The organism is Peteryoungia wuzhouensis (assembly GCF_003205195.1).
Taxonomy (GTDB): domain Bacteria; phylum Pseudomonadota; class Alphaproteobacteria; order Rhizobiales; family Rhizobiaceae; genus Allorhizobium; species Allorhizobium wuzhouense.
Genome location: NZ_QJRY01000006.1, coordinates 229,788 through 286,836, shown reverse-complemented (window position 1 = coordinate 286,836; position 57,049 = coordinate 229,788). Strand labels below are relative to the sequence as shown.

The window sequence follows — 57,049 nt, the reverse complement described above, 5'->3', positions numbered from 1 at the left end:
GCGAGGAAGCCGCAACAGCGCTTCCGCTGGCTTTCACGGCGCCGCCAACGCCTCTCAAAACGCCGAAAAGGGCGAGCAGCAATTCCTTCTGCCCCTGACCGTCCAGCCCGCCGAGCCCGACGATCTCTCCCTTGCCCAGGTGCAGATTGACACCTTTCAGCCGGTTCTCCCAGGAGAGGTTTTCGATCTCGAAGAAGGGCAAGGCCTGGCGCGGCGGCGGCTTGGGCGGAAAATGCGCCTCCACATTTCTCCCGATCATCATGCGCACGATCTCCTGAGAGGAGCGCTCACCTTTGGCGAAGGTGTCGACGTGACTCCCGTTTCGAAAGACAGACAGCGTATCGCAGAGCCGATCCACCTCATGCATGCGATGAGAGATGAACAGCGATGCGACATTCTCGTTCTTCAAGTCACCCAGCAGCCCGTAGACGGTCTCCACATCGCGGCTCGTCAGCGCCGAGGTCGCTTCGTCCAGGATCAGCACCTTTGGCTGCATGCCCAATGCCTTGGCAATTTCCACCATCTGCCGGCGCGAAAGAGACAGGTTGCGCACAAGCGTATTGGGGTTCACGTCTTCGCATTTGATGCGGGCGAGAAGCGCCTCGGCACGGCGTTTCTGTTCGCGCCCATTGATCAGACCGAAGCTACGCGGTGGATCGGAAATGGAAATATTGTCCGCGACAGTGAGGTCTGGCATCAGCGACAGTTCCTGGAAAACACAGACAATCCCGCATTTCGCAGCCTCTGCAGGCGACCAAAATCGCATCGGATGGCCGTTGAGGTGCATCTCGCCCCTGTCGGGCTGGAGCACCCCGGACATGATCTTGATCAGCGTCGATTTGCCTGCGCCATTCTCGCCCAGGATGGCGTGAGTGCTGCCGGTGCGGCAGGAAAAATCGACGCCGTTCAGCGCAATGGTGCCCGAGAACGACTTCGAAATTCCGCGCAAGTCCATGATCGGAATACCCGCATGGCTATTGTCGGTCACGATTTTCACTCCTCCCAATCCGCACCATGAAAAGCTCATTCAGCCGGCCCGCGGCACATAGACGGGAAACCGGAGATAAGCATGCCGGCCAGAGCCGGCATGCCTTGCCTCATGTCTGGATTAATTCGTGTCGGACTCGTCCTGCGCCATAATGGCCGGACCCGAGATATTCACGCCGCAGGGTGGGAACTCGTTGACCGTGAAAAAATTGTCCGGAAGGTTGGACCAGTAGTTCTCGCCATCTTTGAGTTCCTTGTAGGTCGCAACCGGCAGCGGAACCGAGATCAACTGCGGCATCACGTTACCCTCGAGCGCCGAGATTGCCGCCTTCATCGCGATCGCCACGAGACCGGGTGACTGGCCAATGGAAATGCCCTTGAGACCGTCAGCGGAATGCTCGGCAATGGCCTTGCGGAAGCCGTTCTCCGATTCACCGGCGATCGGCACCCAGGGATGACCGGCATCCTTCAGCGCCTGGATAACCCCGTTGGAACCGCCCTGCCCCACAACGGCATTGAACTGCCCGTGCACAGCAATCGCGTCTGCGACAACCTTCTGGGTGGTGCCGTCGTCCCAGTTGCCGACGACGGAGACCATCTCCCACTTGCCGCCATCCTTGGTGAACACCTCGTTGATGCCGATCGAACGGTCGCGATCCACGGAGTTTCCGGGCAGGCCTCTCACCTCAAGGATCTTGCCTTCCTTGACGCCCTTGGCGTGCAGTTCACCAAGCGCGAACTGACCCCACATGCGGCCCATTTCGAGCTGGTTCTCGTTCACCTGCATGACCTTGTCGGTGTCGAGGACATTGTCGAACGGAACCAGGACGACATTGTTCTTGTCGGCAAGCCGGATCACGCGATCGAAACCGTCTGGGGCAACCGCAATCGTGACGATGGCGTCATAGCCCTGATTGATGAAATCCTCGATGGCCCCAAGCTGGGCGGGCGCGTCCGTTCCCGTCGAGACGACCTTGAACTCGGCAATTTTATCCTTCACGGCCGGGTCCTGAGCATAGGCCTTGGCGGTCTTGATCATCTGAATGCGCCAGGTATTGCCGACGAACCCGTTGACGATGGCGACCTTGTAGGGGCCATCCTTCTTCGGCCATTGCATATATTTGGTGTCAGCGCTCCACGGCGCGAAGCAACCAGGTTCTGCGCCGGGACCCGACACGACTTCGGGGCCAGCGAATGATGTGCCCGCGCTCAACAGCAGCGAAGCTGTGGATGCGATCAATAAAGCCTTCAGTTTCATGCTCCTCCTCCTTGGTACCTTCTCTGGCACCCTTGTTGGTAGACGCCACCCCATGTGTGCGTCTCACGTCGCGGCCGGAAAGCCTCCTCCTTCCGGCAGCATCCCCGACCGCCAAGCCCCGAACTGCGGCAAGCCTGCATGCAGGCGCCCCTCCATTCTGACCTCAGAAGCGATGCGATCATCGGCCGGCTACCCGCGAAGTCGGGCCCGCAAGTGCTCGACACGCACGCGCCGCGACTTGCGCCTCGCCATCTCCGGACAGTTTCTGTGCCTCCCCCCCTGCAACCGCAGTTGCAGGGGCATTAACAGCCCGGACGGGTCCTGAGTCAATAATAATATTAATTATTATTAAGAATAATATTACTAATCTTTCGACTCAGCATTACCCCACCGGAGCCATCCGACAACAGCGATCCACGCGCCGTAGAAACGCCGAGGGGACCTTCATCACGCTTGATCTCCTAGGGGCCGGAACCGCGCCCGTTGCTGCGGGACCAATGTCCGCAGAATCGCGTTCGCTTGCGCGCTTTGCACCTGACGGATGGGATCAGACCCTCTGTCCCGATTCAGGCAGGGCCAGCAAACACCACAGGAAAAAACACCGTCTGAGCCAGACCGACCGCCACACACCGTTGACAACCATCAGGTCCGCTGATTGATATGATGTCAGACCAATTTGAGGTGACGATGAAGTCTGCCCTTACCCCTCTACCGCCTGCAGATCGCGGCCGACAGGTGACGGATTCGCTGGCGGCGTATATCCAGCAATCGGCGCTCGCCGCAGGCGACCGACTGCCAGCAGAGCGGGAATTGATGGCAGCGCTCGGTGTCGGGCGCTCGACCATCCGCGAGGTCATCCGCCAATTCCAGGCACTCGGGGTCATGGAGACCCGCAAGGGCAGCGGCACCTATCTGTTGAAGCCGATCACGTCGGCGACGATCCATATGCCGCTCTCGGTCAACATGGGCAGCCTGCGCGATGCGCTATTGCAGACGCTCGAAGTTCGCCGGGGCATCGAATGCGAGGCTTGCATGGCGGCGGCCCGCCGCCGCACCAAGGATGATCTTCGCCGCATCAGCGAGACGCTGGACGAAATGGAACGCGTGCATCTGGAAAAGGGCACCGCCGGCAAGGAAGATTTGGCCTTCCACCTCGCCATTTACGACGCCACCCACAATCCGCTGTTCCGCCAACTGCTCGAACAGATGCGCGAAGCTTTCGAGCGCTTCTGGGACACTCCTTTCGACCGGCCGGACTTTGCCTTCAGGTCGTTCCCCTATCACCGCACCCTCTACAACGCGATCGTCGCCCAGGACACCGAGGCGGCACGGCGCGAGACCATCAAGATCCTCGACATCGTTGAGGAAGACATCAAGGAAATGTCCAAATGATCAACGGCTCCGACCCGTTCGAGCTTGCCTCCCTCATCGTCGCCCATGACGAAACCAATGCTTTTGAGGCGGTCGTTCCGCCGATCGTGCAGACCTCGCTCTTCACCTTTGAGACCTATGACGAGATGGTCGCGACCTATCGCGGCGAGCGCAATCGCCCGGTCTATTCGCGCGGCCTCAATCCGACGGTGCGTCATTTCGAGGAGATGCTGGCCAAGCTCGAAGGCGGCGAGGATGCGCTCGGTTTCGGCAGCGGCATGGCGGCGATCTCCTCGACTGTCATCACCTTCGTCGAGCCCGGCGACCGGATCGTTGCGGTGAAAAACCTTTACCCCGATGCCTTCCGCCTGTTCGGCACGCTTTTGAAACGGATGAAGGTTGAAGTCACCTATGTCGATGGCACCGACCTCGACGCAGTGGACGCGGCCATGGCCGGTGCCCGCCTGCTCTATCTGGAAAGCCCGACCAGCTGGATCATGGAGACCCACGACGTCGCGGCACTCGCGGCTATCGCCAGGAAACACGGTGCCGTCAGCGTCATCGACAACAGCTGGGCAAGCCCGATCTTCCAGCGCCCGCTGTCGCTGGGTGTCGATATCGTCCTGCATTCCGCGTCGAAATATCTCGGCGGCCACAGTGATGTCGTGGCCGGCGTCGTGACGGGCTCGAAGACCCTGATCGACCGCATCCGCGGCGAGGCCCTGCCCTATCTCGGCGGAAAGATGTCACCCTTCGATGCCTGGCTGCTGATCCGCGGCTTGCGGACGCTTCCGATCCGGATGAAGGCGCATGAGACATCCGCGCTCGATATTGCTCGCCGGCTGAAGGCGCTCGATGTGGTCGAACAGGTCAATCATCCGGGCCTTGCCAATCAATTGCCGCCGGGCCTTTCCGGCACCTCCGGCCTCTTCTCCTTCGTCTTCCGCGAGGGCGTCGATATCAGGGCCTTCTGCGACACGCTGCAACTCTTCAAACTCGGCGTCAGCTGGGGCGGCCACGAAAGCCTCGTGGTGCCGGGCGAAGTCGTGCTGCAGCAGAAAGCCCAACCAAATTCCGCGCATGCCTTCGGCATGAACCCGCGGTCCGTGCGCCTCCATGTCGGCCTCGAGGGAACCGAGGTCTTGTGGAGGGATCTGGAGACGGCCATCGCCGCCGCCCGACTACCCTGAGCCTGTCGAACCAAACCCAAAAAGCAGTGGAGGAACTGTATAATGAAAGCCCTTTTGACAGCAGCCTTGATGAGCGCGCTGATGGCAGGGACCGCCCTTGCCGACACCACGCTCAAGCTCGTGGAAGTGATCACGAGCCCCGAACGCACTGAAACTCTGAAATCGATCGTCTCGAAATTCGAGGCGGAAAATCCAGGCACCAAGGTGGAGATCATCTCGCTCCCCTGGGGCGAAGCCTTCCAGAAATTTGCCACCATGGTCTCGGCCGGCGAAATCCCTGATGTCATGGAAATGCCCGACACTTGGCTGTCGCTCTACGCCAATAACGGCATCGTCGAGAGCCTTGAGCCCTATCTCAAGACCTGGGACCAGACGGCTGATCTCTCCGACCGCGCGCTCGAACTCGGCCGCGATGTCAAGGACACAGCCTATATGCTGCCCTACGGCTTCTATCTGCGGGCGATGTTCTACAACAAGAAACTGCTGGCCGAGGCCGGCGTCTCCGAGCCGCCGAAGACCATGGAAGACTTTGCCGAGGCGTCCACGAAGGTTTCGGCTCTGCCCGGCAAATACGGCTATTGCCTGCGTGGCGGACCGGGCGGCCTGAACGGCTGGGTGATGTTCGGCGCCTCCATGGCCGGCTCGAACGCCTTTTTCACGGAAGACGGCACGTCCACCTTCAATTCCGAGGGCTGGGTCAAAGGTCTCACCTGGCTGATCGACCTCTACAAGAACGGTTATGCGCCGAAGGATTCGGTCAACTGGGGCTTCAACGAGATCGTCGCCGGCTTCTACAGCGGCACCTGCGCCTTCCTCGATCAGGATCCTGACGCCCTGATCGCGATTGCCGAACACATGGGTGAGGACGACTACGGCGTGATGACCATGCCGAAGGGACCGGATGGTAAGACCTTCCCGACCATCGGTTATGCCGGCTGGTCGATGATGTCGGCCAGCGCCAACAAGGATTTGTCCTGGAAGCTGATCGCAACGCTGGAAGGCAAGGAGGGCAATATTGCCTGGAACAAGCGCACCGGGGCGCTTCCGGCGCTGAAGTCCGCCGAAAGCGATCCCTTCTATGCAAGCCCGCAGTTCAAGGGCTGGTTCGAGGAGCTTTCGGACAAGGATGCGGTCCCTACCGTGATGCCGACGCATCTGGAAGAATTCGCCTTCTTCAAGGATTCGCTCGTCATCAAGACCTCGCAGCAGGCGCTTTTGGGCGACATCACGCCGAAGGAACTGGCCGACCAGTGGGCCGACTATCTGACCAAGGCGCAGCAGAAGCACCTGGCGAAGAAGTAAGCTTTTCAACGACTGGGCGGGGCCTCAACGCCCCGCCCGGTCGGTCAAGCGCGAACAGACGAAAGCCTGAACGATGACATCGACCCTTCACCGGGGTGATCGGCGCACGCTGCTCAAGCGGATTGCCGATGCGTCGGACCCTTATCTTTACAGTGCGCCGGCGCTGATCCTGATCATATCGGTCATGCTGGTGCCGCTGGTGCTGGGCATTTCCTATGCCTTTCGCGACATCCAGTTGCTCAACCCATTTTCCGGCGGCTTTGTCGGCCTAGACCACTTTCGCGCCCTCGGACAGGACGCCGATTTCTATCGGGCGCTGAAGAACACGCTTTGGTGGACAGGCGCATCGGTCGCACTGCAATTCATGTTTGGGCTGATCCTCGCCCTTCTGCTCGACAAACCGTTTTACGGCAGAGGTCTCGCCCAGGCGCTCGTCTTCCTGCCCTGGGCAGTCCCGAGTTTTCTCGCCGGCCTCAACTGGGCCTGGCTGTTCAATCCGGTCATCGGCCCCCTGCCCCATTGGCTCTTTGCCATGGGCATCCTTTCCGAACCCAACAACATCCTCTCCGATCCGCACCTCGCCATGTGGGGGCCTATCGTCGCCAATGTCTGGTGGGGCATCCCTTTCTTCGCCATCACGCTGCTCGCCGCCCTCCAGGCCATCCCCCGCGATCTCTATGAGGCAGCTTCCATCGATGGTGCCGGCCCTGTCCAGCGCTTCTGGTCGATCACGCTTCCCTTCCTCGCCCCGACCATCGCGATCACCGTTCTGCTGCGCACGGTCTGGATCTCGAACTTCGCCGACCTGATCATCGTCATGACCAATGGCGGGCCGGCTGATCGCACCCAGATCGTCGCCTCCTACATCTTCACCCAGGCCTTCAAGCGGCTCGATTTCGGTTATGCCTCGGCGATCGCGCTGGTGCTGCTCGTCCTGCTGCTCGCCTATTCCATGCTGATCGTGCTGCTCAGGCAGTCGCTGTTGAACAAGGATTGAGCGCATGAGGCCGTCCCGCATTGCCCTGACCGTCGCGCACCGATTGGCGATCCTCGCCTATATCGTCGTCGCCCTCTTTCCGCTCTACTGGCTCTTGAAGGTCGCGGTCACGCCGAACGATCTGCTCTACAGCGAGGGGGTCAGGATGTGGCCGTCGCGCACAACCTTCGAGCACTTCACCTATGTGATCGCGCACAGCGCCTTCCCGACCTTCTTCAAGAACAGTCTCATTGTGGCCGGTTCGACCGCCTTCGTCGTCACGATCATCGCCTCGCTGTCGGGTTACGCGCTGTCGCGCTTCAATTTCCGGGCCAAATATTGGATCGTGGCGCTGATGCTTTTGACGCAGATGTTTCCGCTGGTCATGCTGGTGGCGCCGATCTTCAAGATCCTCTCGCCGCTCGGCCTCACCAACAGTCTGACCGGCCTCGTCGTCGTCTATTCCGCCTTCAACGTGCCCTTTGCTACCTTCCTGATGCAGTCCTTCTTCGACGGCATCCCGAAAGATCTGGAGGAAGCCGCGATGATCGACGGCGCGACCCAGTTCGTCGCCTTCCGCCAGATCATCCTGCCGCTGACACTGCCGGGGATCGCCGCCACGCTCGGTTTCGTCTTCACCGCGGCCTGGTCGGAACTGCTCTTCGCCCTGATGCTGATCTCGGGCAATGACGCGGCCACCTTCCCCGTCGGGCTCCTGTCCTTCGTGTCGAAATTCTCGGTCAATTTCGGGCAGATGATGGCAGCGGGCGTGCTTGCCCTCATCCCCGCCTGCCTCTTCTTCCTCCTCATCCAGCGCTATCTCGTGCAGGGCCTGACGGCCGGCGCGGTCAAAGGCTGAAAGGTCTCCATCATGGCTTCCATCGATATTTCCGCCATCCGCAAGAGTTACGGCCATTTCCCGGTTCTGCACGGCGTGGATCTCACCATTCGTGACGGCGAGTTCATCGTTCTGGTCGGCCCCTCCGGCTGCGGCAAGTCCACACTGCTCAGGATGATTGCGGGGCTTGAAGAGGTAACCTCCGGTGAGATCTCGATTGAAGGCCGACGGGTCAACGACCTGCCGCCAAAAGATCGCGACATCGCCATGGTGTTCCAGTCCTATGCGCTCTATCCGCACATGACGGTTGCTGACAACATGAGCTACAGCCTGAGGCTCAGAAAGACCGGCAAGGAACGGATCGCCGAAATCGTCGCCAGTGCCTCGGCCAAACTTGGGCTCGACGCTCTTTTGCAACGCCGTCCCAAGGCGCTTTCCGGCGGCCAACGCCAGCGCGTTGCGATGGGCCGCGCCATCGTGCGCCAGCCCAAGGCCTTCCTGTTCGACGAGCCGCTCTCCAATCTCGATGCGCGACTGCGCGAGCAGATGCGCGCCGAGATCAAGAAGCTGCACAAGGAACTGGGCGCAACCTCGATCTACGTGACCCACGACCAGATCGAGGCCATGACGCTCGCAGACCGGATCGTCGCCATGCATGGCGGCGTGGTCCAGCAGGTCGGCGCACCACTCGACCTCTATGACCGCCCCGCCAATCTCTTCGTCGCCGGCTTCATCGGCTCGCCCGGGATGAACTTCCTTGAGGGCCACTATGTCCTGGAGGGCGGTCAGGCCTCTGTCCGCTTTGCCAATGAGACCTCCGTTGCAGTCGAACTGCGCAAGGCTTTGGCATCCAATAGCAAGGTCACGCTCGGCATTCGGCCGGAGCATGTGGTGATCTCGTCTGCGGGGGCAATCGAAGCAGGCGTCGACCTCGTCGAGCCGACAGGCTTTGGCATCATCATGCACCTTTCGGTCCATGGTCTACCGTTCAAGATCTTCACCCTCGACCGGAGTGTCCTGAGCGCCGACCGCACCATCCGCGTCGACTTCCCGATCTCCCGACTGCACCTGTTCGACAGCGAGGGACAACGGGTCGACTAATTCGCGTGCTGGACCTCGGACGTCGTATGCCGAGCACGTGTTCCGGATGGACCGTGTGAGCGACTGCTCATCGCCGCCGAATTATGCCGCCTGATTGCGACGCTCATGAGTGATGCCAACGCGCCCGCGCTTTGATCTGCCTTTGCGGCTTAGGCTTACCCGCCCACCGAAGAGCGGGTCGCAAAGGTCTCGACAGGGTTTATCGCCGTGCTACCGCAACGCCCTGGACGAGCTGAAGCTCGACACCGGCCCCATCCAGTGCCTTGGCGACATCCTCCGGCGGCGCGCGATCGGTGACGAGGTCGGTGATGGCATCGAACCCGCAGACGCGCACAAGGCCTTCGCGACCGAACTTCGATGCATCGGTCACGACAATGGCGCGACCGCCGCGGCTCAAAACCATGCGAGCGAATTCTGCCTCTTCGAGATCATAGTCCATGATCCCCTGCGCATTGACGGCACCGGCAGAGATGACCGCATGGGTCACGGAAAAGCGGCTGACGAAATCGATCGCCGTCGAGCCGAAGGCCGCACCATTGTCGCTGCGCAGTTCCCCGCCCGCCATGTAGACCTTGTTGTCGTTGACCGTCGCAAGCGTGCGGGCGATGTCGGAGGAATTGGTCACGACGGTCAGGCGGCGATGCTTCAGAAGCTCGCGCGCAAGAAAACTGGTGGTCGTGCCGGTATCCAGCATGATCGAATCCCCGTCGCGGATGATGGATGCCACCATGGAGGCGATCGCCCGCTTCGCATCGGCATTCTCGCGCATGCGCTTTTCGAACGGTGCCTCGCCGATGATCGACGGGAGGCTGACCGCACCATGCATCTTGATGACAGCACCGTCGCGGTCGAGCGGCTTCAGATCACGCCGCACCGTTTCAAGGGAAACGCCAAGCGCCGCAGCAAGATCGGTAATCGTGATCGTGCCCTCACGTTCGACGAGACGCAGGATGTCGCGATGTCGTTTCGATGGCGCCATGGCTGCAGCTTCCCCTTCCCCAAATCCGCCACCCAAAGCGGCGTATTCGGGCATAAAAACACAAAATACCACAAATGAACATTGACATTTCCCTGTGCCCCATCTGACATTACGTCCAGCACCGGCAGCACAAGATGGGAAAACCACAGGGAACGTTGCCGAGGCCAAAACCGCGCCCGAACGGGCGATCACAGGTTCACTGGGAGACGTCGCATGCGTGAGGCTGAACCGGCTGTCAGAACTGTGCTGCCCGACGAATTCAGGCGGGCCGCAGCTGTGAGAACAGCGCCATGACCTCCATCGACCGCCGCACAGAGGACCGCATTCACCGTCTCTCCTGCTGGAACGGATCGATCTCGATAGAAGCCCTGCATGGGGGCTTGAGCAATGAAAGCTATCTTGTGAGCGATGCGTCCGGGCGCCACGTGGTGCGCCTCGGGGTCGATTATCCCTTCCACCATGTCTCGCGCGACCGCGAAACCATGACCGCGAGGGCCGCCCATGCCGCCGGCTTCGCACCGAAGGTGGAGCATTCCGAGCCCGGCATCATGGTAACGCAGTTTCTGACCGCGCAGACGCTGACCGGGGCCGACATCGCTACCCGCAGCGATCAGATCGCGTTGATGCTCAAGCGTTTCCACCAGGAAATGCCGCATCACGTGACCGGCCCTGGCTTCATGTTCTGGCCATTCCATGTGGTGCGCGACTATGCCCGCACACTCGATGCAGGCAACAGCCGGATGCGGGCGGAACTGCCCCGATACCTTTCTCTCGCGGCCGAACTTGAAGCAACCCAGGCACCGCTGCCAATCGTCTTCGGCCACAACGATCTCCTGCCGTCGAACATCCTCGATGACGGCGTTCGCCTCTGGCTGATCGACTTCGAATATGCAGGCTTCTCGACTGCCATGTTCGACCTCGCCGGCGCCACCTCCAATGCCGGGCTGTCGCCGGATCAATCTGAAGCCTTCTTCAACGCCTATCTGGGCTCGGAACCATCCGCCGAACTGGGCCGCGCCATGGCCGCCATGCAATGCGCCTCGCTGCTGCGTGAGGCCATGTGGAGCATGGTGTCCGAACTTTACCTCGATGCGCCGGGTGCCGACTATGTCGGCTACACGGCGGATAACCTGAAGCGTCTCGATGAGGCGCTCGACCACTATCATTCCATCTATGGGAAACAGACATCATGACGCTGCCTACCCACGCCCAGATCGTCGTCATCGGCGGCGGCATCATCGGCTGCTCGACCGCCTATCACCTTGCCCGCGATCACAAGGCGGATGTGATCCTGCTCGAACAGGGCAGCCTCACCTCCGGCTCGACCTGGCACGCGGCCGGCCTCGTCGGCCAGTTGCGCTCGTCGGCGTCGATCACCCGCGTACTCAAATATTCTGTCGATCTCTACAAGGGGCTGGAGGCCGAGACTGGCCTTGCAACCGGCTGGAAGATGACGGGGTGCCTGAGGCTCGCCACCAATCAGGATCGCTGGACGGAGTTCAAGCGGCTGGCGACCACCGCCGGCAGCTTCGGCATGGAGATGCATCTCGTCTCGCCGGAAGAGGTCAAGCGCATGTGGCCGCTGATGAATGTCGACGATCTCGTCGGCGCCAGCTGGCTACCGACCGACGGTCAGGCCAGCCCCTCCGACATCACCCAGTCGCTGGCCCGCGGTGCGCGCATGCATGGTGCGAAGATCGTCGAGAATGTCCGCGTCACCGGTTTCGAGATGAAGGACGGCCGGATCCTGAAGGTGAAGACCACGCTTGGCGACATCGCCTGCGAAAAGGTGGTCAATTGCGGCGGCCAGTGGGCACGCCAGATCGGCGCCATGGCCGGCATCAATGTGCCGCTGCAGCCGGTCAAACACCAGTATATCATCACCGAGAAGATCGAGGGCCTATCGACAGATGCGCCGACCATCCGCGACCCGGATCGCCGCACCTATTTCAAGGAAGAGGTCGGCGGCCTAGTCATGGGCGGCTACGAGCCCAACCCACAGCCTTGGACGACGGGTGACGTGCCGGACGAATGGGCCTTCCGCCTGTTCGACGACGACTTCGACCATTTCGAGCAGCATATGATGCAGGCGATCGACCGCATCCCGGCGCTGGAAAAGGCCGGCGTCAAGCAGATGATCAACGGGCCTGAGAGCTTCACCCCCGACGGCAATTTCATTCTGGGGGCAGCGCCCGAATGCAAGAACATGTTCGTCGGCGCCGGCTTTAACGCCTTCGGCATCGCCTCGGGTGGTGGCGCCGGCTGGGTGCTGGCGCAATGGGTGGTCGATGGCGAGGCGCCGCTTGACCTCTGGGTCGTCGACATCAGGCGCTTTGCGGGCTTGCATCGCGATCGGCAATGGGTGCTTGACCGGACGCTCGAGGCCTATGGCAAACACTACACCATCGGCTTTCCGCATGAAGAATATGAAAGCGGACGGCCGCGTCTCGTCTCGCCCCTCTACGAGCGGCTTAAGAGCCATGGGGCGGTGTTCGGTTCGAAGCTCGGCTGGGAACGGCCGAACTGGTTTGCGCCTGCCGGTGTCGAACCGAAGGACGTCTACTCGATGGGGCGGCAGAACTGGTTCGCACCCGTTGGTGATGAGCATGCCCATGTCCGGGACGCAGTCGGCGTCTTCGACCAGTCCTCCTTTGCCAAATTCGAGCTGTCGGGTCCCGATGCACTGAAGGCGCTCGACTGGATCTGCGCCAATGACGTGACAAAGCCGGTCGGGCGACTGACCTATACGCAGCTTCTCAACACGCGTGGCGGCATCGAGGCGGACCTGACCGTGGCCCGCATCGCCGAGGACCGCTTCTATATCGTCACCGGCACGGGCTTCCGTACCCATGATTTCGGCTGGATCGCGGATCACATTCCCGCAGGCCTTAACTGCCATTTCTCGGACATCACCGAGGAGTGGGGCACACTCTCCCTGATGGGACCAAAGGCGCGAGACGTGCTGGCGAAGGTGACGACGGCTGATGTCTCCAATGCAGGCTTCCCGTTCGGGCAGGTTCGTGATCTCCAGATCGGCGGCGTTGGCATCCGGGCCCTGCGCATCACCTATGTCGGCGAACTGGGCTGGGAACTGCATGTGCCGATCCACGCCCTCGGCGAAGTGTTCGATGCGCTGATGGCAGCCGGTCGGGATCATGCGATCAGACCAGTCGGCTACCGTGCGCTGGAATCGCTGCGGCTGGAGAAAGGATACCGCGCCTGGGGTGCGGATATCACCCCGAACGACACCCCCCTTGAGGCTGGCCTTGGCTGGGCGGTTAAGCTTGCCAAGGGCAGTGACTTCCCCGGCAGGGCCGCACTTGAACGGCAAAAAAGCGAGCCTTTGAAAAAGAGACTGATGGGGTTCACCGTGGCGGACAAGGATATCGTGCTGGTCGGTCGCGAAACAATCCTGCGCAATGGCGAGCCGGTCGGCTACCTCACCAGCGGTGGTTACGGCTACACGATTGGCAAGAATGTCGGCTATGGCTATGTTCGCAATGCCGAGGGCGTGTCTGACGACTTCCTCCGAAGCGGCACATATGAACTCGTGGTCGCGGCCGACAGGACACCCGCCGAGATCGCCTTCGGCCCGCTGGTCGATCCCGCCATGGCCCGCGTCAAGGCCTGATCCGCAAAACGTTTCATGCCTTTGGGGTGGTCGCGTTCAGACAGCGCTCCACAGTTTGGAAAATTTCCGAGATAGCGCAGGTAAATATTTTCTTGAGATTTCCTCGCCAGGCTTCCATAAGCTGATGGCGAGGAGTTGTCGTGCCATGGTCACAATCAAAGAAATCGCCAAGGCGGTCGGCGTGTCGTCCGGCACGGTGTCGCGCGTCCTGAACTATGACCAGACTCTCTCGATCTCCGAGCCGAAGCGGCAGGCGATCATCGAGACAGCCGAAGCTTTGAATTATGCGACACCTCGGGCGCGGCGCAATGCCCAGCTTCCACCGCTGCAGATCGCCATGGCAAACCATGCGGATGTCGCAGCGCGGATCGCCGTCATCCACTTTCTCGCCCCGAACGAAGAACTCGTCGACCCCTATTATGTCGGCGTTCGCCTCGCGATCGAGGCGCGCTGCCGCGAATACAAGATCGAGATCGCCAAAGTCTTCAATCCGGATGTGCCTGTCGACCTCTCTTTGCTGGCCGGGCTTTCTGCGGCCATCATCGTCGGCCACCACCCCCGCGCGGAAATCGAGGCCATGGCCCGGATTTGCCCGCAGCTGATCATGGCCGACTACAATCCCCGTATGCCGCAATTCGACTGTGTGCGCGCCGATCTGGGCGAGGCGACCGTCAACATTCTCGACAGTCTGGATCAGGCCGGCTACCGCCGGATCGGCTTTGTCGGCGGCTACGAACTGATGGACAACGACGCCCTGATGCATGGCGAGCAGCGGTGCAAGGCCTTCATCGAATGGCACGAGGCGCACGGGCGCTATCGGCCGGAATTGCTGGCACTCGGCCAGAGCGAGCGCTTCGGTCAGAACCTGCGCCTGGAAACGGGTTACCAACAGGCCCGCACCCTGCTGGCGCTGCCCGAGCGCCCCGATGCCATCGTCGCGGCAAACGACAACATGGCGATCGGAACCTATCGGGCAATCCAAGAAGCCGGGCTTTCGATCCCGAATGATATCGCCGTTGTCGCCTTCAACGACATTCCCGTTGCCCAGTTTCTGGTGCCGCCGCTGTCGACCATGCGCATTCCGGGAGAACTCATCGGAGAGGCCGCCGTCGACCTGATGGTCGAGCGGTTGAACGGCCGTGACTATTCCAAACATGTCACGATCCCGACGCAGATGGTGTGGCGCGGCAGCGCACGCAAACCCTGATTGAAGGTTCGGTTTCGATTCCAGTCACTTACCGCACTGCAAAAAATATTTAGTAAAAATTTTCTTGGCTGTCCCTGGTTTTTCGGGAATAGTGACGGCGAGGCAGGGGATGAGGCTGCCGCGTTCAACGTCATAAGGGAGGAACACATGGATTATTCTCGCGTGCTCAAGCGCTCCGTCTCGGCCGCGCTGACGGGTGCAGCACTTCTGTGCAGCACGGCCGCCTTTGCCGGTGAAGTCACCGTCTGGTGCTGGGACCCGAACTTCAACGTCGCGATCATGAAGGAAGCGGCAGCCCGCTATACCGCCAAACATCCGGAAACGACCTTCAACATCGTCGACTTCGCCAAGACCGACGTCGAGCAGAAACTGCAGACGGGCCTTGCCTCCGGCATGACCGACACGCTGCCGGATATCGTCCTGATCGAGGATTACGGCGCACAGAAATACCTGCAGTCCTTCCCCGGCTCCTTTGCCGCGCTGACCGACAAGATCGACTACTCCGGCTTTGCCAAATACAAGGTCGACCTGATGACCCTCGAAGGCCAGGTCTATGGCGTGCCCTTCGATTCCGGTGTCACCGGCCTTTACTATCGCAAGGACTACCTCGAGCAGGCCGGCTACAAGGCCGCCGATATGGAGAACCTGACCTGGGACCGCTTCATCGAGATCGGCAAGGACGTCAAGGCCAAGACCGGCCACGAAATGATGGCGCTCGACACCAATGACGGCGGCCTGATCCGCATCATGATGCAGTCCGCCGGCCAGTGGTATTTCAATGCTGACGGCAGCCTCAACATCACGGGCAATGCAGCACTCAAGGCAGCCCTCGAAACCCAGGCCCGCATCGTCAAGGAAGGCGTTGCCAAGCCGACAAGCGGCTGGAACGACGGCATCAATGCCTTGACCTCCGGCGACGTCGCCTCGGTACTGATGGGTGTCTGGATCACCGGTACGGTCAAGTCGCAGGCCGACCAGTCCGGCAAATGGGCGCTGACTGCCATCCCGAAACTGTCGATCGACGGCGCAACTGCCGCCTCCAACCTCGGCGGCTCCAGCTGGTATGTTCTCGACGCTTCCGCTGAAAAAGATGAGGCCATCGACTTCCTCAACGAGATCTATGCCAAGGATCTGGACTTCTACCAGAAGATCCTCACCGAGCGCGGCGCCGTCGGCTCGCTTCTTGGCGCCCGCACCGGCGAAGCCTACCAGAAGGCCGATGATTTCTTCGGCGGCCAGACGGTTTGGCAGAACTTCTCCGACTGGCTCGTCCAGGTGCCGGCCGTCAACTACGGCATCTTCACCAACGAACTGGATACGGCCGTGACGGCCAACTTCCCGGCGCTGGTCAAAGGTACGTCCGTTGATGACGTCCTGAAGGCGATTGAAAGCCAGGCTGCCGGCCAGATCCAGTAATCCGATCCCACAGGGGCTCTGTCCAGTGATCGAGCCCCTGTCCTCCCGGAGACGTGCGGCGCAAGCGCCGCGCGCCTTCGCGTCGCATAACAAAGTTCAGTGACCACTGATCGGGTTCGGAAACACCGCATGGCCAGCACATCCAGATCCAGCCTGAGGCGCTATTACGACGTGAACGGATGGCTGTTCGTGGCGCCTGCCATCGTGCTCATCTCGCTTTTCATGCTCTATCCGATCCTCCGCTCACTCGCGCTGTCCTTCTATTCGGGCCGCGGGATGATGCTGAAATTCTCAGGCACCGGTAACCTGGCACGGCTCTGGAACGACCCGGTCTTCTGGCAGGCTCTGGAAAACACGGTCATCTTCTTCATCGTGCAGGTGCCGATCATGATCACCATGGCGCTGATCCTGGCAGCCATGCTGAACAATCCCAAGCTGCGTTATTCCGGCCTCTTCCGGACGATGATCTTCCTGCCCTGCGTTTCCTCGCTGGTCGCCTATTCCATCCTGTTTAAGAGCATGTTCTCGCTCGATGGCGTCGTGAACAATGTGCTCCTGACGATCGGCCTCATCGGACAGCCGATCGAGTGGCTCACAGATCCCTTCTGGGCCAAGGTCCTGATCATCATCGCGATCACCTGGCGCTGGACCGGCTACAACATGATCTTCTACCTGGCCGCCCTGCAGAACATCGACCGTTCAATTTACGAGGCAGCGAAGATCGACGGTGTGCCGTCCTGGGGTCGCTTCGCCTTCCTGACGATCCCGATGCTTAAACCGGTGATCCTGTTCACCACGATCACCTCGACGATCGGGACGCTGCAGCTGTTCGATGAGGTCTACAACCTCACCGAGGGCAAGGGCGGACCGGCCAATGCAACGCTGACCCTTTCGCTCTACATCTACAATCTCACCTTCCGCTTCATGCCGAATTTCGGTTATGCGGCGACCGTCTCCTATGTCATCGTGCTGATGGTGGCGGTTCTCTCCTTCGTGCAATTCTACGCCGCGAAGGAACGCACATGATCTCGACGCTTCGCCGCCGCCTGCCTGACATCGTGCAATATGCCGTGCTGTCGCTCGCCGCCTTCCTATCCGTCTTCCCGTTCATCTGGATGGTGATCGGTGCGACCAATACGACGAGCCAGATCGTGCGGGGCAAGGTGACCTTCGGCACCGCGCTCTTCGACAACATCGCGTCTTTCTTCGCTCAGGTGGACGTGCCGCTGGTCTTCTGGAATTCGGTGAAGATCGCGCTGGTGGGCACCGCGCTGACGCTGCTCGTTTCCTCGCTTGCCGGCTACGGCTTCGAGATGTTCCGCTCCAAGCTCCGCGACCGCGTCTACACCGTGATCCTGCTGACCCTGATGGTGCCTTTTGCGGCCCTGATGATCCCGCTCTTCATGATGATGGGTAAAGCGGGGCTGATCAACACGCATGTGGCAATCATGCTGCCGATGATCGCGTCTGCCTTCATCATCTTCTACTTCCGCCAGGCCTCGAAAGCCTTCCCCACCGAGCTTCGCGATGCGGCCAAGGTGGATGGGCTGAAGGAGTGGCAGATCTTCTTCTACATCTATGTGCCGGTGATGCGCTCGACCTATGCGGCGGCCTTCGTCATCGTCTTCATGCTGAACTGGAACAACTATCTCTGGCCGCTGATCGTCCTGCAATCGAACGACACCAAGACGATCACACTCGTCGTCTCGTCGCTCGCCTCGGCTTACGCGCCCGAATACGGGACTGTCATGATCGGCACAGTCCTCGCCACCCTTCCCACCCTTCTCGTCTTCTTCGCCATGCAACGACAATTCGTGCAGGGCATGCTCGGCTCCGTGAAATAGGATTTATCAATGCGCATTATCGAGACCCTCAACAGGAACTGGACCTTCCTGGCCGGCTTCGAACCATCCTTCGCCGCAACCCGCCAGCCGGGCGAAAGCGTCCAGCTTCCCCATACGGCGGTCGAGCTGCCCTACAACTACTTCGACGAGAAGAGCTATCAGAAGGCTTTTACATACCAGAAGGTGATCGCCTGGGATCAGCGTTTCGAGGGGCGCGAAGTCTCGCTGGTTTTCGATGGGGCCATGGCGGACAGCGTGGTCTACTTGAACGGCGTGGAGATCACCGCGCACAAGGATGGTTACACCCCCTTCGAAGCGCGGCTCACGCCGCATCTCAAAGCCGGCGACAACCTGCTCACCGTGAAGATCGACGGTTCCGAGAACCCGGAGATTCCGCCCTTCGGCGGCGTGATCGATTATCTGACTTATGCCGGGATCTATCGTGATGTCTGGCTCAAGGTGACGGCGCCCGTATCGATCGCCAACGTCAAGATCGAGACGCCGGACGTGCTGGCCGAGACGAAGCAAGTGACGGCACGGGTGTGGATCTCCAATCCGACGAACCAGACGCTGTCCGGCAAGGTCACCGCAGTTCTCAAAGACAACGCGGACGCGGAAATCGCAAGAACGGAGGCGGCCGTTTCCGGAGCAGAGGCCTCGCTCGGCTTTTCCGGCCTTCAGGGCATCACGCTCTGGGATATCGACAATCCCGCGCTCTATCACCTCTCGGTGACGCTTGAGACAGCAGCCGGGACCGATGCAGTCACGAACCGTTTCGGCTTCCGCGCGGCGGAATACACCATCGAGGGCTTCAAGCTTAACGGCCGTGTGGTCAAGCTTCGCGGCCTCAACCGTCACCAGGCCTGGCCACATCTGGGTTACGCCATGGGGCGGCGGGGCCAGGAGAAGGATGCCGATATCCTAAAGTTTGACCTCGCCTGCAATATCGCCCGCACCTCGCACTATCCGCAGTCGAAATATTTCCTCGACCGCTGCGATGAGATCGGCCTGCTTGTCTTTGAGGAAATCCCCGGCTGGCAGCATATTGGCGGGGATGCCTGGAAGGCCGAGTCCGTGCAAAACGTCCGCCGCATGATCGAACGTGACTGGAACCACCCCTCGATCATCATCTGGGGTGTACGCATCAACGAGAGTCAGGATTCCCACGATTTCTATGTCGAGACGAATGCCATGGCGCGTTCGCTCGACACCACCCGCCAGACCGGCGGCGTACGCTACATCACCGATAGCGAACTGCTCGAAGACGTCTATACGATGAACGACTTCATTCTCGGCATGGAAGAGCTGCCGGGACACAATCGCGAACGGATGGCACTGCGCGACCAGCGCGAGGTGACCGGGCTCGACCGCAAGGTGCCTTACATGATCACCGAGTATGGCGGCCACATGTATCCGACCAAGCGCTTCGACCAGGAACAGCGGCAGGCGGAACATGTCGGCCGTCACCTGGCGATCCTGAATGCGGCTGCCGGCGATCCCTCGATCTCCGGCTCCACCGGCTGGTGCATGTTCGACTACAACACCCATAAGGATTTCGGCTCCGGCGACCGCATCTGCTATCACGGCGTCACCGACATGTATCGCGAGCCGAAGTTCGCCGGTTACGCCTATGCTTCGCAGGGCGACCCGAAGGACGGGGTCGTGATGCAGCCGGTCAGCTTCTGGGCGCGCGGCGAGCGCAATATCGGCGGAGTCCTGCCGCTCCTCGTGCTGACCAATTGCGACTATGTCGAAATCCGCATGGGCCAGATCGTCAAGCGGATCGAGCCCGACATCAAGACCTACCCGCACCTGCCACATCCGCCCTGCGTTCTCGATCGCAGCATGGTGACGCCGGAAGAATTTGGCGAATGGGGCATGACCTGGCGGGATGGCGAACTCGTGGGCTTTCTTGACGGCAAGGAAGTGATCCGCCGCCACCTGCCGGCAGATCCGGTTCCGACAGTGCTCGACATCGCTGCTGACGATACGGAACTGAGGGCCGGTGAGAAGGACACGGTCCGCGTGATCCTTCGGGCTCTCGACCAGGGCGGCAACGTGCTGGGCTTCTTCGATGATCCGGTCGAGATCTCGCTCGAAGGTCCGGGCCGGATCGTCGGGCCCACGCTCCTCTCCTTCAAGGGCGGCGCCGTCGGTGTTTATGTCGAAGCCGGAAATGATGCCGGAAGCTTGACCCTGTCGGCGACTTGCCGTCCCTTCGGGACCCAGCGCATCACCTTCAACGTCGGCTGAGGACAAGATGGCAGAGGTCAGGCTCACCGATATCCGCAAGTCCTACGGCTCGCTCGAGGTCATCAAGGGCGTGGACCTCGACGTCTCCTCGGGAGAATTCGTCGTCTTCGTCGGCCCCTCCGGCTGCGGCAAGTCCACGCTGCTCCGGATGATCGCGGGACTTGAAGACATCACCTCCGGCGAACTGACGATCGGCGGCAGCGTGATGAACGATGTCGATCCTTCCAAGCGCGGGATCGCCATGGTGTTCCAGACCTATGCCCTCTATCCGCACATGACCGTGCGGGAAAACATGGGCTTTGCCCTGCGCTTTGCCGGCATGGCGAAGGGCGAGATCGAAACCCGCGTCAACGCGGCGGCGAAAATTCTCGAGCTCGGCCCGCTGATGGACCGCAAGCCGAAAGCCCTGTCCGGCGGTCAGCGCCAGCGCGTTGCAATCGGCCGGGCAATCGTGCGCCAGCCGGATGTGTTCCTGTTCGACGAACCGCTCTCCAACCTCGATGCGGAACTGCGCGTGCATATGCGTGTCGAGATCGCCCGGCTGCACAAGGAGCTGAACGCCACCATCATCTATGTCACGCATGACCAGGTGGAGGCGATGACGCTCGCCGACAAGATCGTCGTCCTGCGCGGTGGCCGCGTCGAGCAGGTTGGAGCGCCCCTTGCGCTTTATGACGACCCAGACAATGCCTTCGTCGCCGGCTTCATCGGCTCGCCGCGGATGAACTTCCTGCCGGCCAAGGTGACCGCCATCGGCAGCGGTTCGGTCACCGTCGCGCTCACCGCACAGCCGGAAACCGTGCTGACGCTCCCGGTGACACAGGCCTGCAAAATCGGCGACGTCGTGCAACTCGGCGTGCGGCCAGAACATTTCCTCGGCGAAGGCCAGGGAGACACACAGCTGACGGCCCAGGTCGACGTAGTCGAGCATCTCGGCAATACGAGTTATGTGTATTCGCACATCACGCCAGGCGAACAGATCATCATCGAAAGGGAAGAACGACGCGGCGTCGACCGGAAGACAGACCAGATCACGGTCGGACTGTCGGCCGCCCATTGCCTGCTGTTTGATGACAAGGACCAGCGGATACGTTGACAGCCGAGATGCACCGAGCGAGCATCAAACGAAGCGGCGAAACCCGTTTCCCATGTCGTTGCGCAGAGGATCGTGATTTGACGATCGGGCCGCTTGACAAAGTCGACTTGAGCAGATTTTAATCAAGCTCAGAAAGTAAGCACTTCTCGCTTCCACCACACATTTGGCGCACAGCGCCACCGGGCAACAAAGCCCACAACGCCCCGCCATCGGGATCTGCGTTGTGGGTTTTTTCGTATTTGGAAAACGCATGCAGCAGACGGCAAAAATCGGCGTCCTCTATTCGACCACCGGCCCTTACGGGGCCATGGGGCGGGATGCTCATGGCGGCGTCGCCTTTGCGTTTCACGAATACAGGGCCCGCGGCGGAAACAAGATCGAGCCGGTCTTCTATGATCCGCAGGGCGATCTTGCCGCCTATCTCGAAGGTGCGCGCAGCCTGACACGTGACAGCGGCTGCCGGCACATCATCGGCACCATCACGTCTGCCGCCCGCAAGGAAGTGCTGCCGCTCGTCGAGAAGCACGACAGCCTGCTCTGGTATGCCTGCCCTTACGAGGGCTTCGAGGCCAACGAGAACGCGCTCTACATCGGCGGCTGCCCGAACCAGCATCTGATCCCGCTTTTCGAGCACCTGATCCCGCGCCATGGCGCACGGCCGTATCTTGTGGGCGCCAATTATGTCTGGGGCTGGGAAATGAACCGGCTGGCGCGCGAACTGGTCGCCAATGCCGGCGGCTCGGTGCTCGGCGAGCGGTATCTGCCGATCGAGGAAACCGGTGTCGAACGGATCATCGCCGACATCGCCGAAAAGCGGCCAAGCTTCATCCTCAACAACCTGATCGGCCCGTCGAGTTATGCCTTTCTGGAAGCGATGAGAGAACTCGGCAGCCGCGACCCGGCCTTCCTGCCGGAAAACTGCCCGGTCGCCAGCTGTGACCTGCAGGAATCCGAACTCGATGAAGTCGCAGACGGTGCCGCGGTCGGCCAGCTCTGTGCGGCCTCCTATTTCAACACCTTCAACAGCACCGAGAACCGCGATTTTCAGGCGCGGCTGCGCGATTTCGCTCCTGAAATCGGCGCGGTTTCCAGCATTTTCGCCAGTGCCTATACGGCAGCAACGCTCTGCATCGCCGCGATTGAGGCAACAACGACCGACGAGCCGGCCGGTGTGCGCGAGCACATCCTGTCCCGGACATGGCCGGGCCTCTTCGGCGACATGGTCTTCGATAACAAGACCAATCATGCAAGCCTCCCCTTCCTGCTCGGCCGGGTGAATGCGGAGCGCGGCTTCGACGTGATCGCCTCGCGCCTGCCGCTTGCCGCCGACCCCTATCTCACGGCCGCGACCAGCCGTGCGCAACCTTGGCTCAGGGTGGCGAAATGATCTCGAAGACGCCCAATTTCACCGGCTGGAAAGCGGTGATCCTCGCAGAAGAGGACGGCAATGTTGAAAGACTGCGCCGCCAGCTCTCGTTGCTCGGCTTTGCCTCCTCGGTGCAATGGCTGCCGCTTTCGGGTGGCGACCTGCCGGATCTCGTCATTGTCGATGCTGACAGAGGCTGGGACGAGTTGCTGCCCTGGCCAACCCAGCGCCCGGCCCGCCCGGTGGTGGCGCTTCTCGGCTCCGAAGCGCCGGGTCGCATCGCCTGGGCGATCGGCTGCGGTGCCGGCGCCATCATTCCCAAGCCCGTGACGTCCGCATCCGTCTATCCGGCACTCGTTCTGGCCGTCAGCGGCCATGAACAGCGTCAGGAGGAGGAAGCCCGCATCGCGCATCTGGAAGAACGGCTTCGCCTTCGCCCGGTGGTCTTTGCCGCCATCGAACGCCTCAAGGCCAGCAAATCCATCGACGAGGAAGCCGCCTATGCCCTGCTCAGGGATCATGCCATGCGCCAGCGCATGCCGATCGAACGACTTGCCGCCCTCTTCCTCGGCGGGGCTGACGTGATGCGGGAGGTCGGTTGATGCGTGTGCTTCGCGAAATGCTCCGCCAGCCGGCGGCTCTGTTCGGCTTGGCGATCATCCTCATCGTCGTGATCGGCGCCCTCGGCGCGCCGCTCTTCGCCCCCTTCAATCCGGACGAACAGATGTTCGACGGGTTGACGCTGGAAGGGGCCCCCATGCCCCCGGGTGGCCCCTTCCTGCTGGGAACCGACACGCTTGGCCGCGATCTGCTGTCGCGCATGCTGTTCGGCGCGCGCACCTCGCTTTTGATCGGGCTGGTTGCCAATGGCGTAGCCGTCGCGATCGGCCTCCTCGTTGGCATCACCGCCGGCTATATGCGCGGATTTGCCGGTAACGTTTTGATGCGGTTCACCGACCTGATGATGGCCTTCCCGGCCCTGCTTCTGGCCATCGTGCTGGCGGCCCTGTTGAAACCCAGCCTCTGGATCGTCGCCATGGTGATCGCGCTCGTCAACTGGGTCCAGGTGGCGCGTATTGTCTACACAGAGACGCGCGGCCTGGTGGAGCGTGACTTCATCCTGGCAGAGCGGTCTCTCGGTGCAGGCCACGGCCGCATTCTCTTCTTGCACATCCTGCCGCATCTCATCCCGACCGCGATCGTCTGGGGCACGCTCGGGATTGCAACGACCGTGCTGCTGGAGGCAACGCTCTCCTTCCTCGGCATCGGGGTCCAACCACCGAACCCGTCCTGGGGCAATATCATCTTCGAGAGCCAGAGCTATTTCCAGGCTGCTCCCTGGCTGGTCTTCTTCCCAGGCGCCGTGATCCTGCTCACCGCGCTCGCCTTCAATCTGGTCGGAGACGCGCTGCGCGATTTGCTCGATCCGACCCAGCGCGGGAGGGGTTGATGCTCCAGCTTCTTGCCAAGCGGCTCGTCCAGTCGGTCCTGATCCTGTTCGGTGTCTCCGCCATCACCTTCGTGCTGCTCTATGCACTGCCGGCCGATCCCGCCCGCATGATTGCGGGCCGCAGCGCAACCGCCAAGACGGTTGAAAACATTCGCCACGAACTCGGCCTCGACAAGCCGCTGGTGGTCCAGTTCGGCCATTATGTCGGCGGCCTTGTTCAAGGGAACCTCGGCCGCTCCTATGCCCAGAAGACGGAAGTCTCGACGCTGATTGCCGCACGCCTGCCGGCAACGCTGACGCTGATGGCAGCCGGCATCGCGCTTGAGGTTTTGTTCGGCATGGTGCTCGGCGTGACGGCCGCGCTTTATCGCGGCAAACTCGCCGACCGGGTGATCATGATGTCATCCTTTGTCGGTGTATCGGCCCCACAATTCGTCGTCGCCCTGTTGCTGCTGTATGTCTTTGCCGCCACCCTCGGCTGGTTTCCGATGTCAGGCTACGGCACCGCCGCCCATGTGATCCTGCCGGCCGCCACCCTCGGACTGCTTGGCGCAGGCTGGTATGCCCGCATGGTCCGCTCGGCAATGATCGACGTTTTGAACCAGGATTACGTGCGCACCGCCCGCGCCAAAGGGCTGTCGCGCGCCCGCGTCGTGCTGCGTCATGCGCTGCCCAATGCGACGCTTCCGATCATCGCGATGATCGGCATCGATATCGGCCAGTTCATGGGCGGCGTGGTCGTGGTCGAAGCCGTCTATGGCTGGCCCGGCATCGGTCAGCTCGCCTGGCAGGCGATCCAGCAGGTCGACATTCCCATCATCATGGGCGTTACGCTGACCTCGGCGCTCGCCATCATCCTCGGCAACCTTCTCGCCGACATCATCGCGCCGGCCATCGACCCGCGCATCCGTTCACACTGAAGCTCGACACAAAGGGGAACCACAATGTTCAGACGCTTGCTTCTCACCTCCACCGCTGCGGCGATGATGGCATTCCTGCCATCGATTGCCGGTGCGCAGGACACGCCCGCCAAGGGCGGCGACATCGTCGTCACCTACAAGGACGACATCACCACGCTCGATCCGGCCATCGGTTACGACTGGGTCAACTGGTCCATGATCAAGAGCCTGTTTTCGCGCCTGATGGACTACGAGCCGGGCACGGCCAATCTCGTGCCGTCGCTGGCCGAAAGCTTCGACGTATCGGCTGATGGCCTAACCTACACCTTCAAGCTGCGCCCGGGCGTGAAGTTCTCGAACGGCCGCGCGGTCGTTGCCTCTGATGTCAAGTACTCGATCGAACGCGCCGTCAATCCGAAGACCCAAGGCCCAGGTGCCGGCTTCTTCGGCGCGATCGCAGGCTTCGACGCCGTCTCCGGTGGCACCTCGGAAACGCTCTCGGGCATCGAGACGCCTGACGATCAGACCGTCATTTTCAAGCTCTCGCGTCCCGACGCGACCTTCCTGCATGTGCTCGCCATCAACTTCGCCTCGGTCGTGCCGAAGGAAGCCGTGGAAGCGGCAGCCGGTGATTTCGGCAAGAAGCCAGTCGGCTCCGGCACCTTCATCCTGAAGGACTGGACGATCGGCCAGAAGCTGGTCTTCGACCGCAACCCTGATTACTTCAACAAGGACCTGCCTTATATCGACAAGGTGACCGTCGAAGTCGGCCAGGAGCCGCTGGTGGCGCTGCTGCGTCTGCAGAAGGGTGAAGTCGACATCGCCGGCGACGGCATTCCGCCGGCCAAATTCCTCGAGATCAAGAACTCGCCCGAGGGCGCACAGATGATCGTCGATGGCGAACAGCTCCATACCGGCTATCTGACGCTCAACACCAAGATCAAGCCGCTCGACGACGTCAAGGTTCGTCAGGCGATCAACATGGCCGTCAACAAGGAGCGCATCACCCGCATCCTGAACGGCCGTGCGACGCCGGCCAACCAGCCCTTGCCACCACTGATGCCGGGATACGACAAGGCCTTCACCGGCTATGCCTTCGACGTCGAAAAGGCGAAGGCGCTGCTGGCAGAAGCCGGTTATCCCGACGGCTTCGAGACCGTTCTCTACTCCACCAACACCGACCCGCAGCCGCGCATCGCCCAGGCGATCCAGCAGGATCTCGCCGCCATCGGCGTGAAGGCGGAAGTGCGCGCACTCGCCCAGGCCAACGTGATCGCCGCCGGCGGCACGGAAGGCGAAGCGCCGATGATCTGGTCGGGCGGCATGGCCTGGATCGCCGACTTCCCGGATCCGTCCAACTTCTACGGCCCGATCCTCGGCTGCAGCGGTGCGGTTCAGGGCGGCTGGAACTGGTCGTGGTATTGCAACGAAGCGCTCGACAAGCGCGCGATCGAAGCCGACTCGATGTCCGATCCGGCCAAGGCAACCGAGCGCCAGGCCGTCTGGGGCAAGATCTTCACCGATATCATGGCAGATGCCCCTTGGGTCCCGGTCATCAACGAACGTCGTGTCGTTGCCAAGTCGCTCCGCATGGGCGGCCCGGACAACATCTACATCGATCCGACCCGCGTCATCAATTACGACGCGATCTTCGTGAAGCAGTAAGCCTCTTCCGATGCGTCTCCGTCTCCCCGGCACCACGGGGAGACGGACCAACCGATAAAACCAGCTGAACACCCGGAGGCATTCCCATGTGCGTCGCCTGCAATCACACCATCCACAGGGCTCAACACAATTTCGGCTGGAACCGGGATTTTCCGCCGGCGCTCACGGCAAAGCCCGGTGAAACCATTCTGTTCGAATGCATGGACTCTTCCGGCGGCCAGATCGGCCCGGACGCGACGCTGGAAACGCTTGCCAATCTCGACTTCGGCAAGATCAACCCGGTTTCCGGTCCTGTTTATGTCGAGGGTGCCGGGCCCGGCGATGCGCTCAAAGTCACCATCCGCAAGTTTCATCCGTCCGGCCATGGCTGGACCGCCAATATTCCAGGCTTCGGCCTGCTCGCCGACCAGTTCAAGGATCCGGCCCTGCATGTCTGGTCCTACGACACCGCTTCGATGGCGCCGGCGGCTTACGGCCCGGGCGGCAAGGTGCCGCTAAAACCCTTTACCGGCACCATCGGTGTGGCACCGGCAGAAGCCGGCCTGCATTCGGTCGTCCCCCCACGGCGCGTCGGCGGCAACATGGATATCCGCGACCTGACGGCAGGTGTCACGCTTTATCTGCCGATCGAAGTCGAGGGCGCGCTGTTCTCCGTTGGCGACACCCATGCGGCCCAGGGTGACGGCGAAGTCTGCGGTACGGCCATCGAAAGCCAGATGAACGTCGAGCTCACCCTCGACCTCGTCAAGGGTGCCAATCTCAAGACACCGCGTTTCACCACGACCGAACCCGTCACCCGCCATCTCGATGGCGCCGGCTACGAAGTCACGACCGGGATCGGCCCGGATCTGATGACCGGAGCCCAGGAAGCCGTCATGCGGATGATCGATCTCCTGACCGGCGAACACGGCATGAACCCGGTTGACGCCTATATGCTCTGCTCGGTCTGCGGTGACTTGCGGATCAGCGAGATCGTCGACATGCCGAACTGGGTCGTTTCCTTCTACTTCCCGAGGATCGTCCTCCTGTGACAGGCACAGTTTCTGCATCGACACCGGTCCTGTCGGTCCGCAACCTGACCCTCGACGCACGCACGCCGACGGGTCTGAAGCGCATCCTCGACGATGTCAGCTTCGAGATTGCGGCCGGCGAGACGCTGTGTCTGGCCGGCGAATCCGGCTCCGGCAAGTCGGTGACCTCGCTTGCCATCATGGGGCTATTGCCCAAGGCCGCTTTGCGGGTGGCGTCCGGCGAGATCCGGCTTGGTGAGACGAGCCTTCTCGGACAAAGCGAACGTGCGATGCGGAGGATCCGCGGCCGCGAGGTGGCGATGATCTTCCAGGAACCGATGACATCGCTCAATCCGGTGATGACCATCGGCGCCCAGATGGAAGAGGCGATCCGCGAGCATCGGTCCGACAGCGCAGAGAGCCCGGAAACCATCGCCCGCCAGATGCTCGATGCCGTCCACATGACGGAGGCAGCAAGACGCCTCACGCAGTATCCGCATGAACTTTCCGGCGGCATGCGCCAGCGCGTGATGATCGCCATGGCGCTGTCCTGCCGTCCGAAGGTGCTGATCGCCGACGAGCCGACCACGGCCCTTGATGTGACCGTTCAGGCCCAGATCCTGACCCTGATTCGGGAACTGCGCCGCGAATTCCAGACCTCGATCCTGATGATCACCCATGACATGGGCGTGGTGGCGGAGATGGCCGACCGGGTCGCCGTCATGCAGCACGGCCGTATCGTCGAACAGGGTGATGCGCTTGAGATTTTCGAACGCCCGACGGCCGCTTATACGCAGCAACTGCTGGCGGCCGTCCCGCGTCTCGGCGCGCTTGCCGGGACATCCGAGCCGCCGAAGGTCACGTCTCATCCGCCTTTGTCTGCCTCTTCCTCGCCCGTGCTGGAGGTCGCCGACCTCAGCGTCACCTATGGCGCCAAGAGCGGCTGGTTCTCGCGCGGCAAGGCACCTCAGCCGACGGTGAAGAAGATCGGATTCGAGCTGAAAGCCGGGCAGACGCTGGGCCTCGTCGGCGAAAGCGGGTCTGGCAAGTCGACGACCGGCAAGGCCGTGCTCGGGCTCATTCCCTTCGACGGCAGCGTGCGGATTGCCGGACGCGAGGTCTTCCCGGCCTCGCCCTCGATCATGCTGCCGATCCGCCGCAGCGCGCAGATGATCTTCCAGGATCCGTATGCCTCGCTCGACCCGCGCATGAGCGTGGGGGCGGCGATCGCAGAACCGCTCGTCATCCACGGCATCGCCAATGCCTCAGAGCGCCAGGACCGGGTTGCAGCCTTGCTGAAACGGGTCGACTTGCCACCAGAAGCGGCAGACCGCTATCCGCACGAGTTTTCCGGCGGACAGCGGCAGCGTATCTGCATTGCACGTGCGCTCGCCCTCAAGCCACAGTTGATCGTCGCCGACGAAAGCGTGGCAGCGCTTGATGTCTCGGTCCGCGCCCGCGTGCTCGATCTGATGCTGGAGTTGCAGGAGGAAATGGGGCTCGCCTATCTCTTCATCTCGCATGATATGGCGGTGATCGAGAAGATGGCGCATAATGTCGCGGTCATGCGCGGAGGTGAAATCGTCGAGATTGGGTCCCGAGCCCAGGTCTTTGAAGACCCTCGTGATCCCTATACACGCGCCCTCATGGCAGCGGTCCCGATCCCGGATCCACGCCATTATCGCGGACCAATGCCGCAATGAGCGAAACAAACTCCTTTTATCGCCCATAATTATCAGGCATTATGGGCGATAAATTGGAATTTATCACTCATGGCTTGGAATTGGGAATTGGAGGGGTGGCCCGCATTCGCTTGGCGCCCCGAGCGGTTGAAGGCAAGGGAGCAGGCATTCGTCGAGAATGCGGCCATTGCCGTCGGCACAATGCGGCATCTGGGACAGGGCGACCGCGAGGATCTCGTCATTGAGCTGCTGAGCTCCGATGCCATGAGCACATCCGCCATCGAAGGGGAAGTGCTCGATCGCGACAGCGTTCAATCCTCTCTGCGCCGGCAGCTTGGTATGTCGGCAGCAAGCCTCCGCAGCCGACCGGCGGAAGCGGGGATTGCCGAAATGATGGCGGATCTTTACCGCCACCCGCTCACCCCAATCACCGAAGAGCGGCTCTTCGAATGGCACCGTATGGTCATGAACGGCCGACGCGACATAACCAGCATCGGAGCCTATCGCGGTCATGACGAACCGATGCAGATCGTTTCCGGTGCCTTCGGACGCCAGCGCGTGCATTTCGAAGCGCCGCCCTCCGAGCGCCTGACCCTTGAGATGGGGCGCCTTCTCGCATGGCTCGAACGCACTTCGCCCGACGGCGACGAGCCGCTTGCAGCGCTTGCCCGTGCCGGCATTGCCCATCTGTGGTTCGAGAGCATCCATCCCTTCGAGGACGGCAATGGCCGTATCGGCCGCGCGATCGCGGAAAACATCCTTGCGCGCGCCATCTCCACGCCGACCTTCAGCGCATTGTCGAAATCGCTGTTGAAGCATCGCCGGGACTATTATGCCATGCTGGAGGCGGCGAGTACCACGCTCGATATCGACGCCTGGCTCTCATGGTTTGCTGACCGGGCACTCGAAGCACAGAACTCAGCCGATGACCTGGTCCGCTTCCTGATCGAAAAGACAAGACTGATGGACAGGCTGAGAGGCGCGCTGAACGACCGCCAGGAAAAAGTCCTGCTGCGCATGCTGGCGGAAGGACCCGATGGATTCGTCGGGGGTCTCAGCGCCGGCAATTACGCGACGATCACCGGTGCTGCGCCATCCACCATCACCCGCGACCTCTCCGACCTCGTCGAGAAGGGCGCGCTGTTGCGGGACGGCGAGCGCAAGGCAACGCGCTATCGACTGAATCTCGCTATCGATCCCTGAGGGACCGAGCATGCACAGCCCGCGATGCATGCTGCCCGGCGTCCGTCAGATCTTCTTGCTGAAGCTCTCGGTGAACTGGACTGAACCATCCTTATGGCTTGCCTCGCAAAAGACGACATCCATCGCGTCTGCCATGACATTGACGACGGCGAACCCGCCCATGAAAGCGGCTTTCGGCTTGAAGATATCGATGCCGTCGCGGTTGTAGATCATGGCAGTCTCGTGCTGGTGCCCGTGGAACAGCCCGATGACATTATAGGGTCTTAGAAGCTCGACCATTTTCGCGCGATCTTCGGCGCTCCACCAATGCGGCGGACCATTGCCCTGCTGATCGAATGTCTGCTTGTCCGCATCCCAAACCTCGGTCGAGAACGGGTCCCAGCCATAATGCTGGAACAGGATGACGGGTTTCCGGTTGGTCGCATAGGCCGCAAGGTCATCGGCCAGCCACTTCAGTCCCGAGACGGCTCCCTTGTTCGTATCGCCGGCAAACCGCTGTGTTTGCACGAGGTGCACATTCGGCCAGTCCCAGGAATAGCAGTCCGATTCCACATCGTAACTCGTCACCGGGACCGGCGGTTTGAAAAACACGGTCGAGCGGTGATTGAGCTCGACATAGTCGCGAAGTTCACGCCGATACCAGTCGACATGCGGTGCCGGACCATCCTGGTCGAGGTCGTGATTGCCGAGGCCGAGATAGACCGGGAAATGCACCCGGTCCGGCCCTACCCCTTCCTGATATCTCTGGCTGAACTGTCGCAACTGATAGCCTTCGCCGGGGATGGCCCCCTGGCCACGGCCGTCATCGGTCAGATCGCCGCCAATCACGACACCCCTGAGAGTGCCGATCTTCCTGCCGGCCCCGACCAGCGTTGTGGGTTTGCCGGATATCTCCGCCGGCCAAGACAGCTGCGGCACTGTGTTGATGGCACGGACATGGTGCAGCAGGTTCTCGTCCGTCTTTCCTTCTGCCGCACAGTTTGGCGCCAGACCATTTGCCATGCGGCAGGCATGGATGTCGTTCGTAAATATGAAAGTCGAAGCCTCTTTTTCCTGTGCGGCCAGAAGCCCCGAGGGATACAGCAGGCTGGTTGACACTGCTGCAGAGGCGGAACGCAGAAAATTGCGCCTATTCATAACCGGCAATAGGATGGGGGCCATGTCTTGTTACATTCTCCTGGGCGGCAAAGTCGGCATGTGGCGGATGGGGTTGGCAATTGCCCAAGGTTACGGTTGCGGGCTGCCCTCGTCCAGAGCGGCCTTATGCGTCATCGTCAGGCAAAATCGAGCACGGCCTCAAAAACAGCCGCTCCGTCGTTGGCGACATGCGATCGCAGCTTCAGCCTGCCGTTCATCTGCGCCATCAATCGATGAACGATTGCCAGCCCGAGGCCGGATCCCGGTTGGTTCGTGCGGCCTCGGCGGTAGCGCTGGCGATACTGTTCGACATCCTCGTCCAGCCGTCCCTCGACCACGTTGACCACACTGATGCGGCGTTCTGCCAAGGCACTTACCTTGATCGGCCGAGCCTCGGCGCCATATTTGACTGCGTTTTCGAGCAGGTTCTTGAAGGCAATCCCGAAGGCATCCGGATCGATCGGCAGGAGGACGGCTTCCTGCGGGCGATCCCGTGTCACCTCGATTTCGACCGTCGGGTGAGACCGCACGAAATCCTCGAGCACGAAGTCGAAAAGCGCAAACAGGTCCGACGGTTCGGTGGCGGTGCCAATGCCCGCATCAGCGCGGGCAAGTTGCAGCAGCTTTTCCGCCATGGCAGAGAGCCGCCGCAAGGCCGATTGTACCTGCACGGCGCGCGCTCGGGCAGCGCTGTCGTCGAGCTCCGCGACCAGCAATTCTGTCTGAGCGAGTGCACCGGCAAGTGGTGTGCGCAATTCATGCGCGCTGTTGGCCGACAGGTCCCGCTCGGCCTGCAAGGTCGCGGCCAATCGCTCCAGGAGTGTGTTGATCGAACCCGGGATCGCGGCCAGCTCCGCCGGCAGGTCTGCCATCTCGATCGGTGCCATATTCGCACCGCTGCGCTCGGAAATGGCGTCGCCCAGACGCGCGACAGGTGCGGTGGCGCGAGAGACGATCCACCAGATGGCAAGCATGCCCAGCGGCAATAGAATCATGATCGGAAGCAGCAAGGCCAGGGCACTTTCCAGCGTCGCCTCGCGGCGGTGATCAAGCGAATCCGCGACCTGTACGAACAGGCTGTCGCTCACCGTGGCCACGGTAAAAATTCTCCGGTCGCCATCCCTGAAGAAACCCGGGACGAGGGGTGCCCCATAGGGCTCGGCGGAGACATTGTTCGAATGCAGGAGGACGCGCCCCGAGGCATCGCGCACCTGGTATGTGAGGTATTGATCGTGAATGTCGGGCCGGGGATCGACAACACGATATGGCTCTTCGCGCGCTTCGCGACGAAACAGGTCATCGACCACGAGGGGCACCAACCGCTCCGTGGTTTCCTGCAGGCCACTGTCGAAGACTTCGTCGAATTCGTCCCGCATGATCGAGATACCGAGCAGCACGGCGATCGTCCAGAAGCCAAACAGGAGGGCGGCAAGCGAGACGGTCAGGGTGCGGGACAGGCTCGCCGGTTTCCTTGCCATCTCAAGCAATCCTGTATCCGAGACCGCGCATCGTCTCGATCACGTCCTTGCCGAGCTTTCTGCGCAGACGGCTGACATAGACCTCGACCGTATTGCTCTCCACTTCGGCACCAAATTCGTAGAGCGCCTCTTCGAGCTGCCCCTTCGAGACGATCGCATGGCGGCGGGCGATCAGGCGGTCGAGCACCGCCCATTCGCGTGACGACAGACTGATATCGACGCCCTCTTCCGAAATGACGCGACGTTCCGCGACAAATATCTTCAGGGTGCCCAGCGTCACCTCCGGCAGTTGCTGGCTTCCATAGCGCCGCGCAACTGCCTGCATGCGCGCCTCAAGCTCGCCCATGTCGACCGGCTTCACCAGATAATCATCTGCGCCGGCATTGAGGCCGGCAATGCGATCCGACACCTGGTCGTGCGCAGTCATGATGATCACCGGCGTCGAGTCCCGACTTGTGCGCAGTCCTTTCAGGATGTCGATGCCATTTCCGTCAGGCAATCTCAGATCAAGCAGAACGAGATCATAGGGCGCGGCTGCAAGGCTCGCCTCAGCCGCCTCGCGCGTCATGGCCCAGTCGACGGCATGCCCCTGCCGCCGCACATGTGTGCGGACCGCATCCCCCAGCAACTCATCGTCTTCGACCAATAATACGCGCATATATTCGCCCCGTGGAGGCCATGAAACTTGCGGCTAGTTGGTAATCTCCCCGCCTGAAAGGTCAAGGCCGGCGTTTTGGAGACAGATGGGGGAGGCCAAACGGATCCCGTGATCAGAGGGAACTGTTGCAGCGCCGCATGAGTTGTGTGTGGGCTTGCAACACAGGAAGGAACGACAATGGATCACAGCAATCACGTCCGCCTCACCGCGACCGAACTCACCCCCTCGGTTCTGCAGGGCGCTACCGTTTACGGCGCAGACGACCACAAGGTCGGGAAAGTCGACCACGTGCACGGTGTCGGGGCGATGAGCCATGCCGTCATCGATGTCGGCGGCTTCCTTGGCATTGGTGCAAAACCGGTTTCGGTGCCGCTGAGCGACCTCGACTTCATGCGCGACGAGGATGGCGATGTTCATGCCGTCACGGCCTGGACGAAGGATCAGCTCAAGGACATGCCCGAGCATAAACACTGACCTCGGTCCACAGATTTGCGAAAACCCGGCCTTTGTGCCGGGTTTTTGATTTCCTGGGGCAGCAGGTGCGCGCACACAATCTTGCCAATCGCCCGGGCGGGAATGCCCGGGCGATGTGCTCAGAAGGTCCGGAAGTGAGACGGCCTCGTGGCGGGCGCGCCGTCTCAGTGCTCCCTGGACGTCTCCGGAACGGCTTAGTTGATCAGCGCCTTCAAGGCTCCGGCCTGGCTCTTGATCCAGCCCTCGAAAGCCTGAGGTTCGAGACCCGTCAGGGTCTTGTAGTCCGTCGTGACCTGGGCCAGGCCGCCGACGCCGACCATGGTATCGATGGAGGCGTAGACGCGTGCGACCGGCTCGGGCAGGCCGGCACCGACCATGCCCTGCACGAGGCCTTCCAGCGGCACCTCGACCACGGCGATCTCCTTGCCGGCAGCAGCGCTGATGAGGGCAGCGATATCAGCGTGGCTATAGGAGTTGGCACCGGTCAGAGTGTAGATCGTCTTCGCGTCGCTGGGGGCGATCAGGGCTGCCGCAGCAGCCCGCCCGATGTCGTCACGGGCGATATGCGCGATGCGTCCACCGGCGGCGGCCGAATACCAGTGGCCTGATGCGAGGGCAGGGCCCGCAGACAGGAAGACGTTTTCGAAATACCAGTTGTTGCGCAGGATGGTCCAGCCTGGGATCGAGCTCGCCTTGATCGCTGCCTCCGTTCCTTCGTGGTCGGGCGCAAAGAGCAACGGCGAATTGGCGGGTTCCGGCATGGAGGTGTAAAGCAGGTGCTGGACGCCGGCCTTTTCGGCTGCGGCGATTGCGGCCTTGTGCTGGATGAGACGATGGCCCGGACGATCGAGCGTGTCGGTGCTGATGATCAGGACCCGCCCGACGCCTTCAAAGGCCTTTTCCATCGACGCGATGTCATCGAAATCGACCGCACGTGTCTGGACGCCCTTATCTGCCCAGGTGGCGAGCGCTGCGGGCTTCCGGCTCGCAGCCACGATATCGGCGGGTGCGACCTTGTAGGTTTCCGTCAGATGGTGAAGGACGCTCTGGCCAAGTTTGCCGGAAGCGCCGGTGACGAGATATTTTGCAGTCATGGATCATACATCCTTGCAGCGATGAATTGGGCTCAAAAACAGTGCTGGTCTGTTTTTCAGAGTTGCTGTAGATTGCAGATCCGTGAGACGCCGTAAAGTAGGCAGTTTTTTAGAACCACGTCGGATGGAGAATACCGGTGACCGCACATGTGAAACTGAATCCGGACGTCGATCAGGCGATCGGTGCGATCAAGGCCATGCTGGCCGAGCCGGCAGGCGGCCCTTTCGATCCCAAGAATTGCCCCGTGCGCGACGTGTTCTCGCACATCGGTGACAAATGGGCATCGCTGATCCTGCAGGTCTTGTGCACGCAGAACCATCGCTTCGGAGAGTTACGCCGCGCCATTCCCGACATTTCGCAGGCGATGCTGACAAGCACCCTTCGCACCCTCCAGCGCGACGGTCTGGTGCATCGCGAAGTCTTCCCGACGCAGCCGCCAAGCGTGGAATACAGCCTGACAGAATTGGGACAATCCCTGATCGGACCGATCGCCGGCTTGGTCTTCTGGTCGGTGGAGCACCATGCGCGGATTCAACAGTCGCGCCGCCAATATGACGTCGACAATCCTCCGGTCCGAAAACTGCGCTAATCGGCGACCACGGTCCGATCTGAAGGTCAGGCGCTCAGATCGGCAAGGCTTCCCTCATCGCAATCAACTCGTCGCGGCTTTGCAACTGCCAACAATATCGAGTTCCGGATCGCGCACCTCGGTTTGGACATGCATCATGCCAAGCACCGTGTGGAACAGATTGTCATGCGAGGCTGCTTCGGACGTCTTGGCACTCAGGCAGGTCGTGTCGACCTGAGACTTCGCCGCCGATCCGAGCCAGAGCACGAAGGGGATATGTGTCTGTTGGCTCGGTGCGAACAAGTAGGGCGTGCCATGCAGATACAGCCCGTTTTCACCGAGCGACTCGCCATGGTCTGACATGTAGATCATGGAGGCGTCGATGCTTGTATCCCGTGCCTTCAACTTGTCGATGATCGAGGACAGGATGAAGTCGGTATAGAGCAACGCATTGTCATAGGCGTTGGTAATCGTCTCAGGCGTGCAATCCTTGAATTCGACCGTGCGGCAGTCGGGCGTGAACTTGCGGAAAGCCTCCGGGTAGCGGGCATAATAGGCCGGGCCATGATTGCCGAGCTGGTGCAGAACCAGCACGGAATCGCCCTTTACCCCGTCGAGCCAGCCGTCGACCTTGTCGAGCATGATCTCGTCCAGGCATTCGCCATTCGTGCAGTAGCGAGGATCCTTCATCTTGAAGAAGTCCTGGCTGCCGATACGGTCCGCGACGTTCTTGTCGCCCGTGTTGTTGTCCCACCACTCGGTGCGCACGCCCGCGTGCCCCAGAACGTCCATCAGATTTTCGGTCGCAAGGGCCTTGGCGTGGGAGTATTCACTGCGGGTGTAGCGCGAGAACATGCAGGGCACGGAGATGGCGGTCGCCGTTCCGCAGCTGGACGTGTCCTTGAAATAGAAGATATCCCGCTTGGAGAGTTCCGGATTGGTGGCACGCTCATAGCCGCCCAACTGAAAATTCTGCGCCCGCGCCGTTTCGCCCACCACGATGATGGTGACGCGCGGCTTGCGTGCGCCGGGTTGAAGGGCATCCGTCACCTTCGCATCGAGCCCGATCGGTTCGGCCACGATATTCTTTTCCTCGGTCGACTTGACGGCGTAGCTGATGGCCGCACCGATCGGGAAGATCGGGTTCAGGCTGCGGAACCAGTCGCGATGTTCGCGGATATTGAAGATGAAGGTGCCACTGTTGGTGACACCCGCTCCCGCCAGAACCAGCACGGCCGGCCCTATAACGGCGAGGTTTCGCACCACCTTTCGCAGCAGCGTGCGGTGCTTGACCTCGACCCAGATCACCAGAAGCGACGGCAACAGACCGTAAAGCGCGATGTGGAAGAGAAATGTCGGCGTGATCAGATGGCCGGCTTCGGGACCGGTGGTCTCTGCGGCGTTGCGGATCATCTCGCTGTCAATCACCACACCGAAGCGGTCCATGAACCAGGCCGAGGCAGTGGCCGACAGGATCAGGAACACCAGGACCGGCTTGATGACGAATTTGGCTGAAAAGGTGACGAGGATCGCCACGAATCCGGCGAACAGCCCGATCGCGAGACAGGCAAGCGCGAAGGTTTCACCCGACAGATAGGCTGCGGACTTGTGCCAAAAGGTCGCATTCATGACGACCAGCAGATAGGCCGAAACGAGGACGCTCAGCCATTCGCTGCTGATGCGGGGTCGAGGAAGAGATCGGAGCAAGGCCGGCAATGCGGTATCCTTCATGGCACTGTAAATTTGCCGGAAGCTCTGAAGGATAAAGCTGACACGCACCTGAACGCGTTTCATGCGGTGAATACGTTCTGTTCCCCTCCCTGTCCAAAGCCGGAAACTCCCGAAGCCCCTGAAGCTGGTCGGCGTCGCAATGCTCTATGTCTTTGTTTTCACGCAATTCCGGACGCAAAACCGCTTCGCACTTTTGCTGGAACTGCTCTATGTCTCGCACCGGTAGTGGCGCTCGCCCGGTCAGCGCGTGCTTTCGCGCACGATCAGCTCCGGCTTGATCAAGACGTCACCGACATCTTCGCGGCCGTCGAGAATGTCGAGGAGCAGCGCGCCGGTGCGGCGACCGATATCGCGCGCATGGGCATCAATGGTGGTCAGCGTCGGCACGCAGATACTGCCGATTTCATACGCGCCGAAACCGCCGATGGCGATCTGATCGGGGACGGGAATGCCCCAGCGTTGGCATTCAGTGAGCGCGCCATAGGCCGACAGGTCGGATACGCAGATGACGGCGTCCGTATCGGGGTATTCGGCAAGCAGAAGCGCCATGGCGTTCGCGCCCTCGCGCATGGAAATTGGTGGCGGTCCTGCCGCAATCAGCCGCGACGTATCAAGCCCATGCGCCTTCATGGCTTCGAGAAAGCCGTGGCGGCGGTCGCTGCCGCGCGTGTCGCGCCCGACATCACCGCCGATGAAGGCGATTCGGCTGTAACCCGCTCGGACGAAATGGTCGACCATGTCGCGCACCACGCCGGCATTGGAAAAGCCGACGAAATTCCCGATCGGGTCCGCCGGCACATCCCAGGTCTCGATGACGGGGATATGGGCGTTTTCCAGCAGTTTGCGGGCGCGCGGCGTGTGTTTTCCACCGGTGACCACGATGCCTTGAGGTTTGCGGCGAAGCAGCTGTTCGATCAACCGTTCCTCTTCCGCCATGTCGTAATTGGTATAGCCGAGCAGGATCTGCATGTTCCGCTGTGCCAGCGTCTCGGAGAGCCCTCCGACGGTATCGGCGAAGTTGGCATTGTTCAGCGAGGGAATGGTGACGGCAACGAAATCGGTCTTTTGCGAGCGCAGGTTCGACGCGGTGGAATCGAAGACGTAGCCGAGATCTTCGGCCGCCTGCAGGATGGCTTCCCGCGTTTCCTTGCTGATCAGACTGTCGGTCTTGAAGGCGCGCGAGACCGTCATGGGCGACACACCGGTCACCCGCGCAATATCCGCCATGGTCGGTGGCTTGCGAATCTGGCTCATATCGGCCCTTTGTTATCGATATCAGGGCACTACAGCGTGTTTGCCTCACCAATGCAAGACGCGAGACAATGTCATCCCCATGCGGCCATTTCTGACGCGCATGGGGACGCGGATTTCAGAGCGAAAACTCGTTGGCGAGCGTCACGTGGTGATGGATCCGCCCGTCGAAGAAGCGGGCGAGCACGCTTTCGGTCGCAGCCCTGGCTTGGGTGCGCACGGGGCTGGCCAGCGCTGCATCGACGGCGGCCAGATCCGGATAGTTGATCGCAAGGATCATCGGATATTCCGGTGCGCCATCGTCCCGGGCTTCGGCAAAGGAGACCCGGACATCGAGTGCGCCTGGAAACTCTTTCCAGCGCGGCAGGATTTCCGCCATCACGGCAGCCCGGAAGGCTTCCGTCTGGCCTGGTTTGATTGTCCCTTCGAACAGGGCGTAACGTGTGATCATGGCTCCAACTTGCTCCTCGCTCCCTTGAAATATTCCATCAGTGCCGCCTGATCCTCGCCGCCGAGGCCAGCCGCCGTCAGCATGCGATGCACCTCCGCGCAGACGGCCGTCAGCGGCATCGCCGTATTGGCGCGGCGCGCCAGGTCCTGGGCGCCGTTCAGGTCCTTGACCATGTTGTCGATGCGACCGGTGCGGCGATAATCGCGGGCAACGTAGCGCGGCATGTATTCCTGCAGGATGGCGCTGTCGGCGCGCCCGCCCTTGAGCGCCTGCGGGATCTTGGCCGCATCGACGCCGGCATCGAGCGCCAGCTGCGTGGCTTCGGCGACGGCCAGGAAGTTTAGGCCACACAGCACCTGGTTGATCAACTTGGTCGTCTGGCCGGCGCCAACCGGGCCCATATGGGTGTAGTTGCTGGCGACGTGTTTCAGTACGACATGGGCGTCGGCGACGTCCTGCTCGCTGCCACCGGCCATCAGCGTGAGTTCACCGGTGAGCGCCTTGGGTGCCCCACCAGAAAGGGGGCTGTCCACCCAGCGCAGACCACGTTCCGCCGCATCTGCCGCAATCTCCTTCGTCGCCTCCGGATCGATCGAGGACATGTCGATGATCAATGTACCGGGCCGTGCACCATCGGCCACGCCATCTTTGCCGAGCACAGCGGCCCGCACGATTTTCGGGGCGTTGAGGCTGAGAATGACATAATCGGAGACGGCGGCCGCGTCTGCGGCAGAGGCTGCGGATGTCGCACCGAGTGCGGTGAGGGTCGCCACCTTCTCCGGATCGAGATCAAACACGGTCAGGGCATTGCCGGTCTTCACCAGCCGCGTGCCAATGGCGCCGCCCATGGCGCCAGCCCCGATCAGGGCGATCTTCAGGGTCATGTCCGGTCCTCCAAAAATTGTTTCATGGCCTTGGCCACGAGATCGACCAGCGGCATTGCGATATCCAGCGTGATTGCAGCCTTGTCGGCGTTTGGCGGTTCAAGGGCTGCAAACTGGCTGTCGAGCAGTGACGTCGGCATGAAATGGCCCGGCCGTTTCGCCATGCGCTCGGCGATAAGCGCCTGGCTTCCGGCACAATGGATGAAGGTCACCGGGGAGCCGGCAGTCTTGCGAATGAGGTCGCGATACACGCGTTTCAGCGCTGAACAGCCGATCAGGATCGTGCCCGGATGCTGGGCAAGCGTTTCCCCGATACGAGTGAGCCAGGGCCAGCGATCGTCATCGGTTAGTGCAATCCCGGCACTCATCTTGGCGATGTTGTCGGTCGAATGCAGGTCGTCTCCGTCGATGTCAGGCGCTCCCATCGCGGTGCGGAGGGCCGCCCCAACCGACGACTTTCCGCTTCCGGCCACGCCCATCACGATGACCTTGCGGTTGCCTGTCATCTCACAGCGAGACCGTGATGCCGCCGTCGACATAGAGGATATGGCCGTTGACGAAGGTCGAGGCATCGGACGACAGGAAGATGCAGGCGCCGACCAGTTCCTCGACCTTGCCCCAGCGACCGGCGGGCGTGCGCTTTTGCAGCCAGGCGGAAAATTCCGGATCGGCAACGAGCGCTGCATTGAGCGGCGTGTCGAAATAACCCGGTGCAATGGCATTGCATTGCAGCCCGTATTTCGCCCAATCGGTCGCCATACCCTTGGTCAGGTTGCCGACGGCACCCTTGGTCGCCGTATAGGGCGCGATCGAGGGCCGGGCCAGTGCGGTCTGGACGCTCGCAATGTTGATGATCTTGCCGCAACCGCGCTTGATCATGTGCCGGGCAGCAGCCTGACCGACATTGAAGACGCTGGAGATATTGGTTTTCAGCAGGCGCTCGAAGGCGTCTTCGGGGAATTCTTCGAGCGGTCCGCGATGCTGCATGCCGGCATTGTTGACGAGGATATCGATCGCGCCGTGTTCCGCTTCGAAGCCGTCGATGGCGCTGCGGGCGGCGCCATGATCGGTCACGTCGAAATTCAGGATCTGGACGGGTTTGGCAAACTGCGAGGCTGCCTCTGCAAGCTTTGCCGGATCGCGACCGTTGAGCACGATCTGCGCCCCCGCATCGCTGAGACCCTTGGCCAGCGCCAGGCCGATGCCCTGTGACGAGCCGGTGACCAGCGCGCGACGACCGCTCAGATCGAAAAGTTTCAGCGACATGGTTTCCTCCACATTTTGTCTCGACAAGCACCTTTGATCGCGTTTATGTTATCGATAACATAAACTGTCAAGACATTTCCATGGGAGGAGACGAGAATGGCGAAACCCGGCATCCTGCAGGTGGGTCCCTATCCACAATGGGACGAGGAACCGCTGAACGAAGCCTTTGCCGTGCATCGCTATTTCGAGGCCGAAGACAAGGGTGCGTTCCTCGCCAAGGTCGGACCTGAGATCCGGGGCATTGCGACCCGCGGTGAACTCGGCGCCAACAGCGCGATGATCGAGGCCTGCCCCAATCTCGAGATCATCTCCGTCTATGGCGTGGGCTTCGATGCGGTCGATCTGGCCGCCTGCCGCGAGCGCGGAATCCGCGTCACCAACACGCCTGACGTGCTCACCAATGATGTCGCCGATCTCGGCGTTGCCATGATGCTCTGCCAGTCGCGCGGCATGATTGGTGCCGAAACCTGGGTGAAGGATGGCAGCTGGGCGTCCAAGGGACTCTATCCGCTGAAGCGTCGCGTCTGGGGGCGCCGTGCCGGCGTGCTCGGCCTCGGGCGTATCGGCTTCGAGGTGGCGAAACGTCTGAAGGGGTTCGACATGGAGATCGCCTATAGCGATGTCGGGCCGAAGTCTTTCGCAGAGGGCATGGAGTTCATTGCTGATCCGGTCAAGCTCGCCGAGCGCTCGGACTTCCTATTTGTCACGCTCGTGGCCTCTGCCGACACCCGCCACATCGTTGGGCGAGATGTGATTGCAGCGCTTGGGGCCGAGGGCATGCTGATCAACATATCCCGCGCCTCGAATATCGATGAAGAGGCCCTGCTGGACGCCCTGGAAAGCGGTGCGCTCGGTTCGGCTGCGCTCGATGTCTTCGAAGGCGAGCCAAAGCTCAATCCACGTTTCCTCAAGCTCGACAATGTGCTTGTCCAGCCGCACCACGCCTCCGGCACGATCGAGACCCGCCAGGCGATGGGCAAGCTCGTGTGCGACAACCTGACCGCCCATTTCGCCGGCAATCCCCTGCCGACACCAGTTCTGTGAGGATCTGTGAGATGAAAGCCATTGTCGCCCATGCGGCCAAGGATGTTCGCATCGAGGAAACACCTGAAATCGCCCCGGGCCCGGGAGAAGTCCGCTTGCGGCTCGCCACCGGCGGGATCTGCGGCAGTGACCTGCATTATTACAATCATGGCGGCTTCGGTGCGGTGCGCCTGAAAGAGCCGATGATCCTTGGCCATGAGGTCTCGGCCGTGGTCGAAGAGCTCGGCGCCGGCGTGACCGGGCTGGAGGTCGGGCAGCTGGTGGCGGTCTCCCCGTCCCGCCCCTGCCGCAGCTGCCGCTATTGTGAGGCCGGCCTGCACAACCAGTGCCTCAACATGCGCTTTTACGGCAGCCCCATGCCCTTTCCCCATATCCAGGGCGCGTTCAGGGAAAGTCTGGTGGCGGATGCCATCCAGTGCGTCGCGGCCGATGGGCTTTCGGCCGGTGAAGCCGCCATGGCAGAACCGCTGGCGGTCACGCTGCATGCGACGCGTCGTGCCGGCGAGATGCTGGGCAAGCGCGTGCTCGTCACGGGCTGCGGTCCGATCGGCATCTTGTCGATCCTGTCCGCAAGACGGGCGGGGGCGAAGGAAATTGTTGCCACTGACCTCTCGGACTTCACGCTTGCCATGGCAAAGGCCGCCGGGGCCGACCGGGTGATCAATACGAAGGACGAGCCGGCAGCCCTGGCTGCCTATTCGGTCGACAAGGGCACGTTCGACGTGCTCTATGAATGCTCGGGCGCCGCTGTGGCGCTTGCAGGGGGGATTGCGGCACTCCGCCCGCGCGGCGTCATCGTCCAGCTTGGCCTCGGCGGAGACATGAGCCTGCCGATGATGGCGATTACGTCGAAGGAACTGGAGCTACGCGGCTCCTTCCGCTTCCACGAGGAGTTCGCGACAGGGGTAGAACTGATGCGCAAGGGCCTGATCGATGTGAAGCCGCTGATCACCCATACCGTGCCGCTGTCCGATGCCATCTCGGCCTTCGAGATCGCCTCGGATCGCAGCCGGGCGATGAAAGCTCAGATCACGTTTTCGGCGGCGTAGGCAGGCACGAAGGAGGTTCGAGGCGGCGGGATTAGGCTGCCCCGTCGCCTCGCCATAGTCAGATCGTCGAAGTCAGACGGCTTCTGCGCCGATCGCAGCCAGCGCCGCCTGTGCCACGACCTCATCCTGCTCGCCCGAGCCGGAGCCGACGCCGATGGCGCCGACGAGGACGCCCTTGATGCGGATCGGAAGTCCACCTTTGAGGCCCGTCACCGCCCCTTGCGTGGCGCCGGCCAGAAGCAGCCGGGCATGTTCGGGAATGCTGGCGCTCGGACCGTTGATCGAGGCTGCCGTGCGGGCCTTGGCCAGCGCGCTCTTCAGCGACAGGAAGCGCGACCCGCTCATCCGGAAGGAGCTTAGGACCACCCCGCTCTGATCGACGATGACGATGCATTGCGGCTGGCCCATGCTGGATGCGGCCTCGATCGCGGCCGACTGCATGGCCAGCACGCCGGCATCCGTCAGGCGGGCGCTTTCCTGTGTAAAGCTCATCTCGGTCTGTCTCCTGCTTGCGACAAAAGCCGTTTATGTTATCGATATCAGACCATGTACGCACGCGGGAGGCAATCGCAATGGCATTCTTCGAAGTCGTCGATCCGATCTTTTCCACCTATGTGCTCGGCAATGCGCCGGTCAAGGAAATCGCGGCCGGCTTCGACTGGGTCGAAGGTCCCGTCTGGTTCGGTGACCTGAATTGCCTCGTCTTTTCCGACATCCCGAACAACCGCATGTATCGCTGGATTCCCGACGTCGGAACGAGCGTCTTCCGCTCGCCCTCCAACTTCTCAAACGGCAACACCCGCGACCGGCAGGGCCGGCTGATCACCTGCGAACATGGCGGGCGGCGGGTGACGCGTACCGAAATCGACGGTTTGATCACTGTTATCGCTGACAGTTTCGAAGGCAAGCGGCTGAACTCGCCCAATGACGTCATCGTCGCCTCGGATGGTGCGATCTGGTTTTCCGATCCACATTACGGCATCTCGATGGATTATGAGGGCACGAAGTCTGAGCAGGAATTGCCCTGCAATGTCTACCGCGTCGATCCCGATGGTTCGATCAAGGCTGTTTTGACCGACTTCAACGGCCCGAACGGGCTTTGCTTCAGCCCCGACGAAAAGCGGCTTTATGTAGCGGATACCGGGCGCATCTTCACCCAGGATAGCAGGCACATCAGGGCTTTCGATGTCGGCTCCGACTGGTCACTGTCCGGCGGCGACGTGTTCCAGGTTATCTCCCCCGGCTGCGCCGACGGCATGCGTGTCGATAAGGACGGCAATCTCTGGTCCTCGGCCGGTGATGGCGTGCATTGCATCGCGCCGGATGGGCGACTGCTCGGCAAGATTCTTGTGCCGCAGACCGTCTCCAATGTCTGTTTCGGCGGACGCCACAAACACGTGCTGTTCATCACCGCCTCGACCAGCGTCTATTCCGTTGCGCTCAACCGCCGTGGTTGCTGAGCGGCGATAGTCCCTCCCTCGCCCGCTCTTTCGGATCAGCTGCGGATGGTGAACTGCACCCGGTCGGCCGGAAAGCGGGTGATCGCGTACTGGATCGGCCGGCCCGCCGTATCGGTGTTCAAGGCGCGGGTGACCAGCACGATGGCGCCGGGTGTGAGCTCCAGGCTCGCCACGTCATCCGGTTCGGCATGGACGGCCGAGATTTCCGTAGAATCACGCAAATAGTCATCAATGCCGAAGCGGGCGAGTGCTTTCGTGATCGAGCCGCTCTCGGCAAAGGCTTCGTCTATGCCGGCAAAACGATCAGCGGGGAACCACATGGTCGAGCGGGAGACGGCGCGTCCGTCTGCCCGGCGCACGCCGTCGAGCCGCAGCACTGTCTCGCCCGCAGTAAGCCCCAGACGCTTCTGCACTTCCACCGACGCGGCCTCTGTCTGTGAGGCCAACAGCACGCCCTTCAGATCCCGCGCCTGATCGCCGATGCCCTCGGTGAAGCGCGTCCTGCGGCCGATCGGGAAATCGAACTTGTCGCGCCGCTCGATCATCGTGCCGCGCCCCTGCGATGCCTTGACGATCCCCTCCTGCGCAAGCGCCGAAAGGGCTGCCCGCACCGTATGCCGGTTGACCCCGAATTCCTGCGCCAGCGCCGTCTCGGCCGGCAGCATGTCCGTGGCGTCGTAAAGCCCGGCCGCGATGTTGGCGCGGATACGATCGGAAATCTGCCGCCAGAGCGACACTCCCTTCTGTTTTTGAATCATGCTTTTTGCCTGCCCCTGTCACACCCTTGTCACGCCGCGCCTCTAATCATACAGTAACTTGTATGGTTGTCTATATTAATAGATATTATGAGGATTGCCGATGAACAGAGCCCTTCAGACTGAAATGGCCGAGATGCCGGCGCGCAAGCGGATCGTCGATCTGCTTGCCCGCGCCACAAGACCGGAACTCGAGACGGCACTCGCCGGCCTCGGTGATGTTCCCGATCACACCCTGTTGCGCGGCCCTGAAACGGGCCTCGTGATGATCCGTGGCCGGATCGGTGGCGGTGGCGCGCCCTTCAATCTGGGCGAGGCGACGATGAGCCGCGCCAGCATTCGCCTCAGCGACGGCCGGGTCGGTCACGGGTACCGCTTGGGCACCGATCGCAAGGCCGCAACACTCGCAGCATTGATCGATGCGCTGGCACAGGATGCGTCCGCACTCGCCACACTCGAGGCCGGGCTCTTTTCCGACATCACTGCACGCCTTGAAGACGAGGCTCGCCAGACGCGCGAGGAAACGGCCGCCACGAAGGTGGATTTCTTCACCATGGTCAGGGGAGAAGACTGATGACCCAGACGACTGAAAGCCTGGTCGGCGGCTTTGCCGATGCCGTCTTCGATGCCCAGACGGTGTTTCGTGCCGTGATGGACGCCATGGCGCGGCCGGGCACAATCGGCTCCGTGCTGCCACGCGTTGCGCCCCCCTCACCGCTCGGTGCCGCGGCCGGCGCCCTGCTCTTGACGTTGTGCGATCATGACACGCCGGTCTGGCTGACCTCCACGCTGTCGAAGTCCGCCCTGCCTGGCTGGATCGGTTTCCACACCGGAGCGCCCCTGACGCCGGAAAAGACCGAAGCGAAATTCGCCTTTGTCGAGGCGGGCGCCCAGCCGCCGTCACTTGCCCATTTCACCCTCGGCAGCCAGGATTATCCCGACCGGTCGACGACATTGATCCTTGAAGTGCAGAGCCTGGAGGGCGGCCCTCGCCTTGAGCTGCGCGGCCCCGGCATTCGCGAGACCGAGACGATCGCGCCGAAGGGTTTGTCCGATACGTTCCTGCGTCAGTGGACCGACAACCGCGCCCAGTTTCCGCGTGGTGTCGATGTCGTTTTGACCTGTGGCCGCCAGTTTCTGGCCCTGCCGCGCACCACCAAGATCCGCCATCTGGAGGCCTGAGCCATGTATGTTGCCGTCAAGGGTGGCGAAAAGGCCATCGCCAACGCCCATCGCCTGCTCGCCGACCGTCGTCGCGGCGATCGCAACCTGCCCTCGGTCACCATCGACCAGATCGTTGCCCAGCTCGGCCTCTCCGTCGACCGGGTCATGGCCGAGGCCTCGCTTTATGACGTAAAGCTTGCAGCGCTCTCGCTCAAGCAGGCGCGGGGCGACATGATCGAGGCGATCTTTCTCTTGCGCGCCTATCGCACCACCCTTCCCCGCTTCGGCACCTCGCTGCCGGTGGAGACAGGATCCATGCGGGTCGAGCGGCGCGTGTCCGCCACCTACAAAGATCTCCCCGGCGGCCAGCTGCTCGGGCCGACCTTCGACTACACGCATCGTCTGCTCGATCCGACGTTGCTGGAAGACGACGAGATTGCCGGTCCGGAGCTGCGCGACGACACCCATGAGCCGGTCATGCGCGTCTCCGACATCCTCGACGGCGAAGGCCTGATCGAGCCGGATGGCGAGATGCCAGAGGATCATCTAGCCGGCGACATCACCCGCGAACCGATGGAATTTCCGATGCCGCGTGACCTGCGCCTGCAGTCGCTCGCCCGTGGTGATGAAGGTTTCCTCTTGGCACTCGCCTACTCCACCCAGCGTGGTTATGGCCGCACCCATCCCTTTGTCGGCGAAATCCGCATGGGTCTGGTCGAGGTGGAGTTCGATGTTCCGGAACTCGGCTTTGCCGTCTCGCTCGGCGAAATCCGGGTGACCGAATGCCAGATGGTCAACCAGTTCAAGGGCTCGGCCAAGGCGCCACCGCAGTTTACCCGTGGCTACGGCCTTGTCTTCGGCCAGAGCGAACGCAAGGCCATGTCCATGTCGCTCGTCGACCGGGCGCTTCGCACGGAAGAATTCGGTGAGGATGTCGTCGCCCCAGCCCAGGACGAGGAATTCGTCATCTCCCATTGCGACAACGTGCAGGCGACCGGCTTTGTCGAGCACCTGAAGCTGCCGCATTACGTCGACTTCCAGGCGGAGCTCGATCTTGTGCGCCGGATGCGGGCGAAGCACGAGGCAAGCGCTATCCCCCAGACAGATATGAAGGAGGCCGCAGAATGACCGCGCCGGCAACCGAAGCAACCGAACTTGCATCCTACAACTTCGCCTATCTGGACGAGCAGACGAAACGCATGATCCGCCGGGCGATCCTGAAAGCGATCGCCATTCCCGGCTATCAGGTGCCGTTTGCCAGCCGCGAAATGCCCATGCCCTATGGCTGGGGCACCGGCGGCGTGCAGGTGACCGCCTCGATCATCGGACCTGACGATACGCTGAAAGTCATCGACCAGGGTGCGGATGACACGACCAATGCCGTCTCGATCCGCGCCTTCTTCCAGAAGGTCGCCGAGGTCGCCGTGACCACGAAGACCGGCGACGCGACGATCATCCAGACGCGCCACCGCATTCCCGAGGAGAAGCTGAAGGAAGGCCAGGTGTTGGTCTATCAGGTGCCGATCCCCGAACCCTTGCGCTTCCTCGAGCCGCGCGAAACCGAGACGCGCAAGATGCATGCGCTGGAAGAATACGGCCTCATGCATGTGAAGCTCTACGAGGATATCGCCAAGCACGGCCGCATCGCCACGACATACGCCTATCCGGTGAAGGTCGAGGGGCGTTATGTGATGGACCCCTCCCCGACACCCAAGTTCGACAATCCGAAGATGCACATGTCGGAGGCGCTCCAGCTCTTCGGCGCCGGTCGTGAGAAGCGCATCTATGCCGTTCCGCCCTTCACCGACGTTGTCAGCCTCGACTTCGAGGATCATCCCTTCGAGATCCAGACCTTCGACAAACCCTGCGCGCTCTGCGGCGCCACACATGTCTACCTCGACGAGGTCGTGCTCGACGACAAGGGCGGCCGCATGTTCGTCTGCTCGGACACCGATCACTGCGAAACCCGCCAGGCCGAGGGCCATGTCGGCGAGATGCTTGCCCAATCTAAGGAGGCCGCAGAATGAGCGCTTCGTGTGTCGGCTACCCCCCTCTGCCCTGCCGGGCATCTCCCCCTCAAGGGGGGAGATCGATCCGGGCCCCCGTTCGCTCGCCCAACGCCAGCGATTGGCGGATCTCTTTTGAAAGATTGGCCAGACCCCAGACGGTCACTGGCTGGAGGCGCAATCACCCCCAACCGATCTCCCCCCTTGAGGGGGAGATGGCCGGCAGGCCAGAGGGGGGTAACACGCGGCAAGATTACACCTGGAGGATCGCCCGATGAGCGACCAACCGCTTCTGAAAGTTCGCAACCTGTCGAAATTCTACGGCAGCCGCATCGGCTGCACAGAGGTCTCCTTCGACCTCTGGCCGGGTGAGGTTCTGGCCATCGTCGGCGAAAGCGGTTCGGGCAAGACGACACTTCTGAATTGCCTGTCGACCCGATTGATACCGACCGCCGGCAGTGTCGACTACCACATGCGCGACGGTCAATACCGCGAGCTCTACCACATGAGCGAGGCCGAACGCCGTTTCCTGATGCGCACGGACTGGGGTTTCGTGCACCAGAACCCGGCCGACGGCCTGCGCATGACGGTCTCGGCCGGTGCCAATGTCGGTGAGCGGCTGATGGCGGTCGGCGACCGGCATTACGGCCGCATTCGCCAGACAGCTACGGAATGGCTGGAGCGCGTCGAGATCGGCGTCGACCGTATCGACGACCAGCCGCGCGCCTTTTCCGGCGGCATGCGGCAGCGCCTGCAGATTGCCCGCAACCTCGTCACCGGTCCGCGCCTCGTCTTCATGGACGAACCGACCGGCGGCCTTGATGTCTCGGTCCAGGCCCGCCTGCTCGATCTGGTGCGTGGCCTCGTCAACGATCTGGGCCTCTCGGCCATCGTCGTCACCCACGACCTTGCGGTCGCCCGACTTCTCTCCCATCGGATGATGGTGATGAAGGACGGACATGTCATCGAACATGGTCTCACCGACCGCGTGCTCGACGACCCGCGCGAACCCTATACGCAGCTGCTCGTATCCTCGATCCTGCAGGTCTGATGGAGAAAATCATGGCCACGCCCCTCATCGTCTCCGACGTCTCGAAAAGCTTCACCATGCATCTGCGCGGCGGACTTCGCCTGCCGGTCGTATCGAATGTATCCTTCTCCGTTGCGTCAGGGGAATGCGTCGTGCTCGGCGGCCCCTCAGGTATCGGCAAGAGTTCGATCCTGAAGATGCTCTACGGCAACTACGCCGTCGATGCCGGCCAGATCCTGATCAATAAGGACGGCCGCATCGTCGATATCGCCTCTGCAGACCCGCGTGCCGTGCTCGATGTCCGGCGCTCGGCGCTGGGTTATGTCAGCCAGTTCCTGCGCACCGTCCCGCGCGTCTCCACCCTTGATGTCGTCGCTGAACCGCTGGTTGCCCGTGGCGTCGCGACCGACGAGGCCCGGGAGCGTGCGGCGGAGCTTCTTGCCCGGCTGAACCTGCCGCGTGATCTCTGGCAGTTGCCGCCCTCCACCTTTTCCGGTGGTGAACAGCAGCGCGTCAACATTGCCCGTGGCTTCATCACCGATCATGCGATCCTTCTCCTGGACGAGCCGACGGCGTCGCTCGATGCGGCCAACCGTGCCGTTGTCGTCGAGATGATCCGCGCCAAGAAGCGCCAAGGTGTCGCGCTGCTCGGCATCTTCCACGACGAGGAAGTCCGCGAGGCCGTTGCCGACCGCATCCTCGACGTTATCAAGTTTTCGCCGCGAAAGGCCGCCGCATGACGAAGAAGCTCGGACTTGAACCGCTGATCCATCCCGGCGCCAGCGTCAACAACTCCACCCTCGGCCGGTATACCGAAGTCGGGGAGCGCTGCCGCCTCGACGAGGTGGAAATGGACGACTATTCCTATATCGAACGTGATGGCGCGGCATGGTGCGCCACGATCGGCAAGTTTGCCAACATTGCCGCCGCCGTGCGCATCAACGCCACCAATCATCCGATGTGGCGCGCAACGCTGCACCACTTCACCTACCGGGCCGCCAGCTATTTTGACGGCGTGGACAATGACCACGACTTCTTCGCCTGGCGCCGCGAGAACCGCGTGACCATAGGCCATGACGTCTGGATCGGTCATGGCGCGACCCTGCTACCCGGCGTCACCGTCGGGGATGGCGCGGTGATCGGCGCCGGTGCCGTCGTCTCGAAGGATGTCGAGCCCTATACGATTGTCGGCGGCGTGCCGGCAAAGCTTATCCGCGAGCGCTTTCCAAAAACCGTGGCCGAGCGCATGCAGACGCTCGCCTGGTGGGACTGGGATCACGATCATCTCTTTGCTGCGCTCGATGATTTTCGGCACCTGGACGCCGAGCAATTCCTGGCGAAATACGCGGCATAAGTTATTATTTTTCAATGACTTGTGTAGTTTAACAAATCCTACACAAATCTGACATTCGCGCTTCACGATGAGGCGCTAGTGGATAACCAGCACCGCAATCAATGACGGCGAAGGAACCACAATGCGTTTCCAGTTGGACAACCTCACTCGACAGTTCGGCAGCCACAAGGCCGTCGATTCCGTCAGCATCGAGATCCCGGCTGGCCAGATGGTGGGTGTCATCGGGCGCTCCGGTGCCGGCAAGTCTACGCTTCTGCGCATGATCAACCGTCTCGTCGATCCGACGTCCGGGTCCATTCGTTTCGGTGATGTCGAGATCTCGACCCTGCACGGAGCAGCGCTCCGCAACTGGCAACGCGACTGCGCGATGATCTTCCAGCAGTTCAATCTGGTTCCGCGCCTCGATGTGCTGACCAATGTTCTTCTTGGCCGCCTCAATCACCGTTCGACCGCGCTGTCCATGCTCAATATCTTTTCCCGCGAAGAGCGCCTGATGGCCATCGCCGCGCTGGAGCGCCTTGGCATCGAGCAGACGGCGCTGCAAGCTGCCGGCACTCTGTCGGGCGGCCAGCAGCAGCGCGTCGCGATTGCTCGTGCGCTCATGCAGTCGCCAAAAATGGTGCTCGCCGACGAGCCAATCGCCTCGCTCGATCCGCTCAATGCCAAGATCGTCATGGATGCGCTCCGTGATATCAACGAGCGTGAAGGCATCACCGTCATCACCAATCTCCATACGCTCGATACGGCGCGCAACTACTGCGAACGCATCATCGGCATGGCGCGCGGCCGGGTCGTTTTCGACGGTGCACCGTCGGATCTCACGGCCGATGCCGTGCATGAGATCTACGGTGCCGATAGGCATGGCGCCGGTATCGACGAGACCATGACCTCGACCAGCATCACGATCGCGCATCAGGACAATGATGTCGCGCGCAAGATCCCATCCCCTGGCCTTCGCCCTCTGGCAGCTGCCGAGGCCTGAGCCACGAAGATCGCTAAGCCCCGCGTTACGGGCGAGTATTCCCGACAGTTCCAATCCTTTCCATGAAACAGGAGATAAGCTCATGTTGAAGAAGACCCTGCTTGCCGCCGTGGCTCTCGGCGCTCTTGCCGGTGCCGCCCATGCCGAAGACCTCAAGGAATTCCGCATCGGCATCCTCGGTGGCGAAAACGAAGCCGACCGTCTGCGCAACTACCAGTGCATGACCGAAAAGCTCCCGGCCGTTCTCGGCGTTGAGAAAGTCTCGCTCTTCCCGGCCGCCGACTATGACGGCGTCATCCAGGGCCTGCTCGGCGGCACGCTCGATTATGCCGAACTCGGCGCTTCCGGCTTTGCCAAGATCTACCTCGCCAAGGCCGATGCGGTCGAGCCGATCCTGACCACCGTCCAGACCGACGGCTCGATGGGCTACTATTCGATCATGGTTGCCCGCAAGGATTCGGGCATGACCAAGGTCACCGACATCAAGGGCAAGAAGCTCGGATTCGCCGATCCGGACTCCACCTCCGGCTATCTCGTTCCTTCGGTCACCCTGCCGGAAGTGCTCGGCGCCCCGGTCAAGGAATATGTCGCTGAAACCGGCTTTGGCGGCGGCCACGAGAACCTGGTTCTCGAAGTGCTCAAGGGCACCTTCGATGCCGGCACGACCTTCGGCTCCGGCGTGGGCGACTTCAAGGACGGCTACACCTCCGGCAACCTGCGCAAGATGGTCGACAAGGGCATCCTCAACATGGACGACCTCGTCGAACTGTGGAAGTCCCCGCTCATCCCGAACGGCCCGGTCGTCGTCCGCACCTCGATGAACGAAGACATGAAGGCGAAGTTCAAGAAGTTCATGATGGACCTGCCGACATCCGATCCGGCCTGCTTCTCGGCCGTTCAGGGCGGTGATTTCAAGGGCTTCACCGAAGTCAACGTCGACTTCTACAAGCCTATCATCGACGCCCGCAAGTCCACCATCGGCGGCTGATACCAGCATTTGCACAAGGAACCGCCGGTCTTTGCCGACCGGCGGTTCTTTCTTGAACGCAGTCTGAAGGGGATGGTCGATGCATCTGTCGACATTGCAGCCGCTCAGTGAAAGCGGTGCCGCCGTGGAGCGCCACTGGCAGGAGCTCGCCTCCAAGCGACGCCTCTATACCGGGCTCGGGATCGTCATCCTGTTCTTCGCGGTGACGGGCTCCGTCTGGTTCGCCAATGAGACGAATTCCGGCAAGTTCTTCGATCGGCTGCCCTATTTCTTCGATTTCATCGGCGACCTCGTACCGCGCGATGGCTGGGAGATCTGGCGTGCCCTGTTCGACCTGCCCTCTCCCTATGACGATGGCAGTTTGAAATTCAACTACCCGGAAGGCCGGCTCTATCTGACCCAGAGCCTCTATATCCCCGAGTATTTCTACAAGATGGTCGAGACCATCAATATCGCACTGCTCTCGACGGTCATCGGTGTGATCTTTGGCTTCTGCTTCGCCTTCCTGGCTGCACGCAATATGATGCCGCTCGTCTGGGTGCGCTGGCCGATGCGCCGGGTGATGGAAGTGCTGCGCGCCTTTCCCGAAGTGGTGCTTGCGGGCTTCTTCCTCGCCATCCTCTCGCTCGGGGCGATCCCGGCGATCATCGCCGTTTCGATCCATACGATCGGTGCGCTCGGCAAGTTGTTCTACGAGGTGATCGAGAATGCCGACATGCGCGCCGACGAAGGCTTGCGAGCGGTCGGCGCCAACTGGTTCGAGCGCGTCTGGTTCGGGATTACGCCGCAGGTCATGCCGAACTTCATCAGCTATTTTCTGCTGCGTTTCGAGATCAATGTCCGCGCCTCGACCATCATTGGCGCGGTCGGCGGCGGTGGGATCGGCGAAGTGCTGCGCCTGTCGATCAGCCAGGGACACGAGGCCAAGACGCTGGCCATCGTTCTTCTGCTTCTGACCACCGTCATTGCCGTCGACCAGTTCTCCGCTTCGCTGCGCCGCAGGCTCGTCGGCGAACAGGCCTTCCAGGCGGTTACGTGAGGATATGACAATGTCCATGATCAACACTGCCGAACTCAACCGTCTGGCCGAGCGCTATCCGCATGTGCTGGAGCGCAGTGTCTGGCAACGCTACCGGATGCCGCTGTCGATCGGCATTCTGGCGCTCTATTTCGTCTTCTGCTGGTGGTTCTTTGCCGTCGGCAAGACGATCAGTGAAGCCAACTGGGGTCTGGCCGGCAATTATCTCGCCGACTGGGTTTCCTATGAGATCCGCCCGGAATTCCAGATCGCGCCGGATGGATCGATGGAGATCACCTATCCGCGTTTCGATCCGATCGGTCCTCACCCCAACCCGGACTGGATCGACGCCAGGAAGGAGACGGTCACTCGCACCCTGACGGAGGTCGCTCCTGCAGCGCAGACGGCCGCTCCGGCTGCACCGAAATCCTCCTTCAGCTTCCTCGCACCGGTGGCACCGCAAGCCGGCAACGCGGCGCAGGCAGAGCCGACCGCCCCGAAGACAGTGACGCAAGAGGTGATCACCAGCGCCCATGTCACGCTCGGAAGCGCAGCCAGCATCGATCTCGACGGGACCAATCTCGTGCTGACACGCGGCGGCGAAACGGTGTCGCTGGCGCTTGATCACGTGCACGATACCGTCACCCTTCAAGGCCCACGTCCCGACTGGGTTGAACAACGGGCCGAAGGCGGTCGTGTTATCGCCTATTTCGGCATGGCCGGCTGGATCGACGTCACGGCGGAGCGGGTGCGGGTGCGCAAGCGTTTCCTCGGCTGGGAAAATTTCATCTTCGATACCAACTCGCCCTTCTTCGATCTGACGCCTGCGCAGGTCCTGCACAAGATCACGTCCGAAGACCGGATCGATCCGAAGATGAGCAATCTGGCGCTCGCCTGGAACAATGTCCTCTACAATGCGTCCTGGCAGCATCTCGACGTGTGGACCAAGCTTCTCCAGACCATCGTCATGGCCTTCATGGGCACGCTGCTTGCCATGCTCGTCGCTTTCCCACTGTCCTTCATCGCCGCGCGCAATATCAGCCGCAACCGGCCGATGAACCAGCTGACCAAACGTTTCTTCGATTTCCTGCGCTCGGTCGACATGCTGATCTGGGCTCTGTTCTTCACCCGTGCCTTCGGCCCCGGACCGCTCGCCGGCATTTCGGCGATCTTCTTCACCGACACCGGCACCCTCGGCAAACTCTATGCAGAGGCACTTGAGAACATCGACGACAAGCAGCGTGAGGGCGTGAAGTCCGTGGGTGCCTCCCCAATCGCCGTGCAGCGCTTCGGCGTACTGCCGCAGGTTCTTCCCGTCTTTGCCTCACAGGCGCTCTATTTCTGGGAGAGCAATACCCGCTCAGCCACGATCATCGGCGCCGTCGGCGCTGGTGGCATCGGTTTGAAGCTCTGGGAAGCGATGCGCACAAACTCCGACTGGGAAAACGTTGCCTATATGGTGGTGCTCATCCTCATCGTCGTTTTCCTCTTCGACGCCATTTCCAATAGCCTGCGCTCGCGACTCATGGGAAAAAGCCGGCACTGATCCCGAAGGGGCGCATGCGTTTGCGCTCGTTCCAGCATTTCGAAAGCACGACCTTGCGTTACGCCCTCTATTTCACGCCCGCCGAAGACGCTCCCCTCACCCGTACAGCCTCGACCTGGCTGGGACGTGACGCCTTTTCGGGTGCGGTCCTCCCACGGGAGGATCATCCGGAGATCGGTTTTGACGAAATCTCGGCACTCACCGAAGACCCGCGCCGCTACGGTTTTCATGCCACGCTGAAAGCACCGTTTTCGCTGAAAGACGGTTGCAGCGAAGCCGATCTTCTGGAGGCCATGACCGCCTTCTGTCAAAACCACTCGACCTTTGCCATCCCCTCGGTGGTCGTGGGCCAGCTCGGCCCCTTCTTTGCGTTGGTGCCTGAAACGCTGCATCCGCCGCTGCAGGATTTTGCCGCTGCCGTGGTCGAGTTCTTCGAACCTTTTCGAGCGCCCCTCTCCGATGCCGATATTGCGCGCCGCAATCCAGAGAGACTCGGCGAACGTCAGCGGCAGAACCTCGTCACCTGGGGTTATCCGCATGTGTTCGATGACTTTCGCTTTCACATGACACTGACCGGGCCGGTACCCGAACAGCGTGCAGATGTGATGGCGCAGTTGCTTGAAAGCCGCTTCTCGCCCTTTACCCGGCGAGCGCTGGCAATCGATTCCCTCACTCTGTTCATCGAGCCGGAGCGCGGTGCGCCCTTCATCGTTCATTCCCGGCAGCTGCTTTCCCCTGCCCCAACCAATGGTTATCATCATGGCTGAACTGATCCTCTCCAACGCCCGCATCGTGATCGAGGACCGTATCGTCCACGGCAGCCTTCTCATTCGCGACGGTCTGATCGAGGCGATCGACGAAGGCGCAAGCCGCCTCGGCGAGGACCTCGGCGGCGACTACGTCGTTCCCGGCCTGGTCGAACTGCACACCGATCAT

The 57,049-nt window shown here is 61.6% G+C and carries 55 protein-coding genes (2 of these 55 only partly in view); 40 read left to right on the top strand and 15 right to left on the bottom strand.

Features of this window, described 5'->3' with window-relative positions:
- Both DMY87_RS17170 and DMY87_RS17165 read right to left on the bottom strand, forming a co-directional pair.
- On the bottom strand, positions 1-955 hold the 5' portion of the coding sequence (locus tag DMY87_RS17170) for a sugar ABC transporter ATP-binding protein (RefSeq protein ID WP_110792947.1). The gene continues 545 nt to the left of window position 1, outside the view; 955 of the gene's 1,500 nt are visible here — the first part of the coding sequence; it begins with the start codon at positions 953-955; its stop codon lies off the left edge, out of view.
- Positions 956-1,108: 153 nt separating this feature from the next.
- Positions 1,109-2,245 (bottom strand): sugar ABC transporter substrate-binding protein, encoded by a 1,137-nt coding sequence (locus tag DMY87_RS17165; protein WP_110792862.1) that lies wholly within the window; start codon positions 2,243-2,245, stop codon positions 1,109-1,111.
- 687 nt (positions 2,246-2,932) lie between these two features.
- Between DMY87_RS17165 and DMY87_RS17160 the strand changes: the two genes are divergently transcribed.
- The 6 genes from DMY87_RS17160 (at position 2,933) to DMY87_RS17135 (ending at position 9,023) form a co-directional block, all read left to right on the top strand.
- The gene (locus DMY87_RS17160) at positions 2,933-3,637 is read left to right on the top strand and encodes a FadR/GntR family transcriptional regulator (protein ID WP_425353511.1); all 705 of its coding nucleotides are present in this window, start codon (positions 2,933-2,935) and stop codon (positions 3,635-3,637) included.
- Positions 3,634-4,806, top strand: a complete 1,173-nt coding sequence (locus DMY87_RS17155; protein ID WP_110792860.1) for a PLP-dependent transferase — start codon at positions 3,634-3,636, stop codon at positions 4,804-4,806. The genes DMY87_RS17160 and DMY87_RS17155 overlap by 4 nt, the downstream gene beginning before the upstream one ends.
- Before the next feature lie 42 nt (positions 4,807-4,848).
- Complete coding sequence (locus DMY87_RS17150; protein ID WP_110792859.1) at positions 4,849-6,108, top strand: ABC transporter substrate-binding protein; 1,260 nt, start codon at positions 4,849-4,851, stop codon at positions 6,106-6,108.
- 73 nt (positions 6,109-6,181) lie between these two features.
- Positions 6,182-7,105: a carbohydrate ABC transporter permease gene (locus tag DMY87_RS17145; protein WP_110792858.1), complete on the top strand. Its 924-nt coding sequence runs from the start codon at positions 6,182-6,184 to the stop codon at positions 7,103-7,105.
- 4 nt (positions 7,106-7,109) lie between these two features.
- Entirely contained in the window at positions 7,110-7,943 is an 834-nt protein-coding gene (locus tag DMY87_RS17140) for a carbohydrate ABC transporter permease (protein ID WP_110792857.1), read from the top strand.
- A 12-nt stretch (positions 7,944-7,955) separates the two neighbouring features.
- Entirely contained in the window at positions 7,956-9,023 is a 1,068-nt protein-coding gene (locus DMY87_RS17135; protein ID WP_110792856.1) for an ABC transporter ATP-binding protein, read from the top strand.
- A 199-nt stretch (positions 9,024-9,222) separates the two neighbouring features.
- Here the strand turns inward: DMY87_RS17135 and DMY87_RS17130 are convergent, their stop codons facing one another.
- The gene (locus DMY87_RS17130) at positions 9,223-10,002 is read right to left on the bottom strand and encodes a DeoR/GlpR family DNA-binding transcription regulator (protein WP_110792855.1); all 780 of its coding nucleotides are present in this window, start codon (positions 10,000-10,002) and stop codon (positions 9,223-9,225) included.
- A 290-nt stretch (positions 10,003-10,292) separates the two neighbouring features.
- On the opposite strand from DMY87_RS17130, the gene DMY87_RS17125 reads away from it, so the two are divergent.
- The 16 genes from DMY87_RS17125 to DMY87_RS17050 all read left to right on the top strand — a co-directional run bounded on the left by DMY87_RS17125 (position 10,293) and on the right by DMY87_RS17050 (position 30,724).
- Entirely contained in the window at positions 10,293-11,195 is a 903-nt protein-coding gene (locus DMY87_RS17125; protein ID WP_110792854.1) for a phosphotransferase family protein, read from the top strand.
- Positions 11,192-13,633 (top strand): GcvT family protein, encoded by a 2,442-nt coding sequence (locus DMY87_RS17120; protein ID WP_110792853.1) that lies wholly within the window; start codon positions 11,192-11,194, stop codon positions 13,631-13,633. Before DMY87_RS17125 ends, DMY87_RS17120 begins: the two co-directional genes overlap by 4 nt.
- A 145-nt stretch (positions 13,634-13,778) precedes the next feature.
- Positions 13,779-14,840 carry a LacI family DNA-binding transcriptional regulator gene (locus tag DMY87_RS17115; RefSeq protein WP_110792852.1) on the top strand — a complete coding sequence of 354 codons (1,062 nt, stop codon included), beginning with the start codon at positions 13,779-13,781 and terminating at the stop codon, positions 14,838-14,840.
- Between the two features lie 147 nt (positions 14,841-14,987).
- Positions 14,988-16,256, top strand: a complete 1,269-nt coding sequence (locus DMY87_RS17110; protein WP_110792851.1) for an ABC transporter substrate-binding protein — start codon at positions 14,988-14,990, stop codon at positions 16,254-16,256.
- Between the two features lie 129 nt (positions 16,257-16,385).
- Positions 16,386-17,282, top strand: a complete 897-nt coding sequence (locus DMY87_RS17105; protein WP_110792850.1) for a carbohydrate ABC transporter permease — start codon at positions 16,386-16,388, stop codon at positions 17,280-17,282.
- Positions 17,279-18,100, top strand: coding sequence for a carbohydrate ABC transporter permease (locus DMY87_RS17100; RefSeq protein ID WP_110792849.1), 822 nt, complete (start codon positions 17,279-17,281; stop codon positions 18,098-18,100). The genes DMY87_RS17105 and DMY87_RS17100 overlap by 4 nt, the downstream gene beginning before the upstream one ends.
- A gap of 9 nt (positions 18,101-18,109) precedes the next feature.
- The gene (locus DMY87_RS17095; RefSeq protein ID WP_110792848.1) at positions 18,110-20,353 is read left to right on the top strand and encodes a glycoside hydrolase family 2 protein; all 2,244 of its coding nucleotides are present in this window, start codon (positions 18,110-18,112) and stop codon (positions 20,351-20,353) included.
- 7 nt (positions 20,354-20,360) lie between these two features.
- Entirely contained in the window at positions 20,361-21,449 is a 1,089-nt protein-coding gene (locus DMY87_RS17090; protein ID WP_110792847.1) for an ABC transporter ATP-binding protein, read from the top strand.
- A gap of 250 nt (positions 21,450-21,699) precedes the next feature.
- Positions 21,700-22,836, top strand: coding sequence for a transporter substrate-binding protein (locus DMY87_RS17085; RefSeq protein WP_110792846.1), 1,137 nt, complete (start codon positions 21,700-21,702; stop codon positions 22,834-22,836).
- Positions 22,836-23,417: an ANTAR domain-containing response regulator gene (locus DMY87_RS17080; RefSeq protein ID WP_110792946.1), complete on the top strand. Its 582-nt coding sequence runs from the start codon at positions 22,836-22,838 to the stop codon at positions 23,415-23,417. Before DMY87_RS17085 ends, DMY87_RS17080 begins: the two co-directional genes overlap by 1 nt.
- Positions 23,417-24,265 carry an ABC transporter permease gene (locus DMY87_RS17075; RefSeq protein WP_110792845.1) on the top strand — a complete coding sequence of 283 codons (849 nt, stop codon included), beginning with the start codon at positions 23,417-23,419 and terminating at the stop codon, positions 24,263-24,265. The genes DMY87_RS17080 and DMY87_RS17075 overlap by 1 nt, the downstream gene beginning before the upstream one ends.
- The gene (locus DMY87_RS17070; RefSeq protein WP_110792844.1) at positions 24,265-25,185 is read left to right on the top strand and encodes an ABC transporter permease; all 921 of its coding nucleotides are present in this window, start codon (positions 24,265-24,267) and stop codon (positions 25,183-25,185) included. The genes DMY87_RS17075 and DMY87_RS17070 overlap by 1 nt, the downstream gene beginning before the upstream one ends.
- Positions 25,186-25,209: 24 nt before the next feature.
- A complete protein-coding gene (locus DMY87_RS17065) occupies positions 25,210-26,829 on the top strand; it encodes an ABC transporter substrate-binding protein (protein WP_110792843.1) in 1,620 nt (539 codons plus the stop codon).
- Between the two features lie 86 nt (positions 26,830-26,915).
- The gene (locus tag DMY87_RS17060) at positions 26,916-27,860 is read left to right on the top strand and encodes an acetamidase/formamidase family protein (protein WP_110792842.1); all 945 of its coding nucleotides are present in this window, start codon (positions 26,916-26,918) and stop codon (positions 27,858-27,860) included.
- Positions 27,857-29,542: an ABC transporter ATP-binding protein gene (locus DMY87_RS17055; RefSeq protein WP_110792841.1), complete on the top strand. Its 1,686-nt coding sequence runs from the start codon at positions 27,857-27,859 to the stop codon at positions 29,540-29,542. Before DMY87_RS17060 ends, DMY87_RS17055 begins: the two co-directional genes overlap by 4 nt.
- Positions 29,543-29,611: 69 nt before the next feature.
- Complete coding sequence (locus DMY87_RS17050; RefSeq protein ID WP_110792840.1) at positions 29,612-30,724, top strand: Fic family protein; 1,113 nt, start codon at positions 29,612-29,614, stop codon at positions 30,722-30,724.
- Positions 30,725-30,769: 45 nt separating this feature from the next.
- On the opposite strand, the gene DMY87_RS17045 is transcribed toward DMY87_RS17050, so the two are convergent.
- From DMY87_RS17045 to DMY87_RS17035, 3 genes are all read right to left on the bottom strand, one after another.
- Entirely contained in the window at positions 30,770-31,726 is a 957-nt protein-coding gene (locus DMY87_RS17045) for a metallophosphoesterase (RefSeq protein ID WP_342588661.1), read from the bottom strand.
- A gap of 272 nt (positions 31,727-31,998) precedes the next feature.
- Positions 31,999-33,339, bottom strand: a complete 1,341-nt coding sequence (locus tag DMY87_RS17040) for a sensor histidine kinase (RefSeq protein WP_110792838.1) — start codon at positions 33,337-33,339, stop codon at positions 31,999-32,001.
- Position 33,340: 1 nt separating this feature from the next.
- Complete coding sequence (locus DMY87_RS17035; protein WP_110792837.1) at positions 33,341-33,997, bottom strand: response regulator transcription factor; 657 nt, start codon at positions 33,995-33,997, stop codon at positions 33,341-33,343.
- Between the two features lie 177 nt (positions 33,998-34,174).
- Here DMY87_RS17035 and DMY87_RS17030 point away from each other — a divergent pair, with 177 nt between their 5' ends.
- Positions 34,175-34,471, top strand: a complete 297-nt coding sequence (locus DMY87_RS17030) for a PRC-barrel domain-containing protein (RefSeq protein ID WP_110792836.1) — start codon at positions 34,175-34,177, stop codon at positions 34,469-34,471.
- 194 nt (positions 34,472-34,665) lie between these two features.
- Here the strand turns inward: DMY87_RS17030 and DMY87_RS17025 are convergent, their stop codons facing one another.
- Positions 34,666-35,565 carry an SDR family oxidoreductase gene (locus DMY87_RS17025; protein WP_110792835.1) on the bottom strand — a complete coding sequence of 300 codons (900 nt, stop codon included), beginning with the start codon at positions 35,563-35,565 and terminating at the stop codon, positions 34,666-34,668.
- A 197-nt stretch (positions 35,566-35,762) separates the two neighbouring features.
- On the opposite strand from DMY87_RS17025, the gene DMY87_RS17020 reads away from it, so the two are divergent.
- Complete coding sequence (locus DMY87_RS17020; RefSeq protein ID WP_110792945.1) at positions 35,763-36,155, top strand: winged helix-turn-helix transcriptional regulator; 393 nt, start codon at positions 35,763-35,765, stop codon at positions 36,153-36,155.
- A gap of 63 nt (positions 36,156-36,218) precedes the next feature.
- On the opposite strand, the gene DMY87_RS17015 is transcribed toward DMY87_RS17020, so the two are convergent.
- From DMY87_RS17015 to DMY87_RS16990, 6 genes are all read right to left on the bottom strand, one after another.
- A complete protein-coding gene (locus DMY87_RS17015; RefSeq protein WP_110792834.1) occupies positions 36,219-37,928 on the bottom strand; it encodes a phosphoethanolamine transferase in 1,710 nt (569 codons plus the stop codon).
- A 177-nt stretch (positions 37,929-38,105) separates the two neighbouring features.
- A complete protein-coding gene (locus tag DMY87_RS17010; protein ID WP_110792833.1) occupies positions 38,106-39,119 on the bottom strand; it encodes a LacI family DNA-binding transcriptional regulator in 1,014 nt (337 codons plus the stop codon).
- 115 nt (positions 39,120-39,234) lie between these two features.
- Entirely contained in the window at positions 39,235-39,567 is a 333-nt protein-coding gene (locus tag DMY87_RS17005) for a hypothetical protein (protein ID WP_110792832.1), read from the bottom strand.
- Positions 39,564-40,451, bottom strand: coding sequence for an NAD(P)-dependent oxidoreductase (locus tag DMY87_RS17000; protein WP_110792831.1), 888 nt, complete (start codon positions 40,449-40,451; stop codon positions 39,564-39,566). The genes DMY87_RS17005 and DMY87_RS17000 overlap by 4 nt, the downstream gene beginning before the upstream one ends.
- Positions 40,448-40,957, bottom strand: coding sequence for a gluconokinase (locus tag DMY87_RS16995; protein WP_245408953.1), 510 nt, complete (start codon positions 40,955-40,957; stop codon positions 40,448-40,450). Before DMY87_RS16995 ends, DMY87_RS17000 begins: the two co-directional genes overlap by 4 nt.
- A 1-nt stretch (position 40,958) precedes the next feature.
- Positions 40,959-41,717, bottom strand: coding sequence for an SDR family oxidoreductase (locus DMY87_RS16990; RefSeq protein ID WP_110792829.1), 759 nt, complete (start codon positions 41,715-41,717; stop codon positions 40,959-40,961).
- Positions 41,718-41,813: 96 nt separating this feature from the next.
- On the opposite strand from DMY87_RS16990, the gene DMY87_RS16985 reads away from it, so the two are divergent.
- Together DMY87_RS16985 and DMY87_RS16980 are read left to right on the top strand one after the other, a co-directional pair.
- Positions 41,814-42,761, top strand: coding sequence for a 2-hydroxyacid dehydrogenase (locus DMY87_RS16985; protein WP_110792828.1), 948 nt, complete (start codon positions 41,814-41,816; stop codon positions 42,759-42,761).
- A gap of 11 nt (positions 42,762-42,772) precedes the next feature.
- Positions 42,773-43,810 (top strand): L-idonate 5-dehydrogenase, encoded by a 1,038-nt coding sequence (locus tag DMY87_RS16980; protein WP_110792827.1) that lies wholly within the window; start codon positions 42,773-42,775, stop codon positions 43,808-43,810.
- Positions 43,811-43,882: 72 nt separating this feature from the next.
- Here the strand turns inward: DMY87_RS16980 and DMY87_RS16975 are convergent, their stop codons facing one another.
- Positions 43,883-44,302 carry a GlcG/HbpS family heme-binding protein gene (locus DMY87_RS16975; protein WP_110792826.1) on the bottom strand — a complete coding sequence of 140 codons (420 nt, stop codon included), beginning with the start codon at positions 44,300-44,302 and terminating at the stop codon, positions 43,883-43,885.
- A gap of 80 nt (positions 44,303-44,382) precedes the next feature.
- Here DMY87_RS16975 and DMY87_RS16970 point away from each other — a divergent pair, with 80 nt between their 5' ends.
- Positions 44,383-45,270 (top strand): SMP-30/gluconolactonase/LRE family protein, encoded by an 888-nt coding sequence (locus DMY87_RS16970; protein WP_110792825.1) that lies wholly within the window; start codon positions 44,383-44,385, stop codon positions 45,268-45,270.
- Positions 45,271-45,305: 35 nt separating this feature from the next.
- On the opposite strand, the gene phnF is transcribed toward DMY87_RS16970, so the two are convergent.
- Positions 45,306-46,028, bottom strand: coding sequence for a phosphonate metabolism transcriptional regulator PhnF (phnF, locus tag DMY87_RS16965; protein WP_110792824.1), 723 nt, complete (start codon positions 46,026-46,028; stop codon positions 45,306-45,308).
- A 100-nt stretch (positions 46,029-46,128) separates the two neighbouring features.
- Here phnF and phnG point away from each other — a divergent pair, with 100 nt between their 5' ends.
- From phnG to DMY87_RS16895, 13 genes are all read left to right on the top strand, one after another.
- Entirely contained in the window at positions 46,129-46,599 is a 471-nt protein-coding gene (phnG, locus tag DMY87_RS16960; RefSeq protein WP_110792823.1) for a phosphonate C-P lyase system protein PhnG, read from the top strand.
- Positions 46,599-47,207 carry a phosphonate C-P lyase system protein PhnH gene (gene phnH / locus DMY87_RS16955; protein ID WP_110792822.1) on the top strand — a complete coding sequence of 203 codons (609 nt, stop codon included), beginning with the start codon at positions 46,599-46,601 and terminating at the stop codon, positions 47,205-47,207. The genes phnG and phnH overlap by 1 nt, the downstream gene beginning before the upstream one ends.
- A gap of 3 nt (positions 47,208-47,210) precedes the next feature.
- Positions 47,211-48,317 (top strand): carbon-phosphorus lyase complex subunit, encoded by a 1,107-nt coding sequence (locus DMY87_RS16950; RefSeq protein ID WP_110792821.1) that lies wholly within the window; start codon positions 47,211-47,213, stop codon positions 48,315-48,317.
- On the top strand, positions 48,314-49,216 hold the full coding sequence (locus tag DMY87_RS16945) for an alpha-D-ribose 1-methylphosphonate 5-phosphate C-P-lyase PhnJ (RefSeq protein ID WP_110792820.1): 903 nt from the start codon (positions 48,314-48,316) through the stop codon (positions 49,214-49,216). The genes DMY87_RS16950 and DMY87_RS16945 overlap by 4 nt, the downstream gene beginning before the upstream one ends.
- Positions 49,217-49,469: 253 nt before the next feature.
- On the top strand, positions 49,470-50,246 hold the full coding sequence (phnK, locus tag DMY87_RS16935) for a phosphonate C-P lyase system protein PhnK (RefSeq protein WP_110792819.1): 777 nt from the start codon (positions 49,470-49,472) through the stop codon (positions 50,244-50,246).
- An 11-nt stretch (positions 50,247-50,257) separates the two neighbouring features.
- Positions 50,258-50,965 (top strand): phosphonate C-P lyase system protein PhnL, encoded by a 708-nt coding sequence (phnL, locus tag DMY87_RS16930; RefSeq protein WP_110792818.1) that lies wholly within the window; start codon positions 50,258-50,260, stop codon positions 50,963-50,965.
- Positions 50,962-51,579, top strand: a complete 618-nt coding sequence (locus tag DMY87_RS16925; RefSeq protein WP_110792817.1) for a DapH/DapD/GlmU-related protein — start codon at positions 50,962-50,964, stop codon at positions 51,577-51,579. Before phnL ends, DMY87_RS16925 begins: the two co-directional genes overlap by 4 nt.
- Before the next feature lie 121 nt (positions 51,580-51,700).
- Entirely contained in the window at positions 51,701-52,561 is an 861-nt protein-coding gene (phnC, locus tag DMY87_RS16920) for a phosphonate ABC transporter ATP-binding protein (RefSeq protein ID WP_110792816.1), read from the top strand.
- 82 nt (positions 52,562-52,643) lie between these two features.
- A complete protein-coding gene (gene phnD, locus DMY87_RS16915) occupies positions 52,644-53,549 on the top strand; it encodes a phosphonate ABC transporter substrate-binding protein (RefSeq protein WP_110792815.1) in 906 nt (301 codons plus the stop codon).
- A gap of 79 nt (positions 53,550-53,628) precedes the next feature.
- Positions 53,629-54,588: a phosphonate ABC transporter, permease protein PhnE gene (phnE, locus tag DMY87_RS16910; protein WP_110792814.1), complete on the top strand. Its 960-nt coding sequence runs from the start codon at positions 53,629-53,631 to the stop codon at positions 54,586-54,588.
- 10 nt (positions 54,589-54,598) lie between these two features.
- Positions 54,599-56,113: a phosphonate ABC transporter, permease protein PhnE gene (gene phnE / locus DMY87_RS16905; protein ID WP_110792813.1), complete on the top strand. Its 1,515-nt coding sequence runs from the start codon at positions 54,599-54,601 to the stop codon at positions 56,111-56,113.
- 53 nt (positions 56,114-56,166) lie between these two features.
- Positions 56,167-56,880 carry a DUF1045 domain-containing protein gene (locus DMY87_RS16900; RefSeq protein WP_110792944.1) on the top strand — a complete coding sequence of 238 codons (714 nt, stop codon included), beginning with the start codon at positions 56,167-56,169 and terminating at the stop codon, positions 56,878-56,880.
- Positions 56,873-57,049, top strand: the start of a protein-coding gene (locus DMY87_RS16895; RefSeq protein ID WP_205908184.1) for an alpha-D-ribose 1-methylphosphonate 5-triphosphate diphosphatase. 960 nt of this gene lie beyond the right edge of the window; 177 of the gene's 1,137 nt are visible here — the first part of the coding sequence; it begins with the start codon at positions 56,873-56,875; its stop codon lies off the right edge, out of view. The genes DMY87_RS16900 and DMY87_RS16895 overlap by 8 nt, the downstream gene beginning before the upstream one ends.

Bases quoted from the DNA above. Each gene is read 5' to 3' on its own strand.
- DMY87_RS17165 (WP_110792862.1), bottom strand. From the start codon at position 2,245: ATGAAACTGAAGGCTTTATTGATCGCATCCACAGCTTCGCTGCTGTTG.
- DMY87_RS17160 (WP_425353511.1), top strand. From the start codon at position 2,933: ATGAAGTCTGCCCTTACCCCTCTACCGCCTGCAGATCGCGGCCGACAG.
- DMY87_RS17155 (WP_110792860.1), top strand. From the start codon at position 3,634: ATGATCAACGGCTCCGACCCGTTCGAGCTTGCCTCCCTCATCGTCGCC.
- DMY87_RS17150 (WP_110792859.1), top strand. From the start codon at position 4,849: ATGAAAGCCCTTTTGACAGCAGCCTTGATGAGCGCGCTGATGGCAGGG.
- DMY87_RS17145 (WP_110792858.1), top strand. From the start codon at position 6,182: ATGACATCGACCCTTCACCGGGGTGATCGGCGCACGCTGCTCAAGCGG.
- DMY87_RS17140 (WP_110792857.1), top strand. From the start codon at position 7,110: ATGAGGCCGTCCCGCATTGCCCTGACCGTCGCGCACCGATTGGCGATC.
- DMY87_RS17135 (WP_110792856.1), top strand. From the start codon at position 7,956: ATGGCTTCCATCGATATTTCCGCCATCCGCAAGAGTTACGGCCATTTC.
- DMY87_RS17130 (WP_110792855.1), bottom strand. From the start codon at position 10,002: ATGGCGCCATCGAAACGACATCGCGACATCCTGCGTCTCGTCGAACGT.
- DMY87_RS17125 (WP_110792854.1), top strand. From the start codon at position 10,293: ATGACCTCCATCGACCGCCGCACAGAGGACCGCATTCACCGTCTCTCC.
- DMY87_RS17120 (WP_110792853.1), top strand. From the start codon at position 11,192: ATGACGCTGCCTACCCACGCCCAGATCGTCGTCATCGGCGGCGGCATC.
- DMY87_RS17115 (WP_110792852.1), top strand. From the start codon at position 13,779: ATGGTCACAATCAAAGAAATCGCCAAGGCGGTCGGCGTGTCGTCCGGC.
- DMY87_RS17110 (WP_110792851.1), top strand. From the start codon at position 14,988: ATGGATTATTCTCGCGTGCTCAAGCGCTCCGTCTCGGCCGCGCTGACG.
- DMY87_RS17105 (WP_110792850.1), top strand. From the start codon at position 16,386: ATGGCCAGCACATCCAGATCCAGCCTGAGGCGCTATTACGACGTGAAC.
- DMY87_RS17100 (WP_110792849.1), top strand. From the start codon at position 17,279: ATGATCTCGACGCTTCGCCGCCGCCTGCCTGACATCGTGCAATATGCC.
- DMY87_RS17095 (WP_110792848.1), top strand. From the start codon at position 18,110: ATGCGCATTATCGAGACCCTCAACAGGAACTGGACCTTCCTGGCCGGC.
- DMY87_RS17090 (WP_110792847.1), top strand. From the start codon at position 20,361: ATGGCAGAGGTCAGGCTCACCGATATCCGCAAGTCCTACGGCTCGCTC.
- DMY87_RS17085 (WP_110792846.1), top strand. From the start codon at position 21,700: ATGCAGCAGACGGCAAAAATCGGCGTCCTCTATTCGACCACCGGCCCT.
- DMY87_RS17075 (WP_110792845.1), top strand. From the start codon at position 23,417: ATGCGTGTGCTTCGCGAAATGCTCCGCCAGCCGGCGGCTCTGTTCGGC.
- DMY87_RS17070 (WP_110792844.1), top strand. From the start codon at position 24,265: ATGCTCCAGCTTCTTGCCAAGCGGCTCGTCCAGTCGGTCCTGATCCTG.
- DMY87_RS17065 (WP_110792843.1), top strand. From the start codon at position 25,210: ATGTTCAGACGCTTGCTTCTCACCTCCACCGCTGCGGCGATGATGGCA.
- DMY87_RS17060 (WP_110792842.1), top strand. From the start codon at position 26,916: ATGTGCGTCGCCTGCAATCACACCATCCACAGGGCTCAACACAATTTC.
- DMY87_RS17050 (WP_110792840.1), top strand. From the start codon at position 29,612: ATGGCTTGGAATTGGGAATTGGAGGGGTGGCCCGCATTCGCTTGGCGC.
- DMY87_RS17045 (WP_342588661.1), bottom strand. From the start codon at position 31,726: ATGGCAAATGGTCTGGCGCCAAACTGTGCGGCAGAAGGAAAGACGGAC.
- DMY87_RS17040 (WP_110792838.1), bottom strand. From the start codon at position 33,339: ATGGCAAGGAAACCGGCGAGCCTGTCCCGCACCCTGACCGTCTCGCTT.
- DMY87_RS17035 (WP_110792837.1), bottom strand. From the start codon at position 33,997: ATGCGCGTATTATTGGTCGAAGACGATGAGTTGCTGGGGGATGCGGTC.
- DMY87_RS17030 (WP_110792836.1), top strand. From the start codon at position 34,175: ATGGATCACAGCAATCACGTCCGCCTCACCGCGACCGAACTCACCCCC.
- DMY87_RS17025 (WP_110792835.1), bottom strand. From the start codon at position 35,565: ATGACTGCAAAATATCTCGTCACCGGCGCTTCCGGCAAACTTGGCCAG.
- DMY87_RS17020 (WP_110792945.1), top strand. From the start codon at position 35,763: ATGCTGGCCGAGCCGGCAGGCGGCCCTTTCGATCCCAAGAATTGCCCC.
- DMY87_RS17015 (WP_110792834.1), bottom strand. From the start codon at position 37,928: ATGAAACGCGTTCAGGTGCGTGTCAGCTTTATCCTTCAGAGCTTCCGG.
- DMY87_RS17010 (WP_110792833.1), bottom strand. From the start codon at position 39,119: ATGAGCCAGATTCGCAAGCCACCGACCATGGCGGATATTGCGCGGGTG.
- DMY87_RS17005 (WP_110792832.1), bottom strand. From the start codon at position 39,567: ATGATCACACGTTACGCCCTGTTCGAAGGGACAATCAAACCAGGCCAG.
- DMY87_RS17000 (WP_110792831.1), bottom strand. From the start codon at position 40,451: ATGACCCTGAAGATCGCCCTGATCGGGGCTGGCGCCATGGGCGGCGCC.
- DMY87_RS16995 (WP_245408953.1), bottom strand. From the start codon at position 40,957: ATGACAGGCAACCGCAAGGTCATCGTGATGGGCGTGGCCGGAAGCGGA.
- DMY87_RS16990 (WP_110792829.1), bottom strand. From the start codon at position 41,717: ATGTCGCTGAAACTTTTCGATCTGAGCGGTCGTCGCGCGCTGGTCACC.
- DMY87_RS16985 (WP_110792828.1), top strand. From the start codon at position 41,814: ATGGCGAAACCCGGCATCCTGCAGGTGGGTCCCTATCCACAATGGGAC.
- DMY87_RS16980 (WP_110792827.1), top strand. From the start codon at position 42,773: ATGAAAGCCATTGTCGCCCATGCGGCCAAGGATGTTCGCATCGAGGAA.
- DMY87_RS16975 (WP_110792826.1), bottom strand. From the start codon at position 44,302: ATGAGCTTTACACAGGAAAGCGCCCGCCTGACGGATGCCGGCGTGCTG.
- DMY87_RS16970 (WP_110792825.1), top strand. From the start codon at position 44,383: ATGGCATTCTTCGAAGTCGTCGATCCGATCTTTTCCACCTATGTGCTC.
- phnF (WP_110792824.1), bottom strand. From the start codon at position 46,028: ATGATTCAAAAACAGAAGGGAGTGTCGCTCTGGCGGCAGATTTCCGAT.
- phnG (WP_110792823.1), top strand. From the start codon at position 46,129: ATGAACAGAGCCCTTCAGACTGAAATGGCCGAGATGCCGGCGCGCAAG.
- phnH (WP_110792822.1), top strand. From the start codon at position 46,599: ATGACCCAGACGACTGAAAGCCTGGTCGGCGGCTTTGCCGATGCCGTC.
- DMY87_RS16950 (WP_110792821.1), top strand. From the start codon at position 47,211: ATGTATGTTGCCGTCAAGGGTGGCGAAAAGGCCATCGCCAACGCCCAT.
- DMY87_RS16945 (WP_110792820.1), top strand. From the start codon at position 48,314: ATGACCGCGCCGGCAACCGAAGCAACCGAACTTGCATCCTACAACTTC.
- phnK (WP_110792819.1), top strand. From the start codon at position 49,470: ATGAGCGACCAACCGCTTCTGAAAGTTCGCAACCTGTCGAAATTCTAC.
- phnL (WP_110792818.1), top strand. From the start codon at position 50,258: ATGGCCACGCCCCTCATCGTCTCCGACGTCTCGAAAAGCTTCACCATG.
- DMY87_RS16925 (WP_110792817.1), top strand. From the start codon at position 50,962: ATGACGAAGAAGCTCGGACTTGAACCGCTGATCCATCCCGGCGCCAGC.
- phnC (WP_110792816.1), top strand. From the start codon at position 51,701: ATGCGTTTCCAGTTGGACAACCTCACTCGACAGTTCGGCAGCCACAAG.
- phnD (WP_110792815.1), top strand. From the start codon at position 52,644: ATGTTGAAGAAGACCCTGCTTGCCGCCGTGGCTCTCGGCGCTCTTGCC.
- phnE (WP_110792814.1), top strand. From the start codon at position 53,629: ATGCATCTGTCGACATTGCAGCCGCTCAGTGAAAGCGGTGCCGCCGTG.
- phnE (WP_110792813.1), top strand. From the start codon at position 54,599: ATGTCCATGATCAACACTGCCGAACTCAACCGTCTGGCCGAGCGCTAT.